The sequence below is a fragment of the Streptosporangium sp. NPDC023825 genome (assembly GCF_040639575.1).
Classification (GTDB): domain Bacteria; phylum Actinomycetota; class Actinomycetes; order Streptosporangiales; family Streptosporangiaceae; genus Streptosporangium.
The window spans coordinates 1-56,716 of sequence record NZ_JBFAAE010000034.1; the positions used below are offsets into that span (position 1 = coordinate 1).

The 56,716-nt window shown below is 71.2% G+C and carries 51 protein-coding genes (1 of these 51 cut by a window edge); 14 read left to right on the forward strand and 37 right to left on the reverse strand.

The features are described 5' to 3' along the window. The 5 genes from AB0G15_RS26290 to AB0G15_RS26310 form a co-directional block, all read left to right on the forward strand. On the forward strand, positions 1 to 523 hold a 523-nt coding region (locus AB0G15_RS26290), incomplete at its 5' end, for a LysR substrate-binding domain-containing protein (RefSeq protein ID WP_362844703.1). 300 nt (positions 524 to 823) lie between these two features. After that, entirely contained in the window at positions 824 to 1,666 is an 843-nt protein-coding gene (locus tag AB0G15_RS26295; RefSeq protein WP_362844706.1) for an ABC transporter ATP-binding protein, read from the forward strand. Positions 1,667 to 1,713: 47 nt separating this feature from the next. Then, complete coding sequence (locus tag AB0G15_RS26300; RefSeq protein ID WP_362844709.1) at positions 1,714 to 2,556, forward strand: ABC transporter permease; 843 nt, start codon at positions 1,714 to 1,716, stop codon at positions 2,554 to 2,556. After that, positions 2,514 to 3,809 carry a sensor histidine kinase gene (locus AB0G15_RS26305; protein WP_362844712.1) on the forward strand — a complete coding sequence of 432 codons (1,296 nt, stop codon included), beginning with the start codon at positions 2,514 to 2,516 and terminating at the stop codon, positions 3,807 to 3,809. Before AB0G15_RS26300 ends, AB0G15_RS26305 begins: the two co-directional genes overlap by 43 nt. A gap of 3 nt (positions 3,810 to 3,812) precedes the next feature. After that, positions 3,813 to 4,436 carry a response regulator transcription factor gene (locus AB0G15_RS26310; RefSeq protein ID WP_362679958.1) on the forward strand — a complete coding sequence of 208 codons (624 nt, stop codon included), beginning with the start codon at positions 3,813 to 3,815 and terminating at the stop codon, positions 4,434 to 4,436. A gap of 53 nt (positions 4,437 to 4,489) precedes the next feature. Here AB0G15_RS26310 and AB0G15_RS26315 read toward each other — a convergent pair whose 3' ends face one another. Together AB0G15_RS26315 and AB0G15_RS26320 are read right to left on the reverse strand one after the other, a co-directional pair. Next, positions 4,490 to 5,155, reverse strand: coding sequence for a response regulator transcription factor (locus AB0G15_RS26315; protein ID WP_362844716.1), 666 nt, complete (start codon positions 5,153 to 5,155; stop codon positions 4,490 to 4,492). Beyond that, on the reverse strand, positions 5,152 to 6,303 hold the full coding sequence (locus AB0G15_RS26320; protein ID WP_362844718.1) for a sensor histidine kinase: 1,152 nt from the start codon (positions 6,301 to 6,303) through the stop codon (positions 5,152 to 5,154). Before AB0G15_RS26320 ends, AB0G15_RS26315 begins: the two co-directional genes overlap by 4 nt. 124 nt (positions 6,304 to 6,427) lie before the next feature. On the opposite strand from AB0G15_RS26320, the gene AB0G15_RS26325 reads away from it, so the two are divergent. Continuing rightward, complete coding sequence (locus AB0G15_RS26325; protein WP_362844721.1) at positions 6,428 to 7,234, forward strand: type II CAAX endopeptidase family protein; 807 nt, start codon at positions 6,428 to 6,430, stop codon at positions 7,232 to 7,234. A 312-nt stretch (positions 7,235 to 7,546) separates the two neighbouring features. Beyond that, positions 7,547 to 8,152, forward strand: a complete 606-nt coding sequence (locus AB0G15_RS26330) for a TetR/AcrR family transcriptional regulator (RefSeq protein WP_362679946.1) — start codon at positions 7,547 to 7,549, stop codon at positions 8,150 to 8,152. Positions 8,153 to 8,323: 171 nt separating this feature from the next. Here AB0G15_RS26330 and AB0G15_RS26335 read toward each other — a convergent pair whose 3' ends face one another. The 6 genes from AB0G15_RS26335 to AB0G15_RS26360 all read right to left on the reverse strand — a co-directional run bounded on the left by AB0G15_RS26335 (position 8,324) and on the right by AB0G15_RS26360 (position 15,987). After that, entirely contained in the window at positions 8,324 to 8,641 is a 318-nt protein-coding gene (locus tag AB0G15_RS26335; protein ID WP_362844724.1) for an STAS domain-containing protein, read from the reverse strand. Positions 8,642 to 8,835: 194 nt separating this feature from the next. Beyond that, on the reverse strand, positions 8,836 to 9,429 hold the full coding sequence (locus AB0G15_RS26340) for a response regulator transcription factor (RefSeq protein WP_362844727.1): 594 nt from the start codon (positions 9,427 to 9,429) through the stop codon (positions 8,836 to 8,838). Positions 9,430 to 9,496: 67 nt separating this feature from the next. Next, positions 9,497 to 10,654 carry a histidine kinase gene (locus AB0G15_RS26345; protein ID WP_362844730.1) on the reverse strand — a complete coding sequence of 386 codons (1,158 nt, stop codon included), beginning with the start codon at positions 10,652 to 10,654 and terminating at the stop codon, positions 9,497 to 9,499. 100 nt (positions 10,655 to 10,754) lie between these two features. Next, a complete protein-coding gene (locus AB0G15_RS26350; protein ID WP_362844732.1) occupies positions 10,755 to 11,552 on the reverse strand; it encodes an ABC transporter permease in 798 nt (265 codons plus the stop codon). A 2-nt stretch (positions 11,553 to 11,554) separates the two neighbouring features. After that, positions 11,555 to 12,715: an ABC transporter ATP-binding protein gene (locus AB0G15_RS26355; RefSeq protein WP_362844735.1), complete on the reverse strand. Its 1,161-nt coding sequence runs from the start codon at positions 12,713 to 12,715 to the stop codon at positions 11,555 to 11,557. Between the two features lie 95 nt (positions 12,716 to 12,810). Continuing rightward, positions 12,811 to 15,987 (reverse strand): S41 family peptidase, encoded by a 3,177-nt coding sequence (locus AB0G15_RS26360; protein WP_362844738.1) that lies wholly within the window; start codon positions 15,985 to 15,987, stop codon positions 12,811 to 12,813. 65 nt (positions 15,988 to 16,052) lie between these two features. Here AB0G15_RS26360 and AB0G15_RS26365 point away from each other — a divergent pair, with 65 nt between their 5' ends. Then, positions 16,053 to 16,643 carry a cob(I)yrinic acid a,c-diamide adenosyltransferase gene (locus AB0G15_RS26365; protein WP_362844741.1) on the forward strand — a complete coding sequence of 197 codons (591 nt, stop codon included), beginning with the start codon at positions 16,053 to 16,055 and terminating at the stop codon, positions 16,641 to 16,643. 151 nt (positions 16,644 to 16,794) lie between these two features. On the opposite strand, the gene AB0G15_RS26370 is transcribed toward AB0G15_RS26365, so the two are convergent. The 24 genes from AB0G15_RS26370 to thrC all read right to left on the reverse strand — a co-directional run bounded on the left by AB0G15_RS26370 (position 16,795) and on the right by thrC (position 41,191). After that, positions 16,795 to 17,205, reverse strand: a complete 411-nt coding sequence (locus tag AB0G15_RS26370) for a DUF2550 domain-containing protein (protein ID WP_362844744.1) — start codon at positions 17,203 to 17,205, stop codon at positions 16,795 to 16,797. 44 nt (positions 17,206 to 17,249) lie between these two features. Then, positions 17,250 to 17,657 carry a F0F1 ATP synthase subunit epsilon gene (locus tag AB0G15_RS26375; protein WP_362844747.1) on the reverse strand — a complete coding sequence of 136 codons (408 nt, stop codon included), beginning with the start codon at positions 17,655 to 17,657 and terminating at the stop codon, positions 17,250 to 17,252. Between the two features lie 68 nt (positions 17,658 to 17,725). Then, the gene (gene atpD / locus AB0G15_RS26380; RefSeq protein WP_362679918.1) at positions 17,726 to 19,153 is read right to left on the reverse strand and encodes a F0F1 ATP synthase subunit beta; all 1,428 of its coding nucleotides are present in this window, start codon (positions 19,151 to 19,153) and stop codon (positions 17,726 to 17,728) included. Between the two features lies 1 nt (position 19,154). Further along, a complete protein-coding gene (locus AB0G15_RS26385; RefSeq protein WP_362679915.1) occupies positions 19,155 to 20,057 on the reverse strand; it encodes a F0F1 ATP synthase subunit gamma in 903 nt (300 codons plus the stop codon). Positions 20,058 to 20,060: 3 nt separating this feature from the next. Beyond that, the gene (atpA, locus tag AB0G15_RS26390) at positions 20,061 to 21,710 is read right to left on the reverse strand and encodes a F0F1 ATP synthase subunit alpha (protein WP_362844749.1); all 1,650 of its coding nucleotides are present in this window, start codon (positions 21,708 to 21,710) and stop codon (positions 20,061 to 20,063) included. 23 nt (positions 21,711 to 21,733) lie between these two features. Beyond that, positions 21,734 to 22,543, reverse strand: coding sequence for a F0F1 ATP synthase subunit delta (locus tag AB0G15_RS26395; RefSeq protein WP_362844752.1), 810 nt, complete (start codon positions 22,541 to 22,543; stop codon positions 21,734 to 21,736). 46 nt (positions 22,544 to 22,589) lie between these two features. Then, entirely contained in the window at positions 22,590 to 23,138 is a 549-nt protein-coding gene (locus AB0G15_RS26400; RefSeq protein ID WP_362844755.1) for a F0F1 ATP synthase subunit B, read from the reverse strand. A gap of 32 nt (positions 23,139 to 23,170) precedes the next feature. Then, a complete protein-coding gene (gene atpE / locus AB0G15_RS26405; protein ID WP_329090975.1) occupies positions 23,171 to 23,404 on the reverse strand; it encodes an ATP synthase F0 subunit C in 234 nt (77 codons plus the stop codon). Between the two features lie 84 nt (positions 23,405 to 23,488). Beyond that, positions 23,489 to 24,280: a F0F1 ATP synthase subunit A gene (gene atpB / locus AB0G15_RS26410; protein WP_362844759.1), complete on the reverse strand. Its 792-nt coding sequence runs from the start codon at positions 24,278 to 24,280 to the stop codon at positions 23,489 to 23,491. Positions 24,281 to 24,347: 67 nt separating this feature from the next. Next, positions 24,348 to 24,563 carry an AtpZ/AtpI family protein gene (locus AB0G15_RS26415; protein ID WP_350973492.1) on the reverse strand — a complete coding sequence of 72 codons (216 nt, stop codon included), beginning with the start codon at positions 24,561 to 24,563 and terminating at the stop codon, positions 24,348 to 24,350. Positions 24,564 to 24,641: 78 nt separating this feature from the next. Next, the gene (locus AB0G15_RS26420; RefSeq protein ID WP_362844762.1) at positions 24,642 to 25,067 is read right to left on the reverse strand and encodes a hypothetical protein; all 426 of its coding nucleotides are present in this window, start codon (positions 25,065 to 25,067) and stop codon (positions 24,642 to 24,644) included. A 152-nt stretch (positions 25,068 to 25,219) separates the two neighbouring features. Beyond that, positions 25,220 to 26,611 (reverse strand): MraY family glycosyltransferase, encoded by a 1,392-nt coding sequence (locus AB0G15_RS26425; protein ID WP_362844765.1) that lies wholly within the window; start codon positions 26,609 to 26,611, stop codon positions 25,220 to 25,222. A gap of 57 nt (positions 26,612 to 26,668) precedes the next feature. Continuing rightward, positions 26,669 to 27,934: a serine hydroxymethyltransferase gene (gene glyA / locus AB0G15_RS26430; RefSeq protein WP_362844768.1), complete on the reverse strand. Its 1,266-nt coding sequence runs from the start codon at positions 27,932 to 27,934 to the stop codon at positions 26,669 to 26,671. A 125-nt stretch (positions 27,935 to 28,059) separates the two neighbouring features. After that, on the reverse strand, positions 28,060 to 28,440 hold the full coding sequence (locus AB0G15_RS26435) for a hypothetical protein (protein ID WP_362844771.1): 381 nt from the start codon (positions 28,438 to 28,440) through the stop codon (positions 28,060 to 28,062). A gap of 168 nt (positions 28,441 to 28,608) precedes the next feature. Continuing rightward, on the reverse strand, positions 28,609 to 30,999 hold the full coding sequence (locus tag AB0G15_RS26440) for a hypothetical protein (RefSeq protein ID WP_362844774.1): 2,391 nt from the start codon (positions 30,997 to 30,999) through the stop codon (positions 28,609 to 28,611). 109 nt (positions 31,000 to 31,108) lie between these two features. Continuing rightward, complete coding sequence (locus tag AB0G15_RS26445; protein WP_362844776.1) at positions 31,109 to 31,774, reverse strand: L-threonylcarbamoyladenylate synthase; 666 nt, start codon at positions 31,772 to 31,774, stop codon at positions 31,109 to 31,111. A gap of 10 nt (positions 31,775 to 31,784) precedes the next feature. Then, a complete protein-coding gene (prmC, locus tag AB0G15_RS26450; protein ID WP_362679883.1) occupies positions 31,785 to 32,639 on the reverse strand; it encodes a peptide chain release factor N(5)-glutamine methyltransferase in 855 nt (284 codons plus the stop codon). A gap of 24 nt (positions 32,640 to 32,663) precedes the next feature. After that, positions 32,664 to 33,716, reverse strand: coding sequence for a peptide chain release factor 1 (prfA, locus tag AB0G15_RS26455; protein ID WP_362844779.1), 1,053 nt, complete (start codon positions 33,714 to 33,716; stop codon positions 32,664 to 32,666). Positions 33,717 to 33,820: 104 nt separating this feature from the next. Further along, complete coding sequence (rpmE, locus tag AB0G15_RS26460; RefSeq protein ID WP_362679879.1) at positions 33,821 to 34,039, reverse strand: 50S ribosomal protein L31; 219 nt, start codon at positions 34,037 to 34,039, stop codon at positions 33,821 to 33,823. 287 nt (positions 34,040 to 34,326) lie between these two features. Then, the gene (locus AB0G15_RS26465) at positions 34,327 to 34,971 is read right to left on the reverse strand and encodes a response regulator transcription factor (protein ID WP_362844889.1); all 645 of its coding nucleotides are present in this window, start codon (positions 34,969 to 34,971) and stop codon (positions 34,327 to 34,329) included. Between the two features lie 13 nt (positions 34,972 to 34,984). Beyond that, positions 34,985 to 36,304: a sensor domain-containing protein gene (locus tag AB0G15_RS26470; protein WP_362844782.1), complete on the reverse strand. Its 1,320-nt coding sequence runs from the start codon at positions 36,302 to 36,304 to the stop codon at positions 34,985 to 34,987. Positions 36,305 to 36,580: 276 nt separating this feature from the next. Continuing rightward, a complete protein-coding gene (gene rho / locus AB0G15_RS26475) occupies positions 36,581 to 38,659 on the reverse strand; it encodes a transcription termination factor Rho (RefSeq protein ID WP_362844785.1) in 2,079 nt (692 codons plus the stop codon). A 467-nt stretch (positions 38,660 to 39,126) separates the two neighbouring features. Continuing rightward, positions 39,127 to 40,086, reverse strand: coding sequence for a homoserine kinase (thrB, locus tag AB0G15_RS26480; RefSeq protein WP_362844787.1), 960 nt, complete (start codon positions 40,084 to 40,086; stop codon positions 39,127 to 39,129). A gap of 46 nt (positions 40,087 to 40,132) precedes the next feature. After that, complete coding sequence (thrC, locus tag AB0G15_RS26485) at positions 40,133 to 41,191, reverse strand: threonine synthase (RefSeq protein ID WP_362844790.1); 1,059 nt, start codon at positions 41,189 to 41,191, stop codon at positions 40,133 to 40,135. Between the two features lie 215 nt (positions 41,192 to 41,406). Here thrC and AB0G15_RS26490 point away from each other — a divergent pair, with 215 nt between their 5' ends. Together AB0G15_RS26490 and AB0G15_RS26495 are read left to right on the forward strand one after the other, a co-directional pair. Continuing rightward, positions 41,407 to 42,987 (forward strand): glycosyltransferase, encoded by a 1,581-nt coding sequence (locus tag AB0G15_RS26490; protein ID WP_362844792.1) that lies wholly within the window; start codon positions 41,407 to 41,409, stop codon positions 42,985 to 42,987. Between the two features lie 361 nt (positions 42,988 to 43,348). Next, positions 43,349 to 44,146: an SAM-dependent methyltransferase gene (locus AB0G15_RS26495; protein WP_362844795.1), complete on the forward strand. Its 798-nt coding sequence runs from the start codon at positions 43,349 to 43,351 to the stop codon at positions 44,144 to 44,146. On the opposite strand, the gene AB0G15_RS26500 is transcribed toward AB0G15_RS26495, so the two are convergent. Then, on the reverse strand, positions 44,130 to 45,902 hold the full coding sequence (locus AB0G15_RS26500; protein ID WP_362844798.1) for a glycosyltransferase: 1,773 nt from the start codon (positions 45,900 to 45,902) through the stop codon (positions 44,130 to 44,132). The two genes, AB0G15_RS26495 and AB0G15_RS26500, sit on opposite strands and share 17 nt — an antisense overlap. Positions 45,903 to 46,351: 449 nt before the next feature. Here AB0G15_RS26500 and AB0G15_RS26505 point away from each other — a divergent pair, with 449 nt between their 5' ends. The 4 genes from AB0G15_RS26505 to AB0G15_RS26520 are packed head-to-tail and all read left to right on the forward strand — an operon-like array spanning position 46,352 to position 52,402. Then, complete coding sequence (locus AB0G15_RS26505; RefSeq protein ID WP_362844801.1) at positions 46,352 to 46,807, forward strand: hypothetical protein; 456 nt, start codon at positions 46,352 to 46,354, stop codon at positions 46,805 to 46,807. Continuing rightward, positions 46,804 to 48,636, forward strand: coding sequence for a glycosyltransferase (locus tag AB0G15_RS26510; RefSeq protein WP_362844804.1), 1,833 nt, complete (start codon positions 46,804 to 46,806; stop codon positions 48,634 to 48,636). Before AB0G15_RS26505 ends, AB0G15_RS26510 begins: the two co-directional genes overlap by 4 nt. Beyond that, positions 48,636 to 50,558, forward strand: coding sequence for a glycosyltransferase (locus AB0G15_RS26515; RefSeq protein ID WP_362844807.1), 1,923 nt, complete (start codon positions 48,636 to 48,638; stop codon positions 50,556 to 50,558). The genes AB0G15_RS26510 and AB0G15_RS26515 overlap by 1 nt, the downstream gene beginning before the upstream one ends. After that, entirely contained in the window at positions 50,555 to 52,402 is a 1,848-nt protein-coding gene (locus AB0G15_RS26520; protein ID WP_362844810.1) for a glycosyltransferase, read from the forward strand. Before AB0G15_RS26515 ends, AB0G15_RS26520 begins: the two co-directional genes overlap by 4 nt. Before the next feature lie 76 nt (positions 52,403 to 52,478). Here the strand turns inward: AB0G15_RS26520 and AB0G15_RS26525 are convergent, their stop codons facing one another. The 4 genes from AB0G15_RS26525 to AB0G15_RS26540 form a co-directional block, all read right to left on the reverse strand. Continuing rightward, positions 52,479 to 53,327 (reverse strand): polysaccharide deacetylase family protein, encoded by an 849-nt coding sequence (locus AB0G15_RS26525; protein ID WP_362844812.1) that lies wholly within the window; start codon positions 53,325 to 53,327, stop codon positions 52,479 to 52,481. Positions 53,328 to 53,653: 326 nt separating this feature from the next. Then, the gene (locus AB0G15_RS26530) at positions 53,654 to 54,946 is read right to left on the reverse strand and encodes a homoserine dehydrogenase (protein WP_362844814.1); all 1,293 of its coding nucleotides are present in this window, start codon (positions 54,944 to 54,946) and stop codon (positions 53,654 to 53,656) included. A 78-nt stretch (positions 54,947 to 55,024) separates the two neighbouring features. Further along, positions 55,025 to 56,407: a diaminopimelate decarboxylase gene (lysA, locus tag AB0G15_RS26535; protein ID WP_362844817.1), complete on the reverse strand. Its 1,383-nt coding sequence runs from the start codon at positions 56,405 to 56,407 to the stop codon at positions 55,025 to 55,027. Between the two features lie 185 nt (positions 56,408 to 56,592). Next, a protein-coding gene (locus AB0G15_RS26540; protein WP_362844820.1) for a neutral zinc metallopeptidase crosses the window boundary here: on the reverse strand, positions 56,593 to 56,716 show its 3' end. It continues 689 nt past the right edge of the window; the window shows 124 of its 813 coding nt (coding positions 690–813); its start codon lies beyond the right edge, outside the window; it ends in the stop codon at positions 56,593 to 56,595.

A 56,716-nucleotide genomic window follows, 5' to 3' on the forward strand; every position in this document is an offset into this window, starting at 1 on the left:
GATCCGGCACGCCTCCTTCGTCGACCCGTTCGCCGGGCTGCGCCGCGGCGACCTCGACGCCCTGATCTGCTGGCTGCCGGTCGAAGAACCCGACCTGACGGTGGGCCCGACCCTGTTCGCCGACCCGCGGGTGGTGGCCGTGGCCGCCGAGCACGAACTCACCCGGCGCACTTCGGTCTCGCTGGACATGGTCGCCGACTTCCAGCACACCGACGCCCCGACGAGGCCGGACTACTGGGCCGACGGCTTCATCCCGTCCCACACTCGTAAGGGCCGCCGGATCGAACGCGGTCCCTTGGTGCGTAACGCCGAAGAGATCCTCACCCTGGCCAGTACCGGAGAGACCGTCAACCTCCTGCCCGGCCACATGAGGCGCTACTGGAGCCGGCCCGACATCGCCTACCTGCCCGTCAAGGACATCGACGCCCTGCCATATGCCCTGGTCTGGCGTACCGAGACCGAGGACGACCTCATCCGGGCCTTGGTACGAGTCGCCGCCGACATCGGCACCCTTCCCGTCTGAGCCGTGCATCCCGAGCACGTCACGGTGGTCGCACATGCAGAGAAACTCCGCGTCCCCTCCGAAGTGGCGCTGATATCTGGCAGGGACTCGTGCCCATGCGAATCGATCACGTGATCCACGGGACAGGCCCTGGCGACCTGGCGGACCTCGCCGGCTCCACGCGATCCAGCCCGCGAACGGCGCCGATCTCGATCGGGCCCGCTGAAGCTCTCGATGGAACCCCGTGTCCTCCGTTCGGTGGACACGGGGTTCCATCGAACGTTGGTGCCGCGCGAAACGCCTGAACGCGACGCTTGGGACATGGACACAGCGGTGAGAGTGAGAGGCCTGACCAAGCGCTACGGCGACGTCCAGGCCGTCGGGGGAATCGATCTCGACATCCACGCGGGCGAGGTGTTCGCGATCCTGGGCCCGAACGGGGCCGGGAAGTCCACCACGGTGGAGATCATGGAGGGACACCGCACCAAGGACGCCGGGGAGGTCAGCGTCCTGGGGGTGGACCCCGGCAAACCCACCCGCGCGTGGCGTTCGCGGATCGGCATCGTGCTGCAGACGGCCGACGACGCGGCCGAGGCGACCGTACGGGAGACCGTGCGGCACTTCGCGGGCTACTACCCGGGGGGCAAGGACCCGGACGAGGTGATCGAGCAGGTCGGGCTCTCGGAGAAGGCGGACCAGCGCATCCGGAAGCTCTCGGGCGGCCAGCGGCGCCGGGTGGACGTCGCGCTGGGGGTGATCGGCGACCCGGAGCTGCTCTTCCTGGACGAGCCGACCACCGGGTTCGACCCGGAGGCCCGCAGGCGGTTCTGGGAGCTGATCGAGGGCCTGGCCCGCGACGGCACCACGATCGTGCTGACCACCCACTACCTGGACGAGGCCGAGGCGCTGGCCGACCGGGTGGCCGTGGTCGCCGGGGGGCGGATCGTGGCCGAGGGCGAGCCCGCGACCCTGGGCGGCAGGGCCACCGCCAAAGCCCTGGTGAGCTGGTCCGACGCGGGTGAGCGCCGCTTTCTGGAGACGGACACGCCGACCAGGACGGTCCTGGAGCTGACCGCCCGCTTCGACGGCGAGGTCCCCGAACTGGCCGTGGCCCGTCCCACCCTGGAGGACGTCTACCTCCGCCTGATCGAGACCCCCGCCTGATCGTCTCCCGTACGAACGTCGACCGATCTTCCGAGGTGATCAGCCAGATGAGCCAGACCCTTGCCCGGCCTTCCGCCCCGGCCGTCCAGGCCGGGCAACCCTCCGTGATGCGACTGGGGCTGTCACGGATGGTCCTCGAGAACAGGATGTTCTTCCGCGAGCGGGACGCGGTGATCTTCACCTTCGCCTTCCCGATCATCATGCTGGTGCTCTTCGGCTCGATCTTCGCCGGCGAGATGGAGGGAACCGGCCTGACCGTCTCCCAGCTCTACGTGGCAGGGCTCATCGGGACCGCCGCGATGACGGGGTTCCAGAACCTCGGCATCAACATCGCGATGGACCGCGACGACGGCACCCTCAAACGGCTGGCGGGCACCCCGCTGCCCCGTACCTCCTACTTCATCGGCAAGGCCCTCAACACCCTGTTCGTCTCCTTCCTGCAGGTCGTCATCCTGCTGGCCATCGGGGTCGCGCTGTTCGGCCTGGAACTGCCGTCGGAGGCGTCCAGGTGGGTGACCTTCACCTGGGTGTTCGTGCTCGGCGTGGTCGGCTCGTCCCTGCTCGGGGTCGCGATCAGCAGCCTGCCCAGGTCGGCCAAGAGCGCGAGCGCGGTGATCGCGATGCCGTTCGTGGTGCTGCAGTTCATCTCGGGGGTGTTCATCCCCATCGGGCAGCTGCCGTCCTGGCTGGTGAACATCGCCTCGATCTTCCCGCTCAAGTGGATGTGCCAGGGGTTCCGGTCGGTCTTCCTGGGTGAGGCCGGCGCCACGCTCGAGGTCGCGAACTCGTACGAACTCGACCGGGTCGCCCTGGTTCTGGGAGCCTGGGCGATCGGAGGACTGCTGCTGTGCCTGCTGACGTTCCGCTGGAAAAGCCGCCGAGACGGGTGACCGCCGTCTACACCGAGCCCCCCGCCCGGGGGGCCGGTGCCCACGCCTGGAAGTCCCTGAGCATCTGGGAGATGCTCCTGGTCCTCGGGCTCATCCCGCCCGTCTGGGTCGCACTCGCCGTCGACGCGCCCGTGGCCGAGAAGGTGATCGTGGCGGGCTGCCTGGCCGCGATCCTGCCGCTCTACGTCCTGCTGGGCCGCCCGGCGATCGTCGCCGGCGACCGGCTGCGGGGGGCGATCTACATCGCTCTGCTGATCGCGCTGTTCACGCCCCCGGGCCTCATCACGTCGTACACGACATTCGCCCTGTTCGGCCTGTGCCCGCAGTGCTTCATCGTCTTCCGCGTCAAGCGGGCGATAGTCGCCATGATCGCACTGAACCTCTCCCCGATGATCCGCTACCTGTTCCTGCAGGAGAATCCGGAGCCGTTCAACTTCCTGGTGGTCGTCATGACCATCGTCCTCTTCTCCTCCACGTTCGGCATCTGGATCGAGCGGATCACCACGCAGAGCGAGGAGCGGGCCGCGCTCATCGAGGAGCTGGAGAGCAGCCGGGCCGAGATCGCCAGGCTCTCGGCCGAGCGCGGGGCGCAGGCCGAGCGCGAGCGGCTCGCCGGGGAGATCCACGACACCCTGGCTCAGGGCTTCACCAGCATCATCATGCTGATCCAGGCGGCCGAGGCGCAGCCGGACCCGTCCCGTCACCTGGCGCTGGCCGTCCAGACGGCACGGGAGAACCTGACCGAGGCACGCCTGCTGGTCACCACGCTGAGCCCGGCCCCCCTGAACGACTCGACGCTGGACGAGGCCCTGCGGCGGCTGACGAACCGGCTCGGCGAGGAGACGGACCTGTCCGGTGGGTTCGAGGTGCACGGGGAGTCCCGGCCGCTGAGCGCTCCGGTCGAGGTGGTGCTCGTCCGCGCCGCCCAGGAGGGCCTGGCCAACGTGCGCAAGCACGCGGCCGCGGAGTCCGTCACGGTCTCGGTCGCCTACGGCGACGGCTCCGTGCGGCTGGAGGTACGCGACGACGGACGCGGCTTCGAGCCGTCCGGCGGCCAGGGGTACGGCCTGCGGGGCATGCGCGCCCGCGTGGAGCAGGTCGGCGGGACCCTCACGGTGACGGGACTCCCCGGCGGGGGGACGGTACTCGAAGTGACCGTCCCCACCGGCCGGCCCGCCCTCCCCGCCGAAGACCCCCCGGACCTGCCCGGCACCGCCGGCGACCGGACCGACCAGCCCGCCCGGAAGGTGTGACACATGCTTCGCGTGATGATCGTCGACGATCACCCGGTGGTCCGCGAGGGCCTTCGGGGCATGCTGGAGGCCGACCCCGGGATCACGGTGGTGGGGGAGGCGGCGTCCGGGGACGAGGCCGTCGTGCGGGCCGGGGAGCTCGCACCGGATGTGATCCTGATGGACCTGCGCATGCCGGACGGGGACGGGGTGAGCGCCACCTCGCGCATCCTCACCGGGCGGCCGGAGAGCCGGGTGGTCGTGCTGACCACCTACGAGACCGACGCCGACATCGTACGGGCGGTCGAGGCCGGGGCGGCGGGGTATCTGCTGAAGGACACCTCCAGGGCCGACCTGCTGGCCGCGATCCGCTCGGCGGCGCGCGGGGAGACCGTGCTGTCGCCGTCGGTGGCGACCAGGCTGGTCACCCGGATGCGGGCTCCGACGGCCGAGTCGCTGTCGCCACGCGAGACGGAGGTGCTCTCCCTCGTGGCCAGGGGACTGACCAACGCGGAGATCGGCAGGGCCCTCTTCATCAGCGAGACCACGGTGAAGACCCATCTGCTGCGCGTCTTCGGCAAGCTCGGCGTCTCCGACCGCACCGCCGCCGTGACCACGGCCCTGGACCGGGGCCTGCTCACCCGCTAGCGGTGACCGCACGCGTTCACCGGTCCGGCCCGGTCGGGCGCGCCGGCACGCGGTCACTCCTTGAGGTGCAGGGCGAGCTGGATCCGGTCACGGAGGCCCAGCTTGCGCAGCACGCTGGAGACGTGGTTCTTGACCGTGCCCTCGGTGATGAACAGCCGGGCCGCGATCTCCCGGTTGGCGGCCCCCTGAGCGACCAGCCTGGCCACCTCGACCTCGCGGGCGGAGAGCAGATCCTGCCCGCGGAAGCCGGTGGGGAGCAGGTCCTCCGCCCGCGATCCGCCGCCCGCCGCGGATGCGTGCCGGAGCTCGGCGACCAGCCTGGCGGCCACCGGGGCGCCGAGCACCGTCTCCCCCCGGCCGACCCGGTGGACCGCCGAGACCAGCTCCTCGGGCGAGCAGTCCTTGAGCAGGTAGCCCAGGGCGCCGCCGCGCAGCGCGCCGAAGATGTAGTCGTCCTCGTCGAAGGTGCTGAGCACGATCGCGGCCACCCTCGGGTGCTCCGCGGCGAGCCGGACGATCAGCTCCACCCCGTCCATCCCGGGCATCCGCGCGTCCACGAGCGCCACGTCCGGGCAGGTCTCCGCCACAACCAGCAGCGCCTCCCGGCCGTCGGCCGCCTCCCCCACCACCTCGATCCCGGGCTCGACCTCCAGCAGCTTGCGCAACCCCTGGCGCATCAGCACCTGGTCGTCGACCAGGATGATCCTGAGCGAGCTCATGACCGTCTCCCCACCCCGGCCGGAGCGACCGGCAGCTCGGCCCGTAACGCGAACCCGCCCTCCGGGGCGTTGCCGCCGGTCAGCGTACCTCCGAGGGCCCGGGCCCGCTCGGTCAGCGACGTCAGCCCGAAACCCCGCCGGGAGCGCTCGCCGGTCCCCCTGCCGTCGTCGGCGACCACGAGCACGGTGCGCGCCTCGCCGAAGACGAGCCTGACCCTCACGTGCAGCGCCTCGGCGTGCCTGAGCGCGTTGGTCAGCCCCTCCTGCAGCACCCGGTACAGCACCAGCTCGGCGTCGGCGTCCAGCCGGTGCTCGGTGCCCTCCACCTCGAAGGTGACCGTGATGCCCGTGCCGTCGAACGAGGCGGCCAGCCGTTCCAGCGCCGCGCTGCCCACCCGGCCGTCCAGCGCGAGCGGGCGCAGCGCGCGCACCCATCGCCGGGCGTCGGCCAGCGCCTCGACGGTCAGCTCCTTGGCCTGGCGCACCTCGTCCCAGGCGGCGTCCGGGCGGCGCTCGCGGAAACGTTCGGCGTTCTCCAGGTCCATCTTGATCACGGTCAGGTGGTGCCCGATCGAGTCGTGCATCTCCGCGGCCATCCTCGCCCGTTCCTCCGCGACCGCGAGCTCCCTGATCCGCCCCAGCAGGCGCCGCGTCTCCTCGCGGCTGCGGCGCGCCTCCAGGGTGGACGAGGCCATCCCCAGCACGAACGCGGAGAACATCGCCATCTCCCCGACCTGGAGCAGCCCGTCGAGGACGGACTTGCCGAAGAGCAGCGGGACGGCCGCGAACAGGCACACCGCCAGCGACGTCAGGATGACCGACGCGGCGCGCATGCCGTACAGGAAGGCGAGGTTGGCGACGGCGATGAGGGGGAGCAGCGTGTGGGTGCCCCTGGAACCGGTGGCCCCCAGCAGCAGGGTGGCCACCAGGAACATCGGGGCCACGAAGCGGCGGCCTCGCGACAGGTCCCATGGCAGCACCAGCCACAGGCCCGCGACCAGCGCGAGGTTCAGCCCGGTCAGCACGCGGGCGAGCGGGCCGCTGGGAGAGAGGGCGTGGACGACGGCGGTGGCGACGAGCACGCCCCAGAACAGGACGCTGAACAGGAACGGCCGGTCGGCGTCGCGCAACCAGTCCAAACGCAGCATGCCACGACCTTAGGCCGCCGGACTCCCGGGGGTGATCCCCCCACAGTCACAATGACGATGGTCATGGTCGTTTCTATCCGCCGCTCGATGTATTGCGCGGCGCCCGTTTCTAGTGTTGCCGTCCATGAGAGCCACTCGCCCCGTCTGGGCCGTACTGATAACCATGGCCGCCATGTTCGTGCAGATCCTGGTCGGAACGTTGCCCGTCGTGTTGCTGATGGACCGGGGGGATCCGCTCTACAGGCCGTTGGGCGTGCTCGGCACCACGGTCGCCTCGATCGCCCTGGTGTACGCGATCCGCCGTTACCTCGGCCGCCAGAGCTGGTCGGGGGTGCGGCTGACGTGGTCCCGGTCGGCCGCGTGGCATGTGCCGGTCGGCCTGCTCGTCGGCGCCGTGCCGGTGGTCGCCGGGAACGCGCTCTCGGTGGTCCTGGGCGTGGCCACCTGGGCCTCGTGGGAGCAGGAGGTGGCGCCCATGCTGCCCTACCTGGCGCTCGCGATCGCGATCATCGTGCTCGGCCAGGCGTTCCCCGAGGAGTTGCTCTGGCGGGGGCACCTGTTCGACACGCTCTCGGACCGCCTGTCACCGCGCATGGTCCTGTTCGTCGTGTCGGCGGGCTTCGGCGTCATGCACATCGTCTCCCAGAGCCCGGCCGACGACCTCACCGAGAAACTGCTCTACGTCGTGCTCGCGACCGCCCTGGGCTTCGCCTGCACGGCGGCGCGGGTGCGCAGCGGCGCGGTCTGGATGGCGGTCGGCGTGCACACCGGCTTCCACGTCGGCAACCTGCTGACGCCCACCAAGGATCTCCGCTACGACGTGCAACTCATCCTGCTGACCTGCGCTATCTTCCTGGCCGGGCTGGCCGTCCTGCCCCGGTCGGGCAGGAGCCCGCGCCCCGCCGACGCGGAACTCCACTCTCGCCTGTGACGACCGTCCGGCCTCTGCTCCGCCTACCGGGGACGAGCGGAGCCGACAACGAGCAGGGGCCGGTGACCGGCGGGACCGTGTTTTTCCCGCTCCGGCCGGAATGGAGCACACCTCGTTCGCGCGAACGGCAGGACCTTGACCGACCGCTCAGACTTGTCACCTTCTTGCACCAGGGATGTAAGCAATAATAAAACAACCCTTCCACAAAAAGGATCTTGCACCCATAATGGTTGATTCCGGGGGCCAGAACCATGAGGTGGAAGTGATAAAGCGAGTATCTGTCAACCTCGCGCTGACCTGCGGGAGCTTGACATGAATGGACGGTCCTACCGGGGAATGTCGGCGGAGGAGCGGCTGGCGGAACGTCGGGAGCGCCTCGTCTCCGCGGCGTACACCCTTTACGCCGATCCCGGATTCCCGGAAACGACGATCGAGAGATTGTGCGCCGCGGCACGCATCTCCAACCGCGCCTTCTACGAGTGTTTCTCGGGTCGCGACGAGCTGATGCAGACCGTGTACGACCGATGCGTGCGCGAGACGCTGGAGGAGATGTCGAAGGCCATCGACCAGGCCCCCGACACCCTGGCCTCCCGGGTCAAGACAGGGGTCACCAGTTACATCAACTTCGTCACCGGCGACAGGCGCCGCGCGCGGATCATGCATCTGGAGGTGCGCCGGGCGGGCGACTGCCTCACCACCTCCAGGCAGTCGGCCGTCGCGGCCTTCATCAAGACGATCGAGTCGAACGTCGCCGACCTGCCGGAGGCCACGAAGGCCAACCAGCGCCTCCTCGCGCTTGGCATGATCGGAGCGGTCCAGGAGCTGCTCATCGAGTGGGTCCTGGCCGACGACCCGCCTCCGGTCGGCAAGCTGATCGACACCGCCACGCACATCTTCCACAGGTCCTTCGTGACCTGACACCGGCGGGAGACTCTTGCACAGGTTCTTCGTGACCTGACACCGGCGGGAGACTCTTGCACAGGTTCTTCGTGACCTGACACCGGCGGGAGACGAGGACGGGTCCGCCGGGCCCGTCCTCCGACGTGTTCCGGCACCGCCGTCGCCCCCGAGCTCCGGCGGCCGTCCGGATCAGGCCACCGCGGCCACGGGGAGTTCCACGGTGAGGACCCGGTTGAGCCGGGTCACCGCCAGCACCCGCATGACCCTCGGTGGCACCCCCCTCAGAATGAGGCGGCGTTCCGCGACCAAGGCGCGTCGATGCGTGCCCACCAGCACCCCGAGACCGGTGGCATCGATCATTTCCAGCCTGGAAAGATCTACGATCAGGTCGCCGTGCCCGGAGTCGACCGCCTCGTGCAGCCGCGGGCGCACTCGGGCGACGGTTCCCACGTCAAGACGATTCCCGACGCCGACCACTTGTGCCCGGGAGTTACCAGGGACGCGCATACCTCCTCCTCACGCCTGGCCGCCGAGGAGCAACGGCCCGGCACAACGGCGGTGCGTCGCCATGGCCATACGGTCACGCACCGCGTTCGTAAGATGTCAATGCGTACAAGAAGGTGCGAACCTCCCTCACTCCCGGCGTCGACCTTCTGACGAACATGTGGATTCCTTGCCCGAATCAAGCGAGAAAACGCGGTTTAAAGCCAACCTTTTTGTTGAGCCGACCGGATCGCGGTGATCCGGTTGGTCGCGCCCAGTTTGGTGATGGCGCTGGACAGGTAGTTGCGCACGGTGCCCTGGGTGAGGTGGAGCGCGGCGGCGATCTCGGCGACCGAGGCCCCCTGAGCGGCCAGCTCCAGGGCGCCGCGCTCGCGTTCGGTGAGGGGGTTCTCCCCCGCCATCATCGCCGAGGCGGCCATCTCCGGGTCGAGGTAGCGTCCGCCCGCGTGGACCTTGCGGATCGCCGTCGCCAGCTCGTCGGCGGAGGCGTCCTTGGGGATGAAGCCGCGCACCCCGGCCGCGAGTGCCCGCCTCAGGTGTCCCGGCCGGCCGAAGCTGGTCAGTATCAGCACCGCGTGGCCCGGCAGCGTCTCGGCGACGCTCAGCCCGTCCATCCCCGGCATCTCGATGTCCAGCACGACCACGTCGGGCCGGTGCTCCAGCACGGCCGCCGCCACCAGGTCCCCCCTGGCCACCTCGGCCACCACCTCGACATCCGGCTCCAGGTCGAGCAGGGTGGCGATCGCCTTCCTGATCAGGTGCTCGTCGTCGGCCAGCAGTACCCGGATCACCGTGCCACCCCCACCGGATCGCTCGCCCCGGCCGGAGTGCCCGGCACCGCGGTCGTCGTCTGGACCATCATCCTCCCCCCAGCGGAACCGTCGCCCGCAGCCTGAACTCCCCGGGGCCTCCGGGGCCCGCCGTGACGGTTCCGCCGATGGCGGCGACCCGTTCCGACAGCCCGATGAGGCCGGTGCCGCCCCGGCCCTCCACCCCCTCCACCCCTTCCACCCCGTCGTTCGTCATCGTCAGCACGACGCTTCCGTCGCGGACGGTCATCACGGTGCGACACTCGGTCGCGGAGCTGTGCCGCAGCACGTTGGTGGTGCCCTCCCTGACCACCCAGGCCAGCAGGGTGGCCGCCCCCTCGGGTACCTGGTCGCGCGGCATCTGCAGCGTGCAGCGGATGCCGCCCGCCTCCAGCACCGCGGTCATCGCGCGCAGCTCTGCGGCGAGGTCGACCGTGCGGTAGCCGCGCACCGCCGTGCGGATCTCCTTGAGCGTCTGCCGCGCCAGGATCCGTACCTCGTCCATCTCCCCCGCCGCCCGCGCGGCGTCCACCCCCGACAGCTTGGCGGCCACCTCGCTCTTGACGGCGATCGCGGAGAGGCTGTGGCCGACCAGGTCGTGCAGGTCGCGGGAGAAGCGCAGCCGCTCCTCGGTGACGGCCAGCCGGGCCTGTGCCTCCTTGCCCTCCTCCGCGGCTCTCACCACCTGCCAGAACCGGAGCTGGAGCCGGTTGGCCCACGGTGCCGTCGCGGACACCCCGAGGTAGGCGCCGAGGACGGGAAGGACTCCCTCCCGGTGCGGCGACAGGAACATGTCGGTGAACCCGGGACCGGGATCGACGCCCGGAGACGTGAGAAGCAGGCTGACGGCGATCGCCGCGGCGGTGGTGGTGATCGCGGCGGACCTGCCCATCAGCAGCACGGCACCCGACGCCCAGGCCGGGCCGAGCAGCCCCCAGGACCAGGGGTGGCCGTCCTGGGTCAGCAGGAGGATCACCCCGACCACGGCCGAGGCGGCGATCTCGCCTCTCGCGCCGGTCCCGGCCACGGCCGCCTGGAGGATTCGCACGTACAGAACGCTGAAGACCAGCAGGCCCGGTACCCCGACCGCCAACAGCGAGAGCCGGGACTGCCCGTCCGGGTCCCCCAGCGTGCTGAGGGGGCCGACCCAGGCCAGAACGAGGCCCAGGGTCAGGGAGAGCACGGTCATCCGGCGGAGCCCCTGCATGGGGGACCGCCGCCTCCTCCGGGAAAGCACGGAGGGGACGAGGCGCACGAGGCGCCTCATCCCTTTTTCAGCACTGTCGACTGACATTTCGTAATGAAGGCTAACCGTGCCGGGGTTCCCAGCGGAACAGCCACCGGGCCAGCAGCCCGGCCACCGCGATCCAGACCAGCAGGATCGCGAAGGAGGGCAACGCGGCCGCCCACTGCCCGCCCATGCTCAGCGCCGCCCCGCCCCCGGAGATGTGATCCCCGCCCAGGAAGGCGGTGCGCGCGATCTCCACGACCGGAGTCGCGGGAAGCAGGGCCGAGATCTCGCTCAGCCCGCCCGGCAGCGTGTCGCTGGGGAACGCGATCGGGGCGCCGACCAGCACGAACAGGAGCACCGGAAGCACCGTGATCTGGGCGAGCTCGGCGTTGGGCGTGAGGCCGGAGAAGGCGGCGGCGAGCAGGCCGAACAGCGCGACCCCCAGGACGGCGACGGTCACGAGCATCGGCACGTTGGCCACCGCGACCCCCTCGGACCGCCACATCCAGACGGCCAGGAGCGCCACCTGGGCGAGATAGAGCGCGAGCGCCCCGAGGGCACTGCCGGCGAGAATCGCCGGGCCCGACGGCTGGCCCGCCCGCAACCGCTTGAGCACCAGTTCCTCGCGCCGGGCGGTGAAGGAGTTCACCAGGTTGACGAAGACCGCGAACACCAGCAGCAACCCCGGCAACCCGGCCAGCACGAAAAGCTTCCCGGCCACGCCGCCGACCTTCTCGGCTCCGACGGCCTGGGTGTACAGCCAGGCCATCAGGAGCGGCAGCAGGAGCACGTTGAACAGGACCGTGGTGTTCCTGCCCACCAGGGTCAGGTCGATTCTCGCGAGCCTCATCGCGTGCAGTACGTCGGTTCCCATGATCATTCGCCCCTTCTCGCAGGTCCTGCCGCCACAGCTCCGTCGCCGGTCCCCCGGATCGCTCCGGCCCCGGCCCGTTTCCCGGCCGCCCCGGCCTCGGTCCCTTCCCCGTCCGGCGTCTCCCCGGCCACGCGCATGAAGGCGTCCTCCAGGGTCCCCCGGCGGACGGCCAGCCGCTCCAGGGTCTCGCCGCGCGTGTCGGCCCAGGCCAGGAGCTGCCGCACCGCCGTGTGCGCGCGGGCCTCGGCCCGTGCTCCGGTCAGGGTGTAGGCGACCTCCGTGTCACCGCCGTAGGTCAGCACGGGGGCCACGCCGTCCAGCGCGGGAAGATCACCGAAGGCCCAGGAGATGCCGGGGAGGCGGAAGGAGATCCGGTCGCCCGACCCGGCCACCACGTCCTCGACGGTCCCCTGAAGGTGGATCCGGCCCTCGTGCATGATGGCCAGCCGGTTGGCGAGGCGCTCGGCCTCCTCCAGGTAGTGGGTGGTGAGCAACACCGTGGTGCCGCCCGCCCGCAGGTCCTCGATCACCTTCCAGGTGGCACGGCGCGCCTCGGGGTCCATGCCGGTGGTCGGCTCGTCCAGGAAGAGCACCTCCGGCCGGGAGATCACCGCCAGCGCGAGGTCGAGCCTGCGCCGCTGACCGCCGGAGAGCTGCCGCACCCTGGTCCTGGCCTTCCTGCCCAGTCCCGCCGTCTCCAGGGCGTCCGCGATCCCCGGATCCGTGCCCCTGTGCCGGCCGAAGAAGGCGGAGGACACCCCGGAGAGGCGGCCGGGGGTGTCCCCGCGGCCCGCGTCCTGACTCAGCCCCCTCCACAGGCCGACGGTCTCGGCGACCGTGAGGTCACCGAGGAAACCCCCTTCCTGCAGCATGATCCCCACTCGGGGCCGCAGCCTCCGGCGCTGCCCGACCGGGTCGAGCCCGAGCACGCGGACGCTGCCGCCGGTGGGGGCCCGGAAACCCTCCAGGACCTCCACGGTGGTGGTCTTGCCGGCACCGTTCGTGCCGAGCAGGGCGAACAGCTCGCCCCTCGGGACCGTGAAGGAGACGCCGCGCACCGCCTCGAAGTCGCCGTACGCCTGCCGGAGCCCGCCGACCTCGATCACGTTGTCGAGGCCGGCGGTCGCGGCGCCGGCCGGATCCGTCACCCGTGGTGTTCTCATGGGGACAATCGTCGTCGCCCCGCGTTTCACCAGGTAGTCGCCGATATCACCGGAAAGGCAGTGATCTTTAATGCGTTCCGGGTGACAAATGTCAACTACGGGCGGGGCGGCAGCGCGGGACGCCGGCGGGACGGCCGGGTGGCGGGGTCGGGCGGGGTCGCCGCCGGACGCTCGTCCAGCGCGGCCAGCGCGAGCCGTACCGCTTCCTCGATCTGCGGGTCCCTGTCCTCCGCCCAGTCGCCGGGGGTGATGTCGACCTCGACGTCCGGATCGACGCCGTAGTTCTCCACGCCCCAGCCCAGCTCCTCGAACCAGAAGGAGTACTTGGGCACGGTGATGCGCGTGCCGTCGACCAGGCGGTGGGCGTCCTCGATGCCGATGACGCCTCCCCAGGTCCGGGTGCCCACCACGGGCCCGAGCTTGTGGATCTTGAAGGCCGCGGTGACGATGTCGCCGTCGGATCCGGCGTTCTGGTCGGTGATCGCGACCAGCGGGCCGCGCGGCGCGTCCTCGGGGTAGGTGATCGGCGTCATGCCCCGGGGCAGGTCCCAGGCGATGACCCGGCGGATCAGCTTCTCGATGACCAGCTCGGAGGTGTGGCCGCCCCGGTTCCCCCGTACGTCCACCACGAGCCCCTCGAAGGTCATCTCCCTGCGCAGGTCGCGGTGGAACTGTGCCCAGCCCTCGGCCACCATGTCCGGGATGTGCAGGTAGCCGAGGCGCCCGCCGCCGAACTCCCTGACGCGCGCCCGGTTCCCGGCCACCCAGTGCTGGTAGCGCAGGCGCCGGTCGTCGCGGAGCGGCGTGACGACCACCCGCCGGCCACCGTCCAGGGTGAGCTCGACCGGCTTGTCGGCGGCGCCGACCAGCAACCGCGCGGGCCCCTCGGGCGGCACCGGGCGGCCGTCGACCGCGAGCAGCGCCTCTCCCGGCTGCACGCTCGCCCCCGGCCCGGCCAGCGGCGAGCGGGCGTGCACGTCGGAGGACTCGGCGGGCAGCACCCGGTCCACCCGCCAGCGGCCGTCGTCGCCCCGGGAGAGGTCGGCGCCGAGCAGCCCGATCGGCTCGGAGGCCGGGTGGCCCCAGGGAGCGGCGTCGACGTAGGCGTGCGAGCTGCCCAGTTCGCCCGCGACCTCCCAGAGCAGGTCGGCGAAGTCGTCGGCGGTGGCGACCCGGTCCACCAGCGGCCGGTACTCCTCCAGCACGGCCTCCCACTCGACGTCGGCCATGTCCTCGACCCAGAAGTCGGCGCGCATCCGGCGGCCCAGCTGGGCGTAGGCGTGCCGCCGCAGCGCCCGGGGGTCGGCGGTGATCCGGATCCTGGACAGGTCGACGGTCGTGTCGTCGCCGTTCTTGCCCCCCTGCTTGCCCCCGGCCGGGCGGACCGTGAGCGTGTTCTTGTCGCTGACGACGAGCTGCGTGCCGTCACCGCTCACTCGGTACCAGTCGAGCTTTTCGACCACTTCCTCCCACTTGCGCTTGACCAGGTCGTAGCGGTCCAGCGCCGGGCGGGGCGCCTCGCCCCCCACCTCGTCCCTGTCCTCGCCGAGCTCCCCGGCCAGCGGCTCCCGCAACCAGACGAATCCGCCCTTGACCGCCCGCAGGTCCGAGTAGCGACCCTCGGGCACCGGCACCTGCACGACCCTGGCGGCGATGCCCTCCAGGTCCACGGTGATCGAGCCGTCGCCCTTCTCGCCGTCGTCGTCGCCGGAGCCCGCGCCCGGGTCGGCGGCCCGCCCCGCGGAGCTGGGCGCGAACGGGGACGGCGTGGACGCGGACAGCGGCACCAGGTAGGGCCGGTAGCCGAAGGGGAAGGACATGTCGAAGGAGTGCGCGTCGTAGACCGGGTCGAAGCCGCGCCGCGACAGGAACGCCAGGTACTCCCCCGCGAACGCGGGTGAGACGTCCACGAACCGGCCGTCGGTGACGTCGGTCACGCTCCGGTCCGCCACCCTGGCCAGCCTGACCCTGCGCAGCTGCGGGCCGTCCGGGTGCGACCAGGCCAGCCAGGCCGAGTCGGACGACCAGGTGAGGCCGTTGATCTCCCCGTCGGCCCTGGACAGCTCCACGGCCTCGCCCGAGGCCACGTCGACCAGGAGCAGCCGCCCGTTCCTGCTGGTCACCGCGATCGTGTTCCCGTCGGGCGCGACGGCGAGGTCCCCGACCTCGCCCAGCGCGCCCACGGCGATCCTGCGGCTCTCCCCGCCCCCCGCCGGGGCGATCTCCAGTCCCTGCGTCTCGCCGTCGTCGAAGACCCACACCACGCGGTCGTCACCGAGGACGCGGGGCCGCCCCGCCGACAGGCCGTCGCTGAGCTGCCGCGCCGGGCCGTCCCGGTGGGTCACCCAGTGCACCGATCCCTGGACCTCCACCACGCTGGCCCGCCCGGTCGCGTCCACGGCCAGATCGTGCAGTCGCCTGCCGGCGTTGACCTGGTACGGCTGCCGCCCGCGCAGCGGCGAGCCCAGGGTGACGTCGAGTTTGCGGGCCTCGGCGTCGAGATCGTCCAGGAGATAGAGGTCTCCGGCGTTCTGGTAGACGATCCGGGTCCCGTCGGTGGTGGCGTGCCGGGCGTAGAAGACATCGTGGTCGGTGTGGCGGCGCAGGCCGCCACCGTCCGGCTCGCAGGAGTAGAGGTTGCCGACGCCCTCGTGGTCGGAGACGAAGACGAGCCGCCCCCCGACGAGCATCGGGTTGGCGAGATGGCCGTTGAGGTCGGCCAGGATCCGGGTGAAGTCACCGTCACCGCGCCGCACCCACAGCCGGCCCGCCGTGCCGCCCCGGTAGCGCTTCCAGGTCGCCGGGTCGCGGGGAAGCCCCCCGGTGAGCAGCGCCACCGTGTCTTCCGGGTCCCCCGTGACCGACAGGTCGTTGACCGGACCGTACGGCAACCGCTCGACGCGCCCCTCCCCGAGCACGTAGGCCCAGGTCTGCGAGACGAACGGCCGCCCGGTCGCGCTGATCGCGAGGATCTCGCCGTCCGGCGTCCAGCCGCGGGTACGGGTCCGCGCGTCTCCCCAGTAGGTCAGCCGCTCCGCCGAACCGGATTCCAGATCCGCCAGGTGGACCTCGGGAGCGCCGTCGCGGACGCTGGTCCAGGCGACCTTGGTGCCGTCGGGTGAGAGGCGGGGATGACCCGCGGGGGCCCGGTCCGAGGAGAGGCGCCACGCCCGGCCGCCGTCCGCCGGGGCCGTCCAGACGTCGTCGTCGGCGACGAAGGTCAGCGTCTCGTGGGAGATGTGGGGGAATCGCAGGTAGAAACCAGAAACCATCGACAAATCATATTGTCCACTATCGGGTTGATCGGGAGAGTTTTTTGGCCGATACCCTGAGCCACATGACGCGAGCTGACAGAGACAAGCCGGTGGTGCTCTCGAAGATCTACACCCGCACCGGGGACGACGGCACGACCGCGCTCGGCGACATGAGCCGCACCCGCAAGACCGATCCGCGCCTGGCCGCCTACGCGGACGTCGAGGAGGCCAACGCGGCGATCGGCGTGGCCCTCGCCGCGGGAACCCTGGAGGCGGACGTCACCGCCGTCCTCAGCCGGATCCAGAACGAGCTGTTCGACGTCGGGGCCGACCTGTGCGCCCCGCTCGTGGAGAACCCCGAGTTCCCGCCGCTGCGGGTCGAGCCCTCCTACGTCGACTGGCTGGAGGCCCGGTGCGACGAGTTCAACGAGCGTCTCACGCCGTTGCGCAGCTTCATCCTGCCCGGCGGCACCCCTGCCGTGGCCGCGCTCCACGTCGCCAGGACCGTGGTCCGGCGGGCCGAACGGGCCGTCTGGTCGGCACTGGAGGCCCACGACGACGTCAACCCGCTGACCGCGAGATATCTCAACCGGCTGAGCGACCTGATGTTCATCCTCTGCCGGGTGGCCGCGGGCGGCGACGAGATCCTCTGGAAGCCCGGCGGCACCCGCTGAGGACGAGGCTCCGAAACCCGGCGGCACCCGCCGAGGACGGACTCAGGAAACGCGGCGAAACCTGTCGAGCGCCCCTCCGAAAGCCCGGCGGCACCCGCTGAGGAAAGGACTCCCGCAGGCCCGGCGCGCCCGCCGGGAAGGTGAGGAGAGCTCAGGCGACGTCGAGGTAGGCGCTGGGCGGGGCGGACTCCAGCCAGGCGACGAAACCGGTCAGCGCGCGGTATCCCATGGCGAGCTCGAAGGCGTCCTGCCCGTTGCGGCACTCGATCGCCGTCACGCCCTCGATGAACCCGAAGAACTCACCGGACCCGACCCTGCGACGCCTGGAAACGACAAGGCCGCGCCTCACGATGACGTGGCGCGGCCTTGGAAGCAGACCTATGAGCGGGATCCAGTTGAGGTGGCCGTCGGCGTAGCGGGCCACCCCGACCCGCCAGCCTCGCTCCTTCGACAGGGAGCGCAGGCAACAGAGCACCGATCCCCGGGAGCGGGTCAGTATCAGAACCCGGAGTCCCAGGAGGGCGACGAGCAGCCCCAGCACGATGAGAACATCCACCACCATGTCTGCTCGCCCCCCAAAAGCGCGTACAGCCTAAGAAGCAGAATTTATCCGACTTCTTCCCCAGCCGCGCGCAACCGGGCCCTGGCACGCTTGGCCTCCGCGACCGCGTCCGCGTTCTCCTGGTCGGACTCGACCGAGGCCTGAGCCCGCTCCAGCGCGGTCTTCGCGCGGGCGATGTCGACCTCGGAGCCCAGCTCGGCCAGCTCGGCCAGGATGGACACCTCGTCGTCGGCCACCGAGAGGAATCCTCCGTGGACGGCGGCGACGAGGTCGGATTCTCCGTCGCCTCGCTTGATCGTCAGCAGGCCGCCCTCGACGAGAACGCCGAGCACGGGCGCGTGCTTAGGCATGATACCGATCTCGCCGTCGACGGTCTTGGCAATCACCATGTCGGCCTCACCGGACCAGATCTCACGCTCCGGGGAGACGACGCCTACTCGCAGCTTCGCCACTTTCTCTCCAGTTCCTTATCGAACCAGGCGCCGGTACGGCCGCGTGACCGTACCGGCGCCGAAGGCGACTAGCGGGCGAGTTCCTTGGCCTTGGCCACGGCCTGGTCGATGCCGCCGACCATGAAGAACGCCTGCTCGGGCAGGTGGTCGTAGTCGCCGGCGCACAGGCCCTTGAACGAGGCGATGGTCTCGTCCAGCGGGACGTTCTCACCGGGCTGGCCGGTGAACGCCTCGGCGGCGTACATCGGGTGGGACAGGAAGCGCTCGATGCGACGGGCCCGGTTGACGGTGACCTTGTCCTCTTCCGAGAGCTCGTCGATACCGAGGATCGCGATGATGTCCTGCAGTTCCTTGTACTTCTGCAGGATCCGCTTGGTCTCCTGGGCCACCCGGTAGTGCTCCTCGCCGACGATCAGCGGGTCGAGGATCCGCGAGGTGGAGTCGAGCGGGTCCACCGCGGGGTAGATGCCCTTCTCCGAGATCGGCCGCGAGAGAACGGTCTGCGCGTCGAGGTGCGCGAACGCGTTGTGCGGGGCCGGGTCGGTGATGTCGTCCGCGGGGACGTAGATCGCCTGCATGGAGGTGATCGAGTGACCGCGGGTCGAGGTGATGCGCTCCTGGAGGACACCCATCTCGTCGGCCAGGGTCGGCTGGTAACCCACCGCGGACGGCATGCGGCCGAGCAGGGTGGAGACCTCGGAACCGGCCTGGGTGAACCGGAAGATGTTGTCGATGAACAAAAGCACGTCCTGCTTCTGGACGTCACGGAAGTACTCCGCCATGGTCAGGGCGGAGAGCGCGACGCGCAGACGGGTGCCCGGGGGCTCGTCCATCTGGCCGAAGACGAGGGCGGTGTCCTTGAGGACGTTCGCCTCCTCCATCTCCAGCCAGAGGTCGTTGCCCTCACGGGTGCGCTCGCCGACCCCGGCGAACACCGAGGTGCCACCGAAGTTGCGGGCGACCCGGCGGATCATCTCCTGGATCAGAACGGTCTTGCCCACGCCCGCGCCGCCGAACAGGCCGATCTTGCCGCCCTGCACGTACGGGGTGAGCAGGTCGATGACCTTGATGCCGGTGGTCAGCATCTCGGTGCGCGACTCGAGGGTGTCGAAGGCGGGCGACGGGCGGTGGATGCCCCAGCGCTCGTTGATCTGGAGCGAGGAGGTCTCGACGTCCAGCGACTCGCCGAGGGTGCTCCACACGTGGCCCTTGACGACGTCGCCGACGGGGACCGAGATGGCCGCGCCGGTGTCGGTCACCGGGGCGCCACGGGTGAGGCCGTCGGTGGGCTGCATGGAGATCGCGCGGACGAGGTTGTCACCCAGGTGCTGGGCGACCTCCAGGGTGAGGACCTTGGCCTCACCCTGGAGCTCGACGTTCACCTTGAGGGCGTTGTAGATCTCGGGCATCGCCTCGACGGGGAACTCCACGTCGACGACGGGACCGGTGACCCGCGCGACGCGGCCCACGCCGGTCTCAACAGTCTGTGCAGTCATTTCACTCTTTCCCCGCTGCGGAGTCAGCCAGCGCGTTCGCGCCGCCGACGATCTCGCTGATTTCCTGGGTGATCTCGGCCTGGCGGACCTGGTTCATCTGCTGGGTGAACACGCGGATGAGCTCGTTGGCGTTGTCGGTGGCCGACTTCATGGCCCGGCGGCGCGAGGCTTCCTCGGAGGCCGCCGACTGGAGCAGCGCGGTGAAGATGCGCGACTCCACGTAACGCGGCAGCAGCGAGTCGAGGACCTCGCCCGCGGTGGGCTCGAACTCGAAGTACGGCAGCGGCGTGTCGGACGGGTCCTCGGCGGTCTCCTCGACCTCCAGCGGAAGGATCCGCTTGACCACGACCTCCTGCGTCAGCATCGAGACGAACTCGGTGGAGACGATGTGGATCTCGTCCACCCCGTCCTCGGCCGAGAAGGCCTCGATCAGCGCGCCCGCGACCTCCTTGGCGTCGGAGTAGGCGGGCTTACGGGAGAACCCCGTCCACTGCCCGCCCATCTCACGGTTGCGGAAGGTGTGCCAGGCGACGCCCTTGCGACCCGTCACGTAGGGCACGGGCTCGACGCCCCTGTCCCTGAGCAGGTTGCCGAGCGCCTCCGCCTCACGCAGGATGTTGGCGTTGAAGCCGCCGCAGAAACCGCTGTCGCTGGTGACGATCAGGACGGCGGCCCTGGCGGGCTGCTCCTTGGCCACCGTCAGCGGGTGGTCGGTGCTGGAGGTGTTGCTGACCACGCCCGTGACGGCGCGGGTGATCTCGCGCTCGTACGGCACGGCGGCCTGCATCCGCTGCTGAGCCTTGACGATGCGGGACGAGGCGATGAGCTCCTGGGCGCGGGTGATCTTCGCCGTGGACTTGACCGACTTGATCCGCCGCCGCAGCAGTCTTAGCTGGGCACCCATCGGCTACTTCTTCTCTGCCGTGCGGACTCGCTTCGTGATCTTCTCCTGGCCGACCTCGCCCTCGCCGAGCGCGGCGACCGGCTCGTCGTTGACCAGGTACTCACCGGAGGAGGTCTCGAAGCTCTTCTTGAACTCGGTGATGGCGTCCTTGAGGGCGACCACCGCGTCGTCGGGCAGCTGCTTGGTCTCGCGGATGCCGTCGAAGATGCCCTTGTGCTCGCGGCCCAGGTAGTCGAGGAACTCCGTCTCGAAGCGGCGGATGTCCTCGACCGGGACCTCGTCGAGCTCGCCCGTGGTGCCGGCCCACACCGAGACGACCTGCTTCTCGACCGGGAACGGGCTGTACTGGGCCTGCTTGAGCAGCTCGACCAGACGCTGGCCACGCTCCAGCTGGGCGCGGGAGGCCGCGTCCAGGTCGGAGGCGAAGGAGGCGAACGCCTCCAGGTCACGGAACTGCGACAGCGACAGGCGCAGCGTGCCGGCGACCTGCTTCATCGCCTTGATCTGCGCGGAGCCGCCGACTCGGGAGACGGAGACACCGACGTTGATGGCCGGACGCACACCCGCGTTGAACAGGTCGGTCTCGAGGAAGCACTGGCCGTCGGTGATGGAGATGACGTTGGTGGGGATGAACGCCGAGACGTCGTTGCCCTTCGTCTCGATGATCGGCAGACCGGTCATCGAGCCCGAACCCATGTCCTTGGACAGCTTCGCGCAGCGCTCGAGGAGGCGGGAGTGCAAGTAGAAGACGTCGCCGGGGAACGCCTCGCGGCCCGGCGGGCGGCGCAGCAGCAGGGAGACGGCGCGGTAGGCGTCGGCCTGCTTGGTCAGGTCGTCGAAGACGATGAGAACGTGCTTGCCCTGGTACATCCAGTGCTGGCCGATGGCCGAACCGGTGTAGGGCGCGAGGTACTTGTAACCGGCCGGGTCGGACGCCGGAGCGGCGACGATGGTGGTGTACTCCATCGCGCCCGCCTCCTCGAGGCGGCCCTTGACCTGGGCGATCGTGGAACCCTTCTGGCCGACCGCGACGTAGACGCAGAGAACCTGCTTGTCGGGGTCGCCGGAGAGCCAGTTCTCCCGCTGGTTGAGGATGGTGTCCACGGCGACGGCGGTCTTGCCCGTGCCACGGTCACCGATGATCAGCTGGCGCTGGCCGCGGCCGATCGGCGTCATGGCGTCGACCGCCTTGAGACCGGTCTGCAGCGGCTCCTTCACCGGCTGGCGCTGGACCACCGAGGGGGCCTGGAGCTCGAGGGCGCGCAGGCTCTCGGACTCGATGGGACCCTTGCCGTCCAGGGGGACGCCCAGCGGGTCGACCACCCGGCCGAGGAAGCCGTCGCCGACCGGCACGGACAGGACCTCGCCCGTCCGGCGGACCGACTGGCCCTCCTCGATCTTGCTGAAGTCGCCCAGAACAACGACACCGATCTCCCGGACGTCCAGGTTCAGTGCCAGGCCACGCGTGCCGTCCTCGAACTCAAGCAGCTCGTTCGCCATCGCCGAGGGAAGGCCGGAGACATGGGCGATACCGTCGCCGCAGTCGACGACGGTCCCGATCTCCTCGCGCGCGGCACCTTCCGGCTCGTACGCCTGGACGAAGCGCTCAAGTGCGTCCCGGATCTCGTCCGGCCGGATCGTAAGCTCCGCCATCTCTCTTCAGTCTCCCTATTCGCCTAGCCGGCCAACCGGCGGCGGACTTCTTCGATTCGTCCCGCGATGGTGGTGTCGATGAGATCGTCCCCGATGTGAACCGAGAACCCTCCCAGCACCCGCGGATCCACCTCGACGTTCAGATGAACGTCGCGGCCGTACGAGGTGCGCAGCCACGTGGCGAGACGCTGCTTCTGCTCCTCTGAAAGCACGACGGCGCTGCGCACCACCGCAACGAGGCGCTGCCGCTGGGCGGCGACCAGCTTGCCGAACTCCTCAAGCCCACCGTCCAGGCTACGTCCTCGCGGATGCAGCACGAGCTGGGTGACCAGCCGCAGGGTGGTGGGGGCGACCTTCGAGGCCAGGAGGGAGCCCAGAAGCTCCCGCTTGGCCGCCTCGGGGGCCGCCGGCGCCGTCAGGGTCCGGTGAAGCTCCAGGTTCGAGGCGGCGATGCGCCCGAACCGGAACAGCTCGTCCTCGACGTCGTCGAGCCTGCCCTGCGCCTCCGCCTCGGCCGAGGCCGCGACGACGCCGAGCCGCTCCAGGGAGTCGGCCAGGTCGCCCGAGCGCGCCCACCTGGCGGACACGGCCGCGGCGACCGTCTCCAGGGCGGCGTCGCTGATCTTGCCCTCCAGCAGCACCCGGACGATCTGCGCCTTCTGGGCCGCGGGACTGGCCGGGTCGGAGAGGTTGCGGCGGAGCCCGTGTTCGCGGTCGAACAGGGCGGCGACCGAGAAAAGCTCGTCGGCCAGCGTGCCGAGGTCCGCGCTTCCCGCGACGGCGTTGAAGCGCTCTTCGACCTCGACCAGCGAGGCCCTGCTGAGGCCCCTCATCAGCCGCTCACCGACACTCGCGCGTCACGCCTGGTTCGCCGTGTCATCAGCGGACCGCCGCGTTGCTCGACTCGAGCTCCTCGAGGAACCTGTCGACGGTACGGCGCTGGCGCGCCTCGTCCTCCAGGGACTCCCCGACGATACGACCGGCCAGCTCGATCGACAGACGGCCGAGCTCCGTGCGGAGCTGGGCGAACGCCTGCTGGCGGTCGGCCTCGATCTGCAGATGGGCGGCCTCGACCAGGCGGCGGGCCTCGGCCTGGGCCTCCTCGCGGAGCTCGGCCTTGATCTGCGCACCCTGCTCACGGGCCTCCTCACGCAGCCGCGAGGCTTCGTGACGGGCTTCGGAGAGCTGGTCCTTGTACTGCTTGAGCAGCGCCTGGGCCTCGGCCTGCGCGTCCTCGGCTCGCTTGATGCCGCCTTCGATCGCATCGGTCCGCTCGACCAGGGTCTTCTGGATGCGCGGGGTGAGGATCTTACCGACGACGAAGAGGACGACGAAGAAGGCGAAGCCGCCGACGACAAGCTCGTAGGTGTGCGGGATGAGGGGGTTGCCCCCCTCCTCCGCCGCCAGGAGCGAAGCTGCCTGAATCATTTGTGCAGCCTTCCGTCAGGGTTGTCTGCGTCTTAGCGGAACATGAAGGGCGCGACGAGGCCGATGAGGGCCAGCGCCTCGGTGAGAACGAAGCCGAGCAGCATGTTCTGGCGGATCAGGCCGTAGGCCTCCGGCTGGCGGGCGATGGCCTGCACGCCCTGGCCGAAGATGATGCCGACGCCGATGCCGGGGCCGATCGCGGCGAGGCCGTAACCGATCGAGCCGAGAGCGTTGAGGGAGCCGTTGACCTCAGCGAGGATCGACATTCTTGTATTCCTTTACGGTTGGCCGGTGGGATCTGCCCGCCGGTCTGGACGATTCGAGGTTGGTCTTGGTGCTCGGCGCTGGTCTCAGTGCTCGGCGTGGAGCGAGTTGCCGATGTACATCGCGGCGAGCATCGAGAAGAGGAACGCCTGCAGGAACTGAATGAACATCTCGAAGCCCGTCATCGCGATCGTCATGATCACGCCGACCGCGCCGAGCGGGGCGCCGAACACGGTGAGCTTCTCGAAGAGGAACCAGAAGCCGACGAGGCTGAAGAAGGCCAGGATGATGTGGCCGGCGAACATGTTGGCGAACAGTCGCACCGCGTGCGTGAAGGGCGCGATGATCATGTTGGACAGGAGCTCGATCGGGGCCAGCAGCACGTAGATCGGCTTGGGCAACCCCGGGGGGAACATCATGTTCTTGAAGTAGCCGATCGCGCCCTGGTGCTTGACACCAAGGTAGATCTTCAGGATGTAGACGCTGAGGGCGAGCACGATCGGGAAGGCGATGTGCGAGGCGACCGGGAACTGCAGCACCGGGATGACGCCCATCAGGTTCCAGACCCAGACCATGAAGAACATGCTGAGGAGCAGTCCCATCCACCGGTCCGCGTCCTTGCCGAGGAACGGCCGGGCGACCTGGTCGCGGACGAAGACGTAGCCCATCTCACCGATGTTCTGCACGCCCCGCGGCACCAGCTTCGGGTTGCCGAAGGCCGACCAGCAGAAGCCGATGACGAGGATCGAGCTCAGCAGGGCCAGCAGCACCGGCTTCGTGAGCCAGGCGACGCCCGAGACGATCGGGGCGGCGTCGAAGAGTTCGAGTCCCGGAGGCGTGAACTCGTCCCCGGGAGCGAGGAGCGTCAGCGTGCTCACGCGGCGTTCCCTTCAGCGTGGTAGTTGATCGAAATGGCTTCGTCAGCGAAGCGACCGCCGCCGAAGGCTAGCGACCGTACTTCCGGTAGACCAGGTAGACGGATAGAGCGACCCCGAGGATCAATCCGATCGGGGTGAAGGCGACCACGCCAGTCCACTTGGACAGCAACCAGCCCGCACCGCCGTACAGGATCATCCCGGAGAGGAGATAGCTGGGGATCGACCAGGCGGCGCTGGCGAAGTCGCGGCCGTCGTCTTCGGGCCGGATTTTCTTTTCGCTCATCGCGGGCATGACGATAGCAGTCGCGGTGAGGACTAGTCATATCGGGCAGGGTCCAGGCCGCCAGCGAGATGATACGCCTCATCGCGGATCGCCCTGACCTGGAATCCGGCCATCGGGGTCGACGTAGAGCATTTTGAGTTTCATGAAGCCGCGCATCTCACCGACCGTCCACGCGACCGTGGCGGCGATGGCGCCCCAGCCGAAGGCCCTGGGCTCGAAGGCGGTGGCGTCCTCGAACAGTTTGAGCAGCGCCATGATCAGAATGATCTTCACCACGTAACTCAGCACCGCAGCGGTCATCATCATCATGGGTGAGACACGGCTGGCGTAGGAGATCGCGACGATGCCGAGGGTGAAGAAGACACAGACCACCGCGGTCCCGATCGCGGCGCCGAGCGCCCCCTTGGCTCCGGCCAGCAACGCCGCGACGAGGATCACGACCAGCCCCACCAGCACCGTGGGTATCGCAGCCCCCTTCAGAAGGCGCACGTCGTTGGCGAGCATCGGCACTCCAAGTAACTGTTATCAAGCGAGCGATTGCTACCTTGCAGGTCTGGGCAGGTTCACCATCTGCTAGTGAAAGCTATCACAAGCTCACGGAAGAGCGCCTTTACCTGCCGTTTCAAGTGAACGATCAAGGAGCCGGGGAAAGCGCCTCAAAGTGGCGTCTCAGGGTTTGAGAAACCCTGCCGGGGAGCGCTGAGTGACAGGTCGGGCCGCACCGGCAGGGTGGCCGTCTCGTCGCCGGTGGCGGCCGGACGGTGCCCCGGCGCCTCCGCGGGATACGGATGGGGCCTGACCCGGCCCGGCTGCTGCTCGCCGGGGAGCGTGTGCTGCCCGGGCCCCTCCGCGGGACCGCCGGGCCCCGCGGGACCGGCGGGATCGAGCGGGCCACGTCCGTCACCGCGTCCGTCGCCGCGCCCGTCGCCATGGCCCTCGGCCCCGCCGAGATCACGGCGGGCGCGCAGGCGGGGCAGCGCCATCATCACCAGCACGCCGATGGCGAGCAGCACGGTCAGCGGGAACAGGATGAGCGGGACGCCCTCGATGGACAGCGCCACGACCGCGAAGGCGAACAGGAAGGTCCACGCGTACATGATCATGACGCTGCGGCGGTGCGAGTGGCCGATGTCCAGCAGGCGGTGGTGCAGATGCCCCCGGTCGGGCGAGAACGGCGACAGGCCGTTGGACGTGCGCCGGATCACCGCCATGATCAGGTCCAGCAGCGGGAGCACCAGGATCGCGACCGGCACGAGGAGCGGGAGGATGACGGGGAAGCGGTTGATGCTGCTGGAGTCGAGCGGCGTGACCAGGATCATCGTGGAGGCGAGGACCAGGCCGATCAGCATCGCCCCCGTGTCGCCCATGAAGATCTTCGCCGGGTGGAAGTTGTGCGGCAGGAAGCCCAGGCAGATCCCGATGAGCACCGAGGCGATGACCGCCGTCGCGTTGATGCTGGTGTCGCCGTAGTCCTTCGACAGGGCCACCGAGTACGTCCACGTGGCCATCGCGGCGATACCGACGATCCCCGCGGCCAGCCCGTCGAGCCCGTCGACGAAGTTGACGGCGTTGATCATGACGACCACGATCAGGATCGTGATCAGCGGGCTCAGCGTCGAGTCGAGGATGGTCTGCCCGCCCAGCGCGGTCGGCAGCGGGAGCCACGGCAGGCTGACGCCGAAGGTGACGAGCACCCCGGCGGCGCCGATCTGCCCGGCGAGCTTGACGAGGGCGTCCATCCCCAGCCAGTCGTCCAGGAAGCCGGTCAGCGTGATCAGGCCGCCCGCGGCGATCAGCGCGATCACGATCTTTCCCTGGCCCTCGGCCAGCTTGCCCCCGGCGTAGGGCAGCTCGGCGGCGATCAGCAGACCGGCGACGAGACCGCCGTACATCGCCAGACCGCCCAGTCTGGGCGTCGGCGTGGTGTGCACGTCACGATCGCGGACCTCGGGCATGGCCCCGATGCGAACGGCGAAAACGCGGATCAGCGGAACCAGCAGATACGTCACCGCGGCCGCGACGAGCGCCATGAGTAGATATTCGCGCACGGAACCAGTTTCGCGGATAGTCCGGCCACCTGTGACCGGAAAACGACACAGAACAGCTCATAGTTCGCTGGGATATATCCGGTGGGTCCTCGTCAGCACCGCGACGCGCTCCCGTATCTCGTCCGTCGCGTCGGGGTTGCGGATGACCTGCGCCACCATCGAGGCCACCTCCTTCATCTCCTCGGGCCCCATCCCCTGCGTCGTGACACAGGGGGTGCCGACCCGGATCCCGGAGGTCACCGTGGGCGGCTCCGGATCGTAGGGGATCGCGTTGCGGTTCAGCGTGATCCCGGCCGCCTGACACCGCTGCTCGGCCACCGCGCCGGAGATCCCGACGTCGCGCAGGTCGATCAGCGCCAGATGGCTGTCGGTGCCCCCGGAGACGGGCCGCATGCCCTCGGCGGCCAGCGCGTCGGCCAGCACCTGGGCGTTGGCCACTACCCGCCGCGCGTACTCCGCGAACTCCGGCCGCAGCGCCTCGCCGAACGCCACCGCCTTGGCCGCCACCGCGTGCATGAGCGGGCCGCCCTGCACGAACGGGAAGACCGCGCGGTCGATCCTGGGGCCCAGCTCCCGCGTGCACATGATCCCGCCGCCCCTCGGACCGCGCAGCGCCTTGTGCGTGGTGAAGGTCACCACGTCCGCGTACGGCACGGCGGAGGGCAGCGCCCGCCCGGCCATCAGGCCGACGGTGTGCGCGACGTCGGCGAGCAGCCAGGCGCCCACCTCGTCCGCGATCCCCCGGAAGGCGGCGAAGTCGATCTCCCGGGGATAGGCGGTGGCACCACAAATGATCATCTTGGGCTGGTGCCGCAGCGCCAGCTCCCTGACCTCGTCGTAGTCGATCAGCTCGGTGTCCCTGCGCACGCCGTACGCCACGACGTCGAACCAGCGTCCCGAGAAGTTGACCTTGGAGCCGTGCGTGAGGTGGCCGCCGTGCGACAGCTCCATCGCCAGCATGGTGTCGCCCGGCTGGAGCAGGGCCGCGTAGGCCGCCAGGTTCGCCGAGGCGCCGGAGTGGGGCTGCACGTTGACGTGCTCGGCGCCGAACAGCCGCTTGGCCCGGTCGATCGCGAGCCGCTCGGCCCGGTCGACGACCTCGCACCCGGCGTAGTAACGCCTGCCGGGGTAGCCCTCGGCGTACTTGTTGGTGAGCGTCGAGCCGAGCGCGGCGAGCACGGCGGGCGAGGTGAAGTTCTCACTCGCGATCAGCTGGACGCCCCCGCGGAGCCGGTCGAGCTCGTCGAGCAGCACGCTCGCGATCTCCGGGTCCTCGCGCTGCAGGAGACCGAAATCCGGCCCGTAGTACGGTTCTGCGCCCATGGCTCACACCCCGAAGACGACGACTCACCCCCACTGTAAGCCCGCCCTCCCCGGTTATCCCACGTCAGGGACGCGCCGCCCCGGGACAGCGTGTCGCGGAGGACCGCCGCCACCGGGAGGCCGCCTCACGAGAACGCGTGCGGGGCTCCGGTCTTGACCGGCACCCACCTCGGCGTGTCGGCCGCCTGGTCGCTGATCGACGTCAGGATCGCCTGCCGGTAGAGGCTCAGACGGGTGCGCCACTCCGTCATGTCCTCGATGTAGCGGCCGGAGACGGGGGCGTCCCAGACGTCCCTGCTCCTGGCGAGCTGGTAGGCCTTGTCCAGGCTGCCGGTCAGCGTGTCGAGCACGGGGAGCACCTGCCTCCACATCATGACCAGCCGCTGGTAGTCGGGGTTGAACTCCCACGACGTGACGGCGTCCGGGGACGGCAGCCCGTTGTTGGCCGAGGCCGGCGGGGTCTCCCCCGGCTGCAGCGGCTGCGGTGCGGGTGGATCCACGAACATCACAGGCTCCTCACCCTCGCTGACACGCTCCCTGCCTTTTGCTCACTCACCGCTACTCGGTGCCCCGTGCTCATCCGCCCGCCGCCCCGTGCCTCACCACCCGGCGCCCACCGCTTCGCGCTCACGGCAGCTCACGGCGCTCACGGCCTCGCGCCCGCGTTCCGGCGATCACCGGCCACCGCCCGGGGGCGGGATCGGCCGCTGCGGGTCTCCCGGTTCCACGTCGCCCGCCGGGCCGTCGGGCCGGATGTCCATGGGCGCCCAGGCCCCCTCGCCCCAGGTCTCTCCGTCGGGCACGCTCACGCCCGGCATCTCCAGCGGTTCGATCTCGCGGGCGTTGTCGGCGAGCGTCTTGAGCGCGTCGAGATCGAGCGGTCTCGCCTCGGCGGTGACGACGTCGCTGCCGTCGTTCGCCCACCGGGCGGCCGAACCCTCGCCGCCCTCGCCCGGCTGCGCGGCCACCCCGCCGGGCGCCGCCCCCGCCGCCTGCCCGGACGTGCCCTCGGCACCGCGTGCCTCACCGGAGACCGCGTCGCCGATGGACGGCCCCGGCCCCCCGGCGGGCGGCGTGGCCGCCTCGTTCGAGGTCGTGCCCGCCGTCTGGATGGCGGGCTCACCGGAGGCCGTCCCGGCGGGCCGGGGCGCGGCGGGCTCTCCGGAGGTCGTACCTGTGGACTGGGGGGTGGTGTCGCCACCGGTGCCCGGCGGCTGGACGGTCTGGTCCGTGGCCGGGCCCGCGGTGTCGAGGAGCGGGTACGCGGGTTTGGCGGAATCGAGCGGCTCGTGCGGCTCGACCCAGCCGGGCTGCCCCGCGGTGCCGGAGACGCCGTCGATCGTGGGCATCTCCAGCGGCGGGATGTCCTCGATGTTCTTCAACAGCTCGTCGACCTCGGCCGCCGTGGGCGCGTCGAGCGGGATCTGGAGCACCTTCACCCCGTCGACCTCCACGATCTTCGCCTTGGAGTCGCCGCTCTGGTCGATGTCGTCGGGGTGGTCCTTCCTGGGGGTGTCGAGGACGGTGTCGCCGGAGGAGCGGCCCTCCTCCCTCGGCGAGCGCTCGTCGCCCTTGGAACCGATGTCGCCCTTGGCGTCGGGATCGTTCGCGGGCGGGTTGCCGGTGGAATCCCCGCGTGGGGTCGTCTCGTCGCCCTTGGAACCCGTGTCGCCCTTGGCGTCGGAGTCGTTCACGGGCGCGTTGCCGGTCGGATCCTGCCCGCGCGGCGTCGTGTCGTCCGCGTTGACGATCTCCGGCCGGGTGTCGTCGGCCCTGGGCGGCTCCGGTGCGGGCGCGGACTCCCCCTGCGGCGTCCCCGGCTCGAGGCCGGTGTCCGGGGTGGAGGTCTCGGGCGTACGCGGGACGTCGGGCGCCTCGCGCGGCGCGGTGTCGACCGGCGGCCCTCCACCCTGCGGGTTCTCCCCCGGCCCGGAGACCGCGGGCTTCAGGTCCTCGACCCTCGGCGTCTCCGGCCGCGCGTCGTCGGCCCTCGGGACGTCGGGCGCGGGCGCGGAGTCCTGCCTGGGCGCCTCCGGCACGGGCGCGCCCTGGGCGTTGGGCACCTCCGGGACGCGATCCGGCGCGGGCGCCCCGGGCCGGGGGTCCTCGGCCCTCGGCGCGTCCGGCAGGGACGGGGAATCCGGGGTGTGGGCCTCCGGCGGGGGCGCGGAGTCGCCCTTCGGGACCTCCGGTACGGGATCGGGCTTGGGCGGCTCGGGACGCGGCTCCTCGGCTCTCGGAGGCTCCGGCGCGGGATCGGGCTTGGGCGGCTCGGGACGCGATTCCTCGGCCCTGGGCGGCTCCGGTGTGGAATCGGGCTTGGGAACCTCGCGCGGCGCGGTGTCCGTCGGCTTGCCGCTCTCCTTGGACGTCTCCCTCTCCCGCGGGGAGGTCTCGTCGGCTTTCGACCCCGTTTCCGGCTTCCGGTCGTCGGCTCCGGACGCCTCGGGTTTCGGCGTCTCCTTCCGATCGTCGCGATCGTCGCGCGGGGAGGTCTCGTCACCCTTCGAACCCGCCTCGGGCTTGGCCTCGTCGGTCTTCGGGGTGTCGGCCTTCGGGGTGTCCGGCTTGGTGTCGGGCTTGGAGGAGTCCTTGGGATCGTCACGCTGGGTGCTCTCGGCCGACTGGTCGCCGACGCGGGGCCTGTCGTCCGCCCCGACGGCCGGCTTGAGGTCCTCCGCCTTCGGGGTGTCGGGCTTCGTATCGTTCTGAGAACCGGTCTCCGGCTTGGCGCCGTTCTGGGAGTCCGTCTGCGGCTTCGCCCCCTCGCCCTGGGAGCCCGTCTCGGGCTTCGGGTCCCCGGCCTTCGGCTCGGCGGGGGGCGCCGTCGCGTTCTGGCTGACCTTCTTCTCCAGTAACGTCACGCGGGCGGAGACGTCGCGGACCATCACGTCGCACGCGTCGGCGATCTGGACGGGCCGGTGGGTCGACTGCGAGGACAGGCCGGCCCCGCTCATCATCTGCGAGACCTTGCCCTCGACGTTCCGCATCTGCTCGGCGGCCCGCTGCACCTCGGACAACAGGTCGCGGACCAGCTTGGGGTCCATTCCTTCGAACTTGCCCATGGACGTCTCCCAGGAAGTGTCGGCCCACTTCAAGGTACCGGGGAGACAGCCCGGCGTCACGGTGATAATCAGATGGCATGGAACACGGCATATGCCGTGGATGCGCTGGTCAGTTGTCGGGCTCCGGGCCCGTGTCCGTCGCGACGTAGCCGATCACACCGCGCAGCTTCTCCACGCTGATCGCCCCGCGCCGCAGCAGCCTGGGCACCGCGGTGGTCAGGTCGAGGATCGTCGAGGGGATGTCGCTCTCGCACGGCCCCGCGTCGAGGTAGACCGACACGGAGTCGCCGAGCTGCTTCTCCGCGTCGGCGGCGGTGGTGGCGGCCGGTGCGCCGGAGCGGTTGGCGCTGGAGACGGCCAGCGGGCCCGTCTCCTTGAGCAGGTCGAGGGCGACCGCGTGCAGCGGCATCCGGATGGCGACGGTGCCCTTGGCGTCACCGAGGTCCCACGACAGCGACCGGTTCGCGCGGCAGATCAGCGTGAGCGGGCCCGGCCAGAAGGCGTCGACGAGATCCTGGCCGTACGGGCCGAGGTTCTCCACCAGGGCGTTGGCGGCCCGGACGGTCCCGACCAGCACGGGCACCGGCATGTCACGGCCGCGCCCCTTGGCCGCCAGCAGGGCGGTGACCGCGGCGGGCGTGAAGGCGTCGGCACCGATACCGTAGACGGTGTCGGTCGGGAGCACCACGAGTTCCCCGCGTTGGAAGGCGGAGGCGGCCTCGATCAGGCCGGTGGCTCGCTGCTCGGCATCCATACAGTCATAACGTCGGCTCACGGCGTGCATCCTATTCCTGGCCGAATCGAGCGGTGACGAAGCGGTCCCTGCGTGTCAGGTCCTGGCGGCTGCGCACGTCGCGCCAGCCGTTCTCCTCGGAGAAGATCAGATATACCGGGGTGCCCTGCTGGTCGGCGTGCTCCACGGCGACGAACCCACCGGGACGGAGCAACCTCCTGGCGGTCCGCTCGACCGCCCTGACCTCGTCGAGGCCGTCGCTGCCCGATCCGTACAGCGCGCGGTGCGGGTCGTAGTCGCGGACCTCGGGGTCGCGGGGGATCGCGCCCGGCGGGATGTAGGGCGGGTTGGAGATCACCAGGTCGACCTGGCCGTCCAGCTCGGACAGGGCGTCGGCCAGATCCTCCGGGTGCAGGTGGACGCGGCCCTGGCCGTGCTCGATGATGTTGCGCTTGGCCCAGGTGTAGGCGCCGGGGTCGACCTCGACCGCGTGCACGGTGGCCAGCGCGACCTCCTGGGCGATCGACAGCGCGATGGCGGCCGAGCCCGTCCCGAGATCCACGACCACCGGCGAGGCGACGTCCATCTCCCGCAGCCGGTCGATCGCCCAGCCCGCCACGACCTCGGTCTCCGGGCGCGGTACGAACACGCCGGGCCCGACCTCCAGGGACAGGTAGCGGAAGTAGGCCCGCCCGGTGATGTGCTGGAGCGGCTCGCGGGACTCCCTGCGGGCGACGCCCTCCCAGAACAGGGCGTCGAAGTCGGAGTCCTTGACCGTGTGCAGCTCGCTGCGGCGCACGCCGTGCACACACGCGGCGATCTCCTCGGCGTCGGTGCGCGGCGACGGCACACCTGCCTCGGCGAGCCGGGCGGTGGCGAGGGCGATCTCGTCCAGCAGAAAGGTCATGGGCGCGTTCTATGAATGGGCGAGCTACGAATGGGCGGCGAGCTTCTCCGCCATCTCGGCGTCGAGCAGGGACTGGATGACGGCCGAGAGGTCTCCGTCGAGCACCTGGTCGAGGTTGTAGGCCTTGAAACCGACGCGGTGATCGGAGATGCGGTTCTCGGGGAAGTTGTAGGTGCGGATGCGCTCGGAGCGGTCGACCGTGCGGATCTGGGACTTGCGCTCGGCCATGGCGGCGGCGTTGGCCTCCTCCTCGGCGATCGCCTGCAGGCGGGCCCGCAGGATGCGCATGGCCGACTCCTTGTTCTGGAGCTGGCTCTTCTCGTTCTGGCAGGAGGCGACGACACCCGTCGGGACGTGCGTGATCCGCACGGCCGAGTCGGTGGTGTTGACGCTCTGGCCACCGGGGCCGCTGGAGCGGTAGACGTCGATGCGCAGGTCGTTCGGGTCGATCTGGACGTCGACATCCTCGGCCTCCGGGTAGACGAGCACCCCGGCGGCACTGGTGTGGATGCGCCCCTGCGACTCGGTGACCGGGACCCGCTGGACGCGGTGCACGCCGCCCTCGAACTTGAGCCTCGACCAGACGCCCTCGTCGCCCCTGGCCTTCAGGGCGATCGTGACGTCCTTGTAACCGCCGAGGTCGGAGTGGGTGGCGTCGATCAGCTCGGTCTTCCAGCCGATCCGCTCGGCGTACCGCAGATACATCCGCAGGAGGTCTCCGGCGAACAGGGCGGACTCCTCGCCGCCCTCGCCCGCCTTGATCTCCATGATGATGTCCTTGTCATCGTTGGGATCGCGCGGGACGAGCAGGTGCCTGAGCTTCTCCTCCAGCTCGGGGATCCGAGCCTCCAGCTCCTTGGCCTCCTCGGCGAACCCCTCGTCCTCCGAGGCCAGCTCCCGCGCCGTGCCGAGGTCGGACTGGACGCCCTCGAGCTCGCGGTAGGCGACGATGATCGGCGTCAGCTCGGCGTAGCGCCTGCCGAAGGTGCGCGCCTGCTTCTGGTCGGCGTGCACGGAGGGGTCGGCGAGCTTGAGTTCCAGCTCGGCGTACTCACTGAGCAGCTCGTCGAGATTCACCGTGCGTCCTTCCTTGAAAGCCCTTGTCAGCCTGCCTCATCACCACGAACGCCGACCCGGGCACCCCCGCAGGGGGGTTCTCCGAGCCGGCGCCGGGATGAGAGCTACTGGCCCGCGGGCTTCTTGCCGAAGCGCTTCTCGAAGCGCGCCACCCGGCCGCCGGTGTCCAGGATCTTCTGCTTGCCCGTGTAGAAGGGGTGGCAGGCGGAGCACACGTCGGCGTGGATCACGCCGTTCTTGGCGGTGCTGCGGGTGGTGAAGGAGTTACCACAGGTGCAGGTCACCTGAGTCTCGTTGTACTCCGGGTGAATATCGGGCTTCATATCGCCTTTTCCTCTCCAAAACGCGGTCGCCGGGTCGCCACTGTCTCTCGCCTGTGGGGCTTGCGCGCTGAGCACACCGAGGTGCGCGCGGGCGGGAACCGGAACCGCTACGGTTCGGCTACCAGTGTGCCAGATCCTCCAACCATCCCAGGCCACAAGACATTCCCCCGCCCCGGTGACCCGCGCCCCAGGAGTGGACACGGCGTGCTCACGGCCCCTGGCGGGCGCGATATCCGTGAGGAAACCGGAACTTCGGACCCCACGGCGAAACCAGGAGCCCCAGGCCCTCACCTTCCCAGGTACGCGAGCACGGCGAGGACCCGGCGGTGATCGTCGGCGGCGGGCTCCAGCCCGAGTTTGCCGAAGATGCTGGAGATGTGCTTCTCCACGGCGCCCTCGGTGACGAGCATCCGCCCGGCGACCGCGGTGTTGGAGCGTCCCTCCGCCATCAGGGCCAGGACCTCGCTCTCCCTGGCGGTCAGGGAGTCCAGGGGGTCGCCCTTGCGCTGGCGGCTCAGGAGCTGTCCGATCACCTCCGGGTCGATGACCGTCCCCCCGGCCGCCACCCGGCGTACGGCGTCGAGGAACTCGGCCACGTCCGCTATCCGCTCCTTGAGCAGGTAGCCGACCGCCGCGGCACCGCCGCCGATGAGCTCCGTGGCGTACTGCTCCTCGACGTACTGCGACAGGACGAGGATCGGCAGCCCCGGCCGCCGGGCCCTGGCCTCCAGAGCGGCGCGCAGCCCCTCGTCGGTGTGGGTCGGCGGCATCCGCACGTCGACGACGGCCAGGTCCGGATCGTGCTCGTCGACCACCGTCACCAGGCCTGGGCCGTCGCCCGCCACCCCGACGGTCTCGATGCCCCCGTCGGCCAGCAGCCTGGCCAGTCCTTCGCGCAACAGCACCGAGTCCTCGGCGATCACCACCCGCATGGGTCTCACGTTCTCACCATTCGCAGGGCAACTCCGCCCTGATCATCGTGGGGCCGCCCAGCGGGCTGTCGACGGTCAGGGTGCCGTCGATGGTCGCGGCCCGGTCGGCCAGCCCGGCGAGGCCGCTGCCCGGCCGCGGCACGGCGGCGCCGACCCCGTTGTCGTACACCTCGACGATCACCCGCTGTTCCCGGCGGCTCACCCGGATGAACGCCTCGGTGGCCTCGGAGTGCTTGGCGAGGTTGCTCAGGCACTCGGCCACGACGAAGTACGCGATGCTCTCCACCGCGGGCGGGGGCCGGTGGGAGACCTCCACCGACAGGTCCACCCGTACGGGCGCGCGGGCGGCGAGCGACGACAGGGCCGCGCTCAGCCCCCTGTCGGTGAGGATCGCCGGGTAGATGCCCCTGGCGAGGTCGCGCAACTCGGCGATGGCGGCCTTGGTACCCCGGTGTGCCTGGGCCAGGAGCTCCCTGGCCGCGTCGGGGTCGGAGTCCAGCTTGGCCTGGGCCCGGCCCAGGTCCATGGCCACGGACAGCAGCCGCTGCTGGGCGCCGTCGTGCAGGTCACGCTCGATCCGGCGCCGCTCGGCCTCGGCCGCGTCCACCCCGCGGGCCCGGCTGGCCCGCAGGTGGGCGGCGCGGGCGGCCAGCCGGTTCTTCTCGCTCGTCCCCAGCAGGGCGACGCCGAGCAGGCCGTGCAGCCATGCCATGCCCCGGGTCGCGTAGAGGGCGGCGAGCAGGAAGCCGACCCCGATCAGCGTGCACAGCAGCGCTTTCGGCACGCTGTCGATCGGCAACTCGTCGATGGGCGTCATCGGCCGCCCGGCCAGCAGCAGGGGCAGTGGCGCGACCGTCAGGCTCAGCCCGAGGATCCACAGGACCGCCGTGACGGTGAACTCCGCGATCCCGATCGGCAGCAGCAGCAGGAGATAGAGCAGGTCCTTCCAGGTGGCGGGGTCGACGAACATGTCCTTCCAGCGCAGGAACAGGTTGTCGCCCTCGGAGGGCCGGTACGGGCTGGGGATGTCGACGCCGAAGGCCAGCCGCAGGAACCGGCGCTCCAGTATCGCCGCGCCCCGCCAGGCCAGCATGGTCAGGGCGAGCAGCGGCAGTCCGACCCACACGAGCACCATCACCAGGGAGGCCGGGATCACGGACGCGAGGAACGCGAAGCAGGCGAGGCCGTAGAACATGCTGGCCAGCAGGTAGGGGACGGCCCGCCAGGTCATCGGGTCGACGAGCATGCCCAGGGGGCCGTTCGGACCGAGCGGCACGCGCCGCCTGAGCGGCGTCCTGGCCACGGTCGTGCTCGCCAGCGTCTCGGCCGTCATGCGCCTCCCCCGTCCCCGGTCAGCCCGTCGTCGCCGTCCGTGTCCCGGCCGTCCCGCCGTCCCTCGCGCGCCGGGCGTCTCCGCGCCGGCCGCCTTCGCGTACCGCCCCTCCCCCTCCTCGCGTGCCGTCCACGCGCCGCGGGCGCGGACCCGGGAGCCGCACGGGAAAAAGGCGTCCTGAAGTAGGGATATCCCGAAGTACGGGGTCGCACAAGGGCTTTGGAAACGCGAACGCCCCGGCCGGGGAGGCCGGGGCGTTCGACGTACGGCGGATGATCAGTCGCGCTCGGAGCTGACCGTCGTCTTCTGCACCTGGAGCAGGAACTCCGCGTTGGACTTGGTCTCCCTCATCTTCTCCAGGAGAAGCTCGAGGGCCTGCTGCATGTCCAGGGCGTGCAGCACGCGGCGGAGCTTCCAGGTGATCTGGAGCTCGTCCTTGCCCATCAGGATCTCTTCCTTACGGGTGCCGGACGCGTCGACGTCCACCGCGGGGAAGATCCGCTTGTCGGCGAGCTGCCGGTTGAGCTTGAGCTCCAGGTTGCCCGTGCCCTTGAACTCCTCGAAGATGACCTCGTCCATCTTGGAGCCGGTCTCGACCAGCGCGGTGGCGAGGATCGTCAGCGAGCCGCCGTTCTCGATGTTGCGGGCGGCGCCGAAGAAACGCTTCGGCGGGTAGAGGGCGGTGGAGTCGACACCACCGGACAGGATGCGGCCGGAGGCCGGGGCCGCCAGGTTGTAGGCGCGGCCCAGGCGGGTGATCGAGTCGAGCAGCACGACCACGTCGTGGCCGAGCTCCACCAGGCGCTTGGCGCGCTCGATGGCGAGCTCGGCGACCGTGGTGTGGTCCTCGGCCGGACGGTCGAAGGTCGAGTGGATGACCTCGCCCTTCACCGACCGCTGCATGTCGGTGACCTCTTCCGGACGCTCGTCCACCAGGACGACCATCAGGTGGCACTCGGGGTTGTTGCGGGTGATCGCGTTGGCGATCGACTGGAGCACCATCGTCTTGCCCGCCTTCGGCGGGGAGACGATGAGACCGCGCTGGCCCTTGCCGATCGGCGCCACCATGTCGATGATCCTGGTGGTCAGGATGTTCGGCTCGGTCTCCAGGCGCAGGCGCTCCTGCGGGTAGAGGGGGACGAGCTTGTTGAAGTCGGGCCGCTGCCGCGCCTGCTCCGGGTCCATGCCGTTGACCGTGTCGAGGCGGACGAGCGCGTTGAACTTCTCGCGGCGCTCACCGTCGCGGGGCTGGCGGACGGCGCCGGTGACGACGTCACCCTTGCGCAGGCCGTTGCGGCGGATCTGGGCCAGCGAGACGTAGACGTCGTTGGAGCCCGGCAGGTAACCGCTGGTCCTGACGAACGCGTAGTTGTCGAGGATGTCCAGGATTCCGGCGATCGGGATCAGGACGTCGTCGTCGCCCACCACGGGCTCGTTGCTGTCGAAGCGCTCGCGGCCACGGCGGTTGCGCTCGCGGAACCGGCCGCGGCGGCCACGGCGGTCGTCGTCGTCGCCCACGCCGTGCTGGTCGTTGCGGTCCTGCGGGCCCCGGTTCTGCGGGCCCCGGTCACCGCGCTCGCCGCGCTCGCCCCTGTCGCCACGGTCACCGCGGTCGTTGGTGCGGTCGCCGCGGTCGTTGAGACGCTCGCCGCGCTCGCCGCGCTCGTTGGACCGCTCGCCGCGGTCGTTGAGCCGGTCGCCGCGGTCGTTGAGCCGCTCCCCGCGGTTCTGGCCGGCGTCGGCGGCGCGCTGGTCGGCGCGGCCGTCGTTGCGGTTGTCGGGGCGGTTGTCGCCGCGCTCGCGGCGATCGTTGCCCCGCTCGCCGCGCTCGCTGTTGCGGCCACGGCGCTCGCCGCGCTCGCGACGGCTCTCGCCGCGCTCGCCACGACCCTCGGCCGGGGCGGTGTCGATGGTCTGCTGCTCCACGACGGGCTCGGGCGCGACGACGGCGGCCACGGGCTCGGGGGCGGGGGGTGCCTGCTCCACGACGGGCTCGGCGGCCACGACGGGGCGGGAACGTTCCCTGCGGGTGCGCGCCGGACGCTCGGCGACCGGCTCGGCCACGACGGCCGGGGCGGCCACGGCAGGAGTCTCCTTGACGGCGGCGGGAGCCTGGGCGCTCTCGGTGGAGACGCCCTGCTTCTCCTGGATGGCCGCGATCAGCTGGCTCTTGCGCATCCGCCCGGTCCCGCTGATGCCGAGGCCGGAAGCCATGGCCTGCAGCTCAGGCAGCACCATGGCGGAAAGGCCTGTGCCGGAGCGACGGCGCGGCTTGGCCGCGGGGCGGGTGGGGGTGTCGCCGGACGCCGGCGCCGCGCCGGTGACGTCGGAGAGGAGTTCGGTGGTGTCGCTCACTAATGGGTCCTTCCCAGGGGTCGGGCGTGGCCATGATCAGCCAATCGTCCCGGTGGTGCGATCGACCCGGTGGGACAGACCGGGTCGGGTTGCACGTCGCGATCCTCGGCGGCCCATGGAGAGCCGCCGCCACTGTCGGAGAAGGGCGGATCCAGGCCGTCACCATCGAGAATCGCCGACGGTGGGACTTGGAGGACACCCCCCCGGATTGCTACCGGCAACCAGATGTCGAGGTAGATCGAACGCGCATGTCCCCTAAAACGCCGCTTCTCGTTGCCCCAACCGAAATCTGGAGCATTCGGAGGCGACGGATTCGGGGAGGCCACTGCGGCGCTCATGTCTCACCAGGTGAGACATGATGCAGCGATGTGTGGCTGACAAGCACGCACCCAACGCGGGGCACCTGGTGCGGCTATCAGCCTAACATCACCAGCGCACACAGCTATTCCCTGAAGGTCGAAGAGTCGTCAGCGTGTCTCAAGAGAAACAACGCGGGCGCCCCTGGTTTCGACTTCCAGTGGCTGGATGTGCCAGTCATTACCCACTTCCGGTGCGATCAAATCCTGCGTATTCACCGTTGACAACGCAAGAATCGTGGGACCCGCTCCCGAGACGACCGCGGCCACCCCCGCCCCGCGCAGCCGCCGTACCAGGTCGGCGGTGTGCGGCATCGCGGGCGCGCGGTAGTCCTGGTGGAGGCGGTCCTCCGTGGCGGCCAGCAGCAGGCCGGGCTCTGGCCTGGCGGTCAGCGCCGCGACCAGCAGCGCGGCCCGGCCGGCGTTCGCGGCGGCGTCGGCGTGCGGGACCTCCTTGGGCAGCAGCCCGCGGGCGGTCTCGGTCGACAGCCGGTGCGCGGGGACGAGGACCACGGGCCTGACGGCCTCGTGCGGGAGCAGCCGCACCAGGTGCGGCACGCCCCCGGCGTCCGTCCACGCGACGGTGAGCCCGCCCGCCAGGCACGGCGCCACGTTGTCGGGATGGCCCTCGATCCCGGTGGCCAGCGCGAGGACGCCGTCGTCGGTCAGCTCGGGCGGCCCGGGCGGGTGATCCCGGCCGGGACGGGCGTACGGGGTCGCGGCCAGCGCCCGGGCGGCGAGGATCCCGGCGCAGATCGCCGCGGAGGAGGACCCGAGGCCGCGGGCGTGCGGGATCCGGTTGAGACAGCGCAACCGGATGCCGCGCGGCTGCGGGAGACCCATCCTGTCGAAGGTCGCGCGCATCGTGGTGACGATGAGGTGACCCTCGCCCAGGTCGAGCTCGCCGGCCCCCTCGCCCTCGACCGCGATGTCGATGCCGGGGGACTCGAGGATCTCGGCCTCGATCTCGTCGTGCAGGCCGAGCGCGAGGCCCAGCGTGTCGAATCCGGGACCGAGGTTGGCCGACGTCGCGGGGACCCGGACGGTCGCCTTCGCCGTGCCGCCGGTCATCGGGGTCCTGGGAAGGTGGGGGGCACGTCGCTTCTCCTGAGGTCCACTAGGCGAGTTCGAGGGCGGTGGCCGCGGCGTGCGCGTCGATCGGGATCGTCACCGGGGTGGGCGCGCCCGAGATGGCCCAGTCGGGGTCCTTGAGACCGTTTCCGGTCACCGTGCACACGACGCGCTGCCCGGGCTCGACCAGCCCCTGCGCGTGGGCCTGCAGGAGGCCCGCCACGCTGGCGGCGGAGGCGAGCTCGACGAACACGCCCTCCTCCTGGGCGAGCAGCTTGTACGCGGCGGCGATCTGGCGGTCGGTGACGGCCTGGATGACACCGCCGGACTCGTCGCGGGCGGCCTCGGCGAGCTGCCACGAGGCCGGGTTGCCGATGCGGATCGCGGTGGCGATCGTGTGCGGGTGGGTCACCGGCGCGCCGTTGACGATCGGCGCGGCGCCGCTGGCCTGGAAACCGAACATGCGCGGAGTCCTCGTCGCGACGCCGTCCCGGGCGTACTCGGTGTAGCCCATCCAGTACGCCGAGATGTTGCCCGCGTTGCCGACCGGGATGCAGTGGATGTCGGGGGCGTCCCCGAGCGTGTCGACGATCTCGAAGGCGGCGGTCTTCTGGCCCTGGAGCCGGAACGGGTTCACCGAGTTGACCAGCGCGATCGGGTAGTTCTCCGACAGCTTCCTGGTCATCTCCAGGCAGTCGTCGAAGGACCCCTCGACCTGGAGCAGCCTGGCGCCGTGGACCAGCGCCTGGGCCAGCTTGCCCATCGCGATCTTTCCCCGGGGGACCAGCACGGCGCAGGTCAGGCCCGCGCGGACCGCGTAGGCGGCGGCGGAGGCGCTGGTGTTGCCGGTCGAGGCGCAGATGACGGCCTTCGCCCCGTCCTCGACGGCCTTGCTGATGGCCATGGTCATGCCACGGTCCTTGAAGCTTCCGGTCGGGTTGAGGCCCTCGACCTTCAGGTAGACCTCGCAGCCGGTCAGCGCCGACACCCGGTTCGCCGGGACGAGCGGGGTGCCGCCCTCCAGGAGCGTGACGACGGGCGTCGCCGTGGTCACCGGCAGTCGGTCACGGTACTCCTCGATGAGGCCACGCCACGCCCTGGTCATGATTGCTCCTCACCGCGCGCGGCCGGTCCGTGCGCGTGCTACCTGCGGTATTGGAAAACGAGTCTACGGGCAACACGTTCGGCTCTGGGATGCGTTGTCCACCAAATGGACAAGCCGGGCGTCCTGTCCCCAGGGAACTCTAAGGATCGGCCGGTATGGTCTGCGGGGCTTGACAGAGCTTGACAGACGGGGAACACGACAAGGGGTGTCACATCATGACGGGCGGCACGGCGGCGGACCTGCCACCGATCCGGCACAACGACTACTCGCCCCTGGACCCGCCCGCGCTCGGCGAGTGGGATCCGGAGCTCCCGGTGAGCGTGATCATTCCGGCCCACGGCGGGCAGCACAGGCTCGACCTCACCCTCGCCGCACTGGCCGCGCAGACCTACCCGGACCACCTCATGGAGGTGATCGTGGTCGACGACGGCAGCGAACCGCCGCTGCGGCTGCCGGAGATCGCCCCGGGTGGCACCAGGATCGTGACCACCGGCTCCTCCGGCTGGGGCATCGCCCACGCGGTGAACACCGGCGCCGCCCTCGCGGAGGGACGGATCATCCAGCGTCTCGACGCCGACATGGTCGTCTGCCGCGAGCACATCGAGGCGCTGGCCCGATGGCACCACCTGGCCGGATATCTGGTCACGATCGGCGCGAAGAAGTTCGTCGAGGAGCCGGCGCTGGCGGCCGCGCAGGTGCACGAGGGCGTGCGGGCGGGCTCGCTGGGCTCCCTCTTCGACCTGTCGGGCGCCCTGCCCAGCTCCACCGAGCAGACGATCTCCCGCACCGACGGCCTGCGAGCCAGCCGCAACCCCTACCACGTGTGCACGGGGCCGACGGTGTCGATGCGGCGCGAGATCTTCCACGCCGTGGGCGGGGTGGATCCGCAGGTGCTGCGGGGCGAGGACACCGAGTTCGCCTACCGGCTGGCCGCGCACGGCGTGGTCTTCGTCCCCGACATGGCCGCCCAGGCCGTCCATCTGGGGCTTCCCGCCCAGCGCCGCGACCCGCAGCGGGCGGTGCGCGTCGTCGCCCCCTACCTGGCCCACCGGGTGCCGCTCCGCCGTGACCTGCGCAAAGACCGGGGACGCCACTGGCTGGTCCCGTACGTGGAGGTGGTGCTCCACACCGACGGGCCCGAGGAGCGGGTACGCGAGGCGGTGGGCGCGGCGCTCGACGGGTCGTTAGGCGACGTGATCGTCACCCTGGTCGCCCCGTGGTCGAAACTGTCCGGGGACCGCCGGCCGGTGCTGGACGACCCCCTGTTCGACCTGCGACTGCTGCGCGAGCACTTCGCCCACGACGAGCGGGTGCGGTTCGCCGACGAGGTCTCCGCCACCCCCGCCCCGATCCCGTTCCGCTACACGGGCCCGGTCTCGGTCCCGCTGGGACGCGACACGCTGGAACGGATGATCCGCGTGATGCAGGACGACCGCTCGGGCATGCTCGTCGTCGAGCTCGGCGGCGACGGCGAGGCGACGCTGGAGCGGACCGAGGCACTGGGCCGGGCGAGACTGCTCGGCGCGGACGACGTCGCCGCGTCGATCGAGGCCACCCACGGTGTGCGGCGCGGCGACCGGCCGGAGTTCTGGCCGGCCGGGCCCACGCCCCCGCCGCCCGCCCGGGTTCCGGCTTCGCCCGGGGCCAAGGCCCATGGGCGGGAGGCCGCGAGGCCCGCGGTGGAGCGGGCCCCCGGACAGGAGCAGCGGCGCCAGGAGGAGAAACGCGGGGAGGGGAGGCGCCAGGAGGGACGCGACTCCCTTCTCGGCAGGCTCCGCACCGCCCTCAGGAACTGAGCGGCGGCCCGTGGCGGCCGAGCCACCGGGGCGTCGGAGCCGGCCGAGCAGCCGATGCCGGCCGATGCCGTCGGCGAGCCGGAGACCGGGCGCACGACATGAGGGGCCGGGCGCACGGCTCAGGAGGAGGGCCTGGCAGCGGGCGCGACAGGAGCCCGGGCGCACGGCGCGAGGGGCCCGGCGCACGGCTCAGGAGGAGGGCCTGGCAGCGGGCGCGAGGGGGCCGGGCGCACGGCGCGAGAGCCGGTCGTGACGCGATCTCGTCAATCCGATAAGGGCTTCTCCAATAAGGGCTTCTCTAAATAGCACGTGTGGTTATGATCTACATAATTCTGGAAATTTCATTACCTGGGAGCGGCACGTGGCCGACCAGATACCCAAGGGTGTCCAGACGCATATCCCCAACGTCGCGCGCATGTACGACTACTACCTGGGAGGCAGGGACAACTTCCCGGCGGACCGGCAGGCCGCGGAGAAGGTCCTGGAGATAATCCCCGAGGCCCGGCACGGCGCCCTCTCCAACCGCGCGTTCCTGGGCCGTGCGGTCGGTTTCCTCGCCGAGTCGGGAATCGACCAGTTCCTCGACATCGGCGCCGGGCTGCCCACCCAGAACAACGTGCACCAGGTCGCCCCCGGAGCGCGGGTCGTCTACGTCGACAACGATCCGACCGTCCTGGTCCACGGCAGGGCGCTCCTCGGCACGAACGACAACGTGACCATCGTCGAGGGAGACGTGCGCCGGCCCGGGGAGATCCTGGAGCATCCGGACGTGCGCGCGGCGATCGACTTCGACCGGCCGGTGGGGGTCCTCCTGCTGGCGATCATGCATTTCGTCCCGGACGAGGACGACCCCCTGGGCATCATCGCCACCCTGCGCCGGGCCATGGCGCCCGGCAGCCACCTCGTCCTGTCCCACGCCGCGGTCGACGCCCGCCCGGAGGCCTCGGACGGGGTGGCCAAGGTCTACGACCGGGCCTCCTCGTCCTTCGTCGGCCGTACGGGCAAGGAGATCGTCCGCCTGTTCGACGGCTTCGACGTGGTCGAGCCCGGCGTCGTCAACCTGCCCGAGTGGCGGCCGGAGCCCGGCACCGCCGTGCCGTACAGGAACATCGGCTCCTACTTCCTCGGGGGCGTCGGCGCCGTCAGCGACGGCGGGTGATGACCCGTTTCACGGAGGACAGCAGCCCGTACTGGACGACCTTCCTGGCGGCGGCCAGCTCCTTGCGCAGGGTGCCGACCTCGCGGCGCAGCTCGACCGTGCTCCTGCGCCAGCGGCCCGCCTCGTCTCGCCACTTGGCCACCTGCTCGCGGAGCCGCTCCGCCTCCTTGGTGAGACGGGCCACCTCCGCCGCCGCCTCGGCCCTGGCGCGGTAGGCGCCGCGACGGCCGGTGAAAACACCGGCCTCGGGCGCGAACCCGTAGGTCTCGCCGTCCACCCAGATCACGCCGAAGGTGTCGTCCACGGCGTCGTCGAGGTCCTCCCCCTCCTCCAGCACGATCGCGGCGCGCGCGAACGCGGCGGCACGTTCCAGCCGCGCCCTGACGACCGTCCTCCCCGAGGCCGTGCCCACCGGGCCCGCCGGGCCGCCGGCGCCGCCGTCCCCACCGGCCGCGTCGTCCTCCTCGGCCAGCAGCACCGAGACCAGGCCGTACCCCTCGTCCCTCGCCAGGTCGAGCAGGCGGGCCAGGGTGTCCTCGCCGGGCACCCATCCGGCGGGCAGCCGCAGACGGTACGGAACCGCCCAGGCGGGGCTCGCCGGCGCGGCGGAGCCGCCGGGCGGGTCGGGAGGGAGGGCCGGGGCGGCGGAGGCCGCGGAGACCTCCTGGACGAAGCGGACCCTGGGCTCGTGGGCGTAGTGGCCGCGGATCAGCACCAGGTCCAGGTCGGGGTTCTTCAGGGGAGCGCGTCCCTCGGCGCCGACGCGGTCCCACGGCCCCGCGAGGGTGACCGCGACGTCGGGCAGGGTGCCGGCGAGGACGGCGTCGACGGTGGCACGGACCTCGTCGTAGGCGTAGCCCTTCCCCGGCCGCCCCGCGGGCTCGACGACCACCTCCACGTACGGGACCTTCCACTGCCGGGCCGGGTGGGAGCGGAGCCAGCGGTAGGACGGGATCCGGTCGGCCACGAAGGCGTGGCTGACCCGGTCGATCGGGGCCTTGTCGCGCATGCGCATCGTCGGGCCCAGGTGGAAGGCCCGCGACAGCGGCTCGGGCACGAAGACGGCGCCCGCCTGGGCGAGCCGGTAGCCCATCTCGGTGTCCTGGCCGAGGATCAGGTCGGTGTCCATCGGCCCCGCGGCGGCGAGCAGCGCGGCGTTGACCGAGGTCGCGCCGCCGACGTGCAGGCTGAACGCGCGGTGCGGGTTGGCGGTGAGGCCGTCGGTGCGCTCGACCAGGTCGACCAGCCAGGCGTGCGGCTCGGCGGGCTCGAAGAGCTTGGCCAGGTCGTCGGCGGCGGCGACCACCTCGGGGGCCGGCAGTCCGGCCGGGGTGAAACGCAGGTAACCGGTCACCACGAGGTACGGGGCGGCGTGGTGCCAGCGCATGTGCGCCTCGACCGACCTGCGGTCCAGGACCACGTCGGAGTCGAGCCAGTGGATCACGTCGCCGGTGGCGGCCGCCAGCCCGGCGTTGCGGGCGTGGGCGCGGCCGGGAACCGGGCAGACGATCAGGCGGGTGTCCGCGGGGCACAGGGACGGTAGCCGCAGCGGCGGGCTGCTGCCGTTGTCGACCACGACGACCTCGGTCAGCGCGGCCGGGTAGGTCTGCGAGGCCAGCCCTGCGAGTGCCAGGTCGAGTTTCTCCTGGTCGCCGTACGCGGGAACGACGACGCTGACCCGGAGCGAGGGGGTCCAGGAGCCCAGGGCGGGCGGAGTGAGGCTCCGGTAGTCGTTACCGGCGATCCGTGCTGTCATGGCGCTTCCAGGATCGGGCTCGGGCGGAGACCGCGCCACCGGTTCGGCGCGGCGCGCGGGAGACGGGCCGGGGAGAGCCTCCAGGTGTGCTCGGTGCCGGCCGGGCGGTGAGAACCGTGGGCGTCGCGGACCCCGCGACCCCCGTGGACCCCGGGGGCGCGTGCCCCCGGCACCGGCCGCGGGAGGCTCGCCGGGACGGCGGGAGGGGGCGGGGGAAGGGCGGTCGGCTGCGCGGGCACGAGCGAAGGATAGCGAGGTGGGAAGATCGCTTCTCACCGCACATCACACTTGACATGGAGGATCACCAACAGACACTCACAGCTGTCACACAGGTCACAGGAACCTTCGAATTTCCTATTTATCGCCGTATCTGCACTTGAGGAGCCGATAGCCTCATTTACCACCCACAAAGACAGGTAAAGACAGAGCGGCACGGAAGGTAAGCGCGGATGCCCACGCCCCGAAAACTGACGCTTCTGGCGGCGGCCCTCGGCCCGGTGTTCCTGATCGCGCTGACACTGCTCGCGAGCACCGGGACCATCTCGGTCACGGCGGCCATCGTGCTCGGCGCGATCGCGACGGTACTCGCCGTCCAGGTGCTGGCGGTCGCGACCGTACGCAGGGTCGACGGCAAGGCCCAGCGGATCGACGCCCGGGTCAAGCGCTACGAGGCGGAGCTGGCCACGGTCAAGACGGCCGCCCAGCGGCTGGACCGGCGGCTGGACGAGATCGTCGAGCTGCTCAAGGATCACGAGCGCAAGCGGGACGAGGACCTGCAGGCGATCCTGGTCTCCCTGGGAGAGGACCGCCTGGCCTCCGTACCCCGGCGCCAGGAGATCGAGGAGATCGTCCACGACCTGCTGCCGCGCCTGGCCGCGGAGGAGAGAGCGGAGGGGAAGGCGTGACCGGAACCGGCTTCGCCATATCCGGCGCCGCCCCGTCCGCCCGCCCTTCCGCCGGCCCGCGCGACGACCGCGCCGGCCGGGACGGGCGGGCCGATCGGGCCGGCCGCGTCGACCGGGGTGAACGGGGTGAGCGGTCCGATCGAGCCGGTCGCGCCGGCCGGGATGAGCGGGATGAGCGGGCCGGCCGGGCCGCTGTCCCGCGCGCCAGGATCAGGCACAACGACTACGGGTCGCTGCTCCCGCCCGACCTGGGCGGATGGGAGCCCCGGCTCAGGGTGAGCGTGGTGATCCCGGCACATGACTGCCAGGAGGCCCTGGAGCGCACGCTCGCCGGGCTGGCCGCGCAGACCTACCCCGCGCACCTCATGGAGGTGGTCGTCGCCGACGACGGCAGTGACCCGCCGCTGCGCGTCCCCGAGATCACCCCGGCCAACACCAGGCTCGTCAGGGTGCCGGACGGCCGATGGGGACGCGGCTGGGCCCGCCAGACCGGCGCCGCCGCGGCGGCGGGCGACGTCCTGCACTGGGTCGACTCCGACATGATCCTCGACAGGGAGCACGTCGAGGCGCACATGCGCTGGCACCATCTCGCCCCCTACGCCGTCGTGATGGGCGACGTCCGCTTCACTCCCTCCGCCCACGACGGAGCCGGGCCCTCCGCCAGGGAGGTCTTCTCCGCGGTGGAGGCCGGGGACGCGGAGAAGCTGTTCGACGAGTCCGCGCCGCACGAGTGGCGGGCCGGGGTGCTGGAGGAGACCCGGTGGCTGCGGGACGCGGGCGCCGGGGCCTACCGGCTCCACTCGGGCGCCACCACCTCGGTCCCCGTGGCGATGCTGCGCTCGGTCGGCGGGGTGAACACCACGCTGAACATGGGTGAGGACACCGATCTCGGCTTCCGCCTCGCGCAGGCGGGCGCGGTCTTCGTCCCCGACCCGCGGGCCCGCGCCTGGCACCTCGGGCCGTCCACGGTCATGATCCGGGAGAAGGAGGTGCACCGGCACAACTGGTCGGTGCTGCCCGACCTCATCCCCGACCTGCGCTGGCTGCGCACCCACCCGCGCAGGGCCTGGCTGGTGCCGTACGTGCACGTCGTCGTCGACGCCCGCGGCGCCTCCTACGAGGACGTACGGGCGAGCGTGGACTCCGCGCTCGCGGGCACCCTCGTCGACGTCGCCGTCACCGTGGTCGGGCCCTGGTCGGAGCTTCCCGCCGGACGCCGCCCCTCCCTCGACGAGCCGCTGCTCGACCTGCGCCTGGTGCGCAACCTGTACGTCCACGAGCCGCGCGTCTCCTTCACCGAGGAGGTGCCCGCGGGCTCGGCTCCCGCGCCGTTCAGGCTCACCTTCCCCGCCGGGTGGGCGCTCGGCGCCGACAGCCTGGCCGAGCTGGTCAAACTCGCCGAACGCGAGGAGTACGGGCTGCTGAGCGCGGCGCTCGACGAGGGGGCCTCCGGGGTCAGGGCGGCCAGGTTCGAGCGCACCGCCGCCTTCGCCAGGGCGGCGCTGGTGAACGACGGACCCGGCGGCGACCCCGGTGCCGACCTCGACGATGCCGTCCACGAGATGTTCGGCTCGCTCTGGGTGAGCGCCGCGGAGGTCGGCGTGACGACCGCCGGCGAGGCGGAGCCCGTCGCCGGGGACACCGCGAAGTGGCGGGCCGACTCCGCGCGCTGGAAGCGCGAGGCGGAGGGCCTGCGAGACGAGGTGGAGAGCCTGCGCGCCGAGACGGAACGGCTGCGGGCGGAGGCCGCGCGCCTGGCGGCCGAGCGGCGGCGCGGCCCGCTGGGGAGGATCACCTCCATGGCCAGGCGTCGGGGGAAGACCGGCTGATGTCCTTTCTGATCGAACTGGTCCGCGCCGCCCTGGAGCGGAGCGGCAAGCGACGCGTCCTCGTCTACTGCGCGGGCTTCGAGACACTCGGCGAGCTGGAGGCGTACGGGGCGATGGACCTCGACGGCGACCTCGACGGTATCCCGCGCGCCGAGGAGGGCGCCGCGGAGATCCTGGTGCTCGCCCGCACGGCGACCGACGTCCGCAGGGCCGCGAGCCTGCAGTCGCTGCTGCCCATGGCCCCCCGGGTCGTCGTCGCCGTGCGGGAGACGCCGCACTGGTACACCGCGCCGGTGATCTCCCCCACCCCCGCCCACCGCTGGCGCGCTCTCGTGGAACTCCGCGTCCACCAGCCGAAACAGCACGCCTGGGTGGTCGAGGCGAGCTTCTCCAAGCCGGTACCGGCGGGACGGACGCTCGCCGCGACCGCCAGGGCGTTCGGCGGGCACCGGATGGACGCCGTCGCCGGGCCCGTCGGCGGTCTGGCCGGGCCCGGCGCGGCCCACTGGCGCCCCGGCGACCCGAACGCGGCCCCGGCCCCCCCGCCCGGGCCCGTCCCCGACAGGTTCGGCGCCCGGGGCGCCGACCTGGTCGTGCGGACGGTCGGCGAGGAGCCGCCGCCGTGGACCGGCGCGGAGACCTCGATCGACCGCCCGGTCGCCGGGCTGATGACCTGGGAGAGGCTCGGCCGTCCCGGTGGCGGCAGGATCCTGGAGAACGGACTGGGCGACCTGTCCGAGCCCTGGACCATCCCCCCCGTCGACGACCGTTCCGTCAACCCCATGAACTTCGTCACCGTGCCGTCCCTCGGCACGGCCGACCTGTCCTCCGAGTCCGGCCGCTGGACGATCACCTGCGAGGGCAGGACGCTCACCTCCTTCGACGCCTCCGGCCGCGTCACGGACGTGGACGTCAACCGGATCAGGCAGGTCAGAGGGGTACGGGTGGACTGGCAGCGCAGCCACACCGGCCCCGCGGCCGCGCTGCGGGTCGTCACGGGGCTGGCGGCGGCCGGGGTTCCCCTTGTCGCCGAGGCCGTGCCGCGCTGGGCGGGCGCCCTCGGCCCCGAGCTGGCCAGGCTGATCACCTCGGTCGACGTGCCCGCGCTCAAGGACGACCTGGAGCGCGAGGAGCACAGCATCCGGCTGCGCCGCGAGGCGCTGCGCCTCCACGGGGTCCGCGCCCGCTGGGAGCAGCTGGGCGCCCCCGTGGCGCCCGTGCCGACGGTCTCGGTGCTGCTCGTCACCCGCCGCCCGGACATGGTGGGCTTCGCGCTGGAGCAGCTGGCCAGGCAGCGCGGCGCCGAGTTCGAGGTGATCCTCGCGCTGCACGGCGTCCCCGCGACGCATCCGGGCGTGGCCGGGGCACTGGCGTCCTTCGAGCGGCCGGTCACCGTGGTCGAGGCAGACGGGCGGACCGTGTTCGGGACCGTGCTGAACCAGGCCGCGGCCAGGGCGTCGGGGTCGTTCCTGCTGAAGATGGACGACGACGACTGGTACGGGCCCGACTTCGTCTCCGATCTGCTGCTGGCCCACTCCTACTCGGGCGCCCAGGTCGTGGGCATGGTCCCCGAGTTCGTCTATCTCGCCTCGATCGGGGTGACCGTCCACCGCGAGCAGATCACCGAGCAGATCACCAACTTCATCGCCGGGGGAACGATCTTCTCCGAACGCTCCGCCTTCGAGGCCGTGGGCGGCTTCCGTCCGATGCCCGGCACGATCGACGCCCAGTTCCAGCACGCCGTGCAGGCCGCGGGCGGGCAGATCTACCGCACCCAGGGCCTGGGCTACATCCTGCGGCGCGGGAACGTCGCCAACCACACCTGGCGCGAGCCGATCGGCACGTTCCTGCGGCGCAACAAGCGCCAGTGGCGCGGTTTCCGGCCCAGCGCGCTCATGGAACTCCCCCGGGAGGCACCGTGAGCACGTCGCGGATCCGCCCTGACGCGCCGTACGTCCCCGGCGCGCCGTACGCGACGCCGGTCCCGGCCGGAGGCGGCGCGAACGTCCCGCCGGCCCCGGCCGGAGGCGGCGCGAACGTCCCGCCGGCCCCGGCCGGAGGCGACGTGGCCGTCCCGCGGATCCCGGGCAACGACTACGGGGTGCTGGCCGCGCCCGCCCTCGGCACGTGGGAGCCGCGCCTGACGGTGAGCGTGGTGATCCCCGCCAAGGGGCGGCAGGACAGGCTCGACCTCACGCTGGCCGCGCTCGCCGCCCAGACCTACCCCTCCCACCTCCTCGAGGTGATCGTCGTGGACGACGGCAGCTCGCCCCCGCTGCGGCTCCCCGAGATCGCCCCGGAACGCACCCGGATCGTCGGCGACGCCTCCGACCGCCGGGGCATCGCCCGGGCGATGGAGACCGGCACGGCCGTCGCGGACGGCCAGGTGATCCACCGGATGGACGCCGACATCGTCTCCTACCGGGAGCACGTCGAGGCGCACATGCGCTGGCACCACCTGGCCGGCTACCTGGTGGTCATGGGGACGCTGCGCTTCACCGCGATGGCCGGCATCCCGCCCTCCCCCGCCGAGGTCCAGATCGCCGTCGCCAAGGACAGGGCGGCTCTCCTCTTCGAGGAGGATCCCGAGCACGGGCACGACTGGATCGGCGAGCTCGTCGCCGCCCACCGCGACTTCCGCGACGCGCCCAGCTCCCTGCTGCACCGCGTCCATGTGGGGGCGACGGTCTCGCTGCCTGCCGCCCTGCTGAGGGAGACGGGAGGGCTGGACACCTCCCTTGCCCTCGGCGAGGACACCGAGCTCGGCTACCGGCTCACCCAGACGGGCGCGGTGTTCGTCCCCGACGCCGAGGCGCTGAGCTGGCACCTGGGCACGACGACGGCCATGCGCAGGCCCGCGGACGTCCGGCGGCACAACGACCCGTTCATCGCCGACCGGATCCCCTACCGTCGCCACCTGCGCACCGACGCCGGCCGGCAGTGGCTGGTCCCCTACGTCGACGTCGTGGTGGACGCCGGGGGCGCCTCCTTCGAGGACGTCAGGGCGAGCGCCGACGGGGCGCTGGCCAGCACCCTGCCCGACGTGCGCGTCACCCTGACCGGGCCGTGGGCGTCACTGGCCGGCGAGCGTCCGGCACCGCTGGACGACCCGCTGCTCGACCTGCGGCTGCTGCGCGGCCAGTACGCCCACGACGGTCGCGTCTCCTTCGCCGAGCGGGTCCCCCCGACCTCGGCGCCCGCGCCGTTCCGCCTGGTCTGCCCGGCCGGGTGGGTACCGGGGGCGGACTCGCTGGCCAGGCTGATCGAGCAGGCGGAGAAGGACGACGAGGGCCTGCTGCTCGTGGCGCTGGACGAGGACGAGTCGGGAGTGCTGGCCGCCCGGCTGGAGCGGACCTCCGCCGTCGCGAGGGCGAGGCGCGTGCTCCGCGAGGGCGAGCGGCTCGACGACGTGATCGCCGACCTGCACGGGGCGACCTGGCTGGACGCGGAGTCGTGGAAGCTGCGGCCCGCGGCCCGCGCCTACCCCTCCTGGGCCGCGAACCGCAACCGGGAGGCCGCGCACTGGAAGGCCGCGGCCGAGTCGCGCGCGAGGGAGGCCGAGCGGGCCCAGCGGCAGGTCGCCGCCCTCAAGGCCGAGCTGAAGGAGCTGCGGGCCAAGGCGGCCAAGGGCAGCCGCGACACCGTCAGGTGGAAGGAGAAGGCCGAGCAGCGCCGCCTGGAGGCCGTCGCCCTGCGCCAGGCCCAGCAGCGCTCCCTGCTCGCCCGCGCCGCACGCCGCCTCCGCAGGCTCACCGAGGGTTCCTGACGCCCTGCCGCCATGCCCTGCCGCCACGCCCTGCCGCCGATGACGCCCCGGACACCGGGCGTTCTCGGCGGCCCGGTCACTCCTGCCTGGGCAGGGGGCGGTATCGGGCGCCGACGGCGCTCTGCAGGGTCCGCACGACCGTGCCGTGGGACTTGCGGCTCGCCAGCCAGTCGAGGAACTGGCCCAGGAGCTCGGGAGTCGTCGAGTAGAGGCCGCAGTCGTCGCAGACGCGGTGGAACACCATCGGGACCAGCCCGCCACCGCCCTTCTCGGCGTTGAGGACCTGCTGCCTCATGTGCCGCAGCAGGGTGTCCTCGCGGACGGAGCCCGGCGTGCGGATGTCGTAGCGGTTCTTCGGACGGAGAGTCTCACCGGCCGGGCAACCGGGGCACCCCCACTCCTTGAGCCCGCCGACCCCGCGGGCCGCGTCGTAACCGCACCGCCGTGCCACCGCCATGGCGTCGGAGTCGACCGCGCCGAACGGGTAGGCGAGGGTGGTGGGCCGATACCCCCACGCCACCAGCGTCCTGCGGTCGTCGCAGATCTGGCCCTCCTGCTCGCTGCGGGTCAGCTCGGTGAGACGTACGTGGGTCAGCGTGTGACCGCCGATCTCGTGACCCTTCCTGGCGATCCCGGCGAGCTCGCGGCGGGTCAGTTTCTGCTCACCGCCGACGGTCTCGGTGTTGACGTAGAACGTTCCACGCATGCCGCGTTTCTCCAGCATGCGAGCCACGGCGGGGTGGGAGGAGTCACCGTCGTCGAAGGTGAGCGCGACGACCGTCCTGACCTTCTTCGCGGGCCGTTCGGCCGCCGCGTGGGCCGCCGGGCCCAGCGCCGCCACGACGGTCAGCGCCGTGGCGAACGCCGCCGCCCGGCGAAAGACCTTCCCGGTGAGCCCTCTTTCGCGGAACGGCAAATAAAGCATGAAAGCACCTTATAAGCCGATAGAGGTCGCCAAATAATCTGTTACCAAATGCCCAGGAACCCGATGCCGAGCCGGCATGGCGCGATCGCCGCGAGGGCCGGGACCGGGTCCCCAGGCAGCGCCGGTGACGGCGGGACGCGCCCGTGCCGGTTCGGCGCGGGCCCAGTGCGCCGGCGCCGAACCGGCGCGGGCCAAGCAGGCCAACGGGCCGAGCAGACCGACAGGCCAAACAGGCCAACGGGCCGAGCAGACCGACAGGCCGAACAGGCCGACGCCGAATCAGCGCGGGCCGGGCGGGCCGGCCACCGCGGCCCGGCCCGGCCGCTCTAGTGGGTGTCCTCGCCCTCGACGCGCATGACGCTCACCACGTCGCGGACGATGTCCAGCTCGCGCAGGCCCTCGATCGTGGCGGAGAGCGCGGCGTCGCTGGCCCGGTGGGTGACCAGCACCAGCTGGGCGTCCGCGCCGTGCCCCTCCTGCCGGACGGTCTGGATGGAGACGTCCTGCTTGGCGAACATGTCGGCGACCCTGGCGAGCACGCCGGGCTTGTCGGCGACGTCCAGGGAGACGTGGTAGCGGGTGACGGTCTCGCCCATCGGGTGCACGACCAGGTCGGCGTACGTGGACTCCTCCGGCCCCCGGGTGCCGGCCAGCACGTTGCGCGCCACGGCCACGATGTCGCCCAGCACGGCGCTCGCGGTCGGGGCGCCGCCCGCGCCCGCGCCGTAGAACATGAGCTGCCCGGCGGAGCGCGCCTCGACGAACACCGCGTTGTAGGCCTCGCGGACCCCGGCCAGCGGGTGCGTCCTGGGGATCATGGCCGGGTGCACCCGTACGCCGAAGGACCTGCCGTCGTCGGAACGGGCGCAGATCGCGAGCAGCTTGATGACGTATCCCATGGCCTTGGCGCTGGCCACGTCCGTCGCGGTGATCTCGGTGATGCCCTCGCGGTGCACGTCGGCGGCCGTCACCCGGCTGTGGAAGGCGATCCCGGCGAGGATCGCGGCCTTGGCCGCGGCGTCGAAGCCCTCCACGTCGGCGGTGGGGTCGGCCTCGGCGTAGCCCAGCGCCTGCGCCTCCCCGAGCGCGTCGGAGAACGAGGCCCCGCTGGAGTCCATCTGGTCGAGGATGTAGTTGGTGGTGCCGTTGACGATGCCGAGCACCCGGTGCACGTGATCTCCGGCGAGCGACTCGCGCAGCGGCCTGATCAGCGGGATGGCGCCCGCGACGGCCGCCTCGAAGTAGAGGTCGGCGTCGCCGGCCCTGGCCGCGGCGTGGACGGTCGCGCCGTCCTCGGCGAGCAGCGCCTTGTTGGCCGTGACGACCGACTTGCCGTTGTTCAGCGCGGCCAGGATGAGCGACCTGGCGGGCTCGATGCCGCCGATCACCTCGACGACGATGTCGATGTCGTCCCGGGTGACCAGGGCCTCGGCGTCCGTGGTGAGCAGGGCGGGGTCCACGTCGGCGTCCCGCCTGCGGCCCAGGCGCCGCACGGCGACCCCGGCGAGCTCCAGCGGCGCCCCGATGCGGGCGGCGAGGTCGTCGGCCTGCTCGTGCATGAGCCTGACCACCTGGGAGCCGACGACGCCGCATCCCAGCAGTGCCACTTTCAGTGCCATGCGGTCACGCCCCCTTGTCGCTCACACTGTGGACGGGTTTCTCCGCCTTACGGGCTTTCCCCGCCGCTCCGGGTCGTTTCACAGCTGTCCTCTCAGGAGGTCGTCCTCGGTCTCCCGGCGGACGATCACGCGGGACACCCCGTCCTTGACCGCGACCACGGCGGGCTTGGGGAGGTAGTTGTAGTTGTTGGCGAGCGAGCGGCAGTATGCGCCGGTGCCCGCGACGGCGATCAGGTCGCCGGTGGCCAGGTCGGCGGGGAACCACAGGTCGCGCACCACCATGTCGCCGCTCTCGCAGTGCTTGCCGACCAGGCGGGAGAGCATCGGCCTCGCGGCGCTCTCGCGGGAGGCCAGGCGCGCGGTGTAGTCGGCCCCGTACAGGGCGGTGCGGATGTTGTCGCTCATGCCGCCGTCGACGCTGACGTAGGTGCGCAGGCCCTCGACGTCCTTGATCGTGCCGACCTCGTAGAGGGTCACCCCGGCCAGCCCGGCGATGGCCCTGCCCGGCTCGACGGTGAGCTTGGGCACCGGCAGGCCGGCGCCCCTGGCCACCTTGCTGACGATCTCCCGCAGGTTGTCGGCGATCTCCTTGACGTCGGGCGCGGTGTCGCCCTCGACGTAGGGGATGCCGTAGCCGCCGCCGAGGTCCAGCTCGGGCAGCACGACGTCGTGCTCGTCCTTGATCTTGACCAGGAGGGTGGCCAGACGGGCCGCGGCCACCTCGAACCCGGCGGTGTCGGTGATCTGGGAGCCGATGTGGGAGTGCAGGCCGACGAGCTCCAGCTGGGGCAGGGCGAGGATCCGCCTGGCCGCCTCCGCCGCCGCGCCGCTGCTCAGCGAGAAGCCGAACTTCTGGTCGTCGTGGGCGGTCGCGATGAACTCGTGGGTGTGGGCCTCGACGCCCACGGTGACACGGATCATCACCTTGGGACGCCTGCCGTGCTTGTCGGCGAGGAAGCCCAGGCGGGCGATCTCCTCGAAGGAGTCGGCCACGATGTGCCCGACCCCGACCTCGACGGCCTTCTCCAGCTCGGCGAGCGACTTGTTGTTGCCGTGCATGGTGATCCGCTCGGGCGGGAACCCGACGCTGAGCGCGACGGCGAGCTCGCCGGCGCTGCAGACGTCGAGGCCGAGGCCCTCCTGCATGATCCAGCGGGCGACCTCGCGGCACAGGAACGCCTTGCCCGCGTAGTGGACCTCGCCCCCGGAGAACGCGCTCGCGTAGTCGCGGCAGCGGGAGCGGAAGTCTTCCTCGTCCACCACGTAGAGCGGGGTGCCGTACTCCTCGACGAGGTCCCTGACATCCGCGCCGCCGATCGTGATCGAGCCGCCGGCGCGGCTCGACGTTCGCGGCCAGATGGTGGGGTCGAGCGTGTTCAGATCGGCAGGTGCGTGCGGAGGGCGCTCCTCGGGCAGCACTTCTGCATGCCGGTCACCGGCGGGGTGGGCGAATCGACTCACCCGATCGAGGCTATCGGACCCGGTGATCCCCCTGAGACGATTGCCCACCTATCGAGACGCGATCCACCTCGAACACGCGAACTTTTTACGTTATGCGCCACTTTGACGACATATTTTAACGTCGTACGACGACACGATCTTCTGGAGAGACCGGAGCGAGCCCGTTCCGGGAGACCCGGGCGAGTTCAGGAGACCGACTCGGCGGGAGCCGCCCAGGTGTTGCAGGACCCCACGGTGCCGCCCTCCTGGCCGCGCCGCATCCACTCGGCGCTGCTGGCCCCCGAGCCGTGCGACTGCCGGTAGCCTGCC

What these genes read in the sequence shown, in the direction of transcription:
- AB0G15_RS26420 (WP_362844762.1), bottom strand. Translation starts at nt 25,067, where the DNA reads ATGCTCGCCAACGACGTGCGCCTTCTGAAGGGGGCTGCGATACCCACG.
- AB0G15_RS26345 (WP_362844730.1), bottom strand. Translation starts at nt 10,654, where the DNA reads ATGCAGGGGCTCCGCCGGATGACCGTGCTCTCCCTGACCCTGGGCCTC.
- AB0G15_RS26465 (WP_362844889.1), bottom strand. Translation starts at nt 34,971, where the DNA reads ATGCGGGTGGTGATCGCCGAGGACTCGGTGCTGTTGCGCGAAGGACTG.
- AB0G15_RS26415 (WP_350973492.1), bottom strand. Translation starts at nt 24,563, where the DNA reads ATGAGCGAAAAGAAAATCCGGCCCGAAGACGACGGCCGCGACTTCGCC.
- AB0G15_RS26295 (WP_362844706.1), top strand. Translation starts at nt 824, where the DNA reads ATGGACACAGCGGTGAGAGTGAGAGGCCTGACCAAGCGCTACGGCGAC.
- AB0G15_RS26320 (WP_362844718.1), bottom strand. Translation starts at nt 6,303, where the DNA reads ATGCTGCGTTTGGACTGGTTGCGCGACGCCGACCGGCCGTTCCTGTTC.
- AB0G15_RS26525 (WP_362844812.1), bottom strand. Translation starts at nt 53,327, where the DNA reads ATGCTTTATTTGCCGTTCCGCGAAAGAGGGCTCACCGGGAAGGTCTTT.
- AB0G15_RS26500 (WP_362844798.1), bottom strand. Translation starts at nt 45,902, where the DNA reads ATGACAGCACGGATCGCCGGTAACGACTACCGGAGCCTCACTCCGCCC.
- AB0G15_RS26505 (WP_362844801.1), top strand. Translation starts at nt 46,352, where the DNA reads ATGCCCACGCCCCGAAAACTGACGCTTCTGGCGGCGGCCCTCGGCCCG.
- AB0G15_RS26435 (WP_362844771.1), bottom strand. Translation starts at nt 28,440, where the DNA reads ATGTTCGTGGATCCACCCGCACCGCAGCCGCTGCAGCCGGGGGAGACC.
- AB0G15_RS26400 (WP_362844755.1), bottom strand. Translation starts at nt 23,138, where the DNA reads ATGATTCAGGCAGCTTCGCTCCTGGCGGCGGAGGAGGGGGGCAACCCC.
- AB0G15_RS26515 (WP_362844807.1), top strand. Translation starts at nt 48,636, where the DNA reads ATGTCCTTTCTGATCGAACTGGTCCGCGCCGCCCTGGAGCGGAGCGGC.
- AB0G15_RS26350 (WP_362844732.1), bottom strand. Translation starts at nt 11,552, where the DNA reads ATGGGAACCGACGTACTGCACGCGATGAGGCTCGCGAGAATCGACCTG.
- rpmE (WP_362679879.1), bottom strand. Translation starts at nt 34,039, where the DNA reads ATGAAGCCCGATATTCACCCGGAGTACAACGAGACTCAGGTGACCTGC.
- atpE (WP_329090975.1), bottom strand. Translation starts at nt 23,404, where the DNA reads ATGTCGATCCTCGCTGAGGTCAACGGCTCCCTCAACGCTCTCGGCTCG.
- glyA (WP_362844768.1), bottom strand. Translation starts at nt 27,934, where the DNA reads ATGGGCGCAGAACCGTACTACGGGCCGGATTTCGGTCTCCTGCAGCGC.
- AB0G15_RS26385 (WP_362679915.1), bottom strand. Translation starts at nt 20,057, where the DNA reads ATGGGTGCCCAGCTAAGACTGCTGCGGCGGCGGATCAAGTCGGTCAAG.
- AB0G15_RS26360 (WP_362844738.1), bottom strand. Translation starts at nt 15,987, where the DNA reads ATGGTTTCTGGTTTCTACCTGCGATTCCCCCACATCTCCCACGAGACG.
- AB0G15_RS26315 (WP_362844716.1), bottom strand. Translation starts at nt 5,155, where the DNA reads ATGAGCTCGCTCAGGATCATCCTGGTCGACGACCAGGTGCTGATGCGC.
- AB0G15_RS26365 (WP_362844741.1), top strand. Translation starts at nt 16,053, where the DNA reads ATGACGCGAGCTGACAGAGACAAGCCGGTGGTGCTCTCGAAGATCTAC.
- AB0G15_RS26395 (WP_362844752.1), bottom strand. Translation starts at nt 22,543, where the DNA reads ATGAGGGGCCTCAGCAGGGCCTCGCTGGTCGAGGTCGAAGAGCGCTTC.
- prmC (WP_362679883.1), bottom strand. Translation starts at nt 32,639, where the DNA reads ATGACCTTTCTGCTGGACGAGATCGCCCTCGCCACCGCCCGGCTCGCC.
- AB0G15_RS26490 (WP_362844792.1), top strand. Translation starts at nt 41,407, where the DNA reads ATGACGGGCGGCACGGCGGCGGACCTGCCACCGATCCGGCACAACGAC.
- AB0G15_RS26330 (WP_362679946.1), top strand. Translation starts at nt 7,547, where the DNA reads ATGAATGGACGGTCCTACCGGGGAATGTCGGCGGAGGAGCGGCTGGCG.
- AB0G15_RS26470 (WP_362844782.1), bottom strand. Translation starts at nt 36,304, where the DNA reads ATGACGGCCGAGACGCTGGCGAGCACGACCGTGGCCAGGACGCCGCTC.
- AB0G15_RS26310 (WP_362679958.1), top strand. Translation starts at nt 3,813, where the DNA reads ATGCTTCGCGTGATGATCGTCGACGATCACCCGGTGGTCCGCGAGGGC.
- AB0G15_RS26440 (WP_362844774.1), bottom strand. Translation starts at nt 30,999, where the DNA reads ATGGGCAAGTTCGAAGGAATGGACCCCAAGCTGGTCCGCGACCTGTTG.
- AB0G15_RS26300 (WP_362844709.1), top strand. Translation starts at nt 1,714, where the DNA reads ATGAGCCAGACCCTTGCCCGGCCTTCCGCCCCGGCCGTCCAGGCCGGG.
- thrC (WP_362844790.1), bottom strand. Translation starts at nt 41,191, where the DNA reads ATGACCAGGGCGTGGCGTGGCCTCATCGAGGAGTACCGTGACCGACTG.
- AB0G15_RS26355 (WP_362844735.1), bottom strand. Translation starts at nt 12,715, where the DNA reads ATGAGAACACCACGGGTGACGGATCCGGCCGGCGCCGCGACCGCCGGC.
- AB0G15_RS26370 (WP_362844744.1), bottom strand. Translation starts at nt 17,205, where the DNA reads ATGGTGGTGGATGTTCTCATCGTGCTGGGGCTGCTCGTCGCCCTCCTG.
- thrB (WP_362844787.1), bottom strand. Translation starts at nt 40,086, where the DNA reads ATGACCGGCGGCACGGCGAAGGCGACCGTCCGGGTCCCCGCGACGTCG.
- AB0G15_RS26325 (WP_362844721.1), top strand. Translation starts at nt 6,428, where the DNA reads ATGAGAGCCACTCGCCCCGTCTGGGCCGTACTGATAACCATGGCCGCC.
- atpA (WP_362844749.1), bottom strand. Translation starts at nt 21,710, where the DNA reads ATGGCGGAGCTTACGATCCGGCCGGACGAGATCCGGGACGCACTTGAG.
- AB0G15_RS26335 (WP_362844724.1), bottom strand. Translation starts at nt 8,641, where the DNA reads ATGCGCGTCCCTGGTAACTCCCGGGCACAAGTGGTCGGCGTCGGGAAT.
- atpD (WP_362679918.1), bottom strand. Translation starts at nt 19,153, where the DNA reads ATGACTGCACAGACTGTTGAGACCGGCGTGGGCCGCGTCGCGCGGGTC.
- AB0G15_RS26530 (WP_362844814.1), bottom strand. Translation starts at nt 54,946, where the DNA reads ATGGCACTGAAAGTGGCACTGCTGGGATGCGGCGTCGTCGGCTCCCAG.